At 60.3% G+C, this 56,603-nt stretch carries 52 protein-coding genes (2 of these 52 running past the window's edge); 27 read left to right on the top strand and 25 right to left on the bottom strand.

Annotation, left to right across the window (positions count from 1 at the left end; genetic code table 11):
* The 3 genes in view from rsmG to ACR0AO_RS08080 are tightly spaced (at most 21 nt apart) and all read left to right on the top strand, a layout consistent with a single transcriptional unit that may run on beyond the window.
* A protein-coding gene (gene rsmG, locus ACR0AO_RS08090; RefSeq protein WP_480602227.1) for a 16S rRNA (guanine(527)-N(7))-methyltransferase RsmG crosses the window boundary here: on the top strand, window positions 1–207 show its final stretch. Its footprint begins 417 nt before the window's first position; the window shows 207 of its 624 coding nt (coding positions 418–624); its start codon lies beyond the left edge, outside the window; it ends in the stop codon at window positions 205–207.
* On the top strand, window positions 200–1,003 hold the full coding sequence (locus ACR0AO_RS08085; protein WP_480602224.1) for a ParA family protein: 804 nt from the start codon (window positions 200–202) through the stop codon (window positions 1,001–1,003). Before rsmG ends, ACR0AO_RS08085 begins: the two co-directional genes overlap by 8 nt.
* 21 nt (window positions 1,004–1,024) lie before the next feature.
* Window positions 1,025–1,921: a ParB/RepB/Spo0J family partition protein gene (locus ACR0AO_RS08080; RefSeq protein ID WP_480602221.1), complete on the top strand. Its 897-nt coding sequence runs from the start codon at window positions 1,025–1,027 to the stop codon at window positions 1,919–1,921.
* Here the strand turns inward: ACR0AO_RS08080 and ACR0AO_RS08075 are convergent.
* The 4 genes from ACR0AO_RS08075 to rph are packed head-to-tail and all read right to left on the bottom strand — an operon-like array spanning window position 1,911 to window position 4,739.
* Entirely contained in the window at window positions 1,911–2,264 is a 354-nt protein-coding gene (locus ACR0AO_RS08075; RefSeq protein ID WP_480602219.1) for a YbaN family protein, read from the bottom strand. The genes ACR0AO_RS08080 and ACR0AO_RS08075 overlap by 11 nt on opposite strands.
* Window positions 2,265–2,267: 3 nt before the next feature.
* The gene (hemW, locus tag ACR0AO_RS08070; RefSeq protein WP_480602217.1) at window positions 2,268–3,425 is read right to left on the bottom strand and encodes a radical SAM family heme chaperone HemW; all 1,158 of its coding nucleotides are present in this window, start codon (window positions 3,423–3,425) and stop codon (window positions 2,268–2,270) included.
* Window positions 3,415–4,029, bottom strand: coding sequence for an RdgB/HAM1 family non-canonical purine NTP pyrophosphatase (gene rdgB, locus ACR0AO_RS08065; RefSeq protein WP_480602215.1), 615 nt, complete (start codon window positions 4,027–4,029; stop codon window positions 3,415–3,417). The genes hemW and rdgB overlap by 11 nt, the downstream gene beginning before the upstream one ends.
* The gene (rph, locus tag ACR0AO_RS08060) at window positions 4,026–4,739 is read right to left on the bottom strand and encodes a ribonuclease PH (RefSeq protein WP_480602212.1); all 714 of its coding nucleotides are present in this window, start codon (window positions 4,737–4,739) and stop codon (window positions 4,026–4,028) included. Before rph ends, rdgB begins: the two co-directional genes overlap by 4 nt.
* A 112-nt stretch (window positions 4,740–4,851) precedes the next feature.
* On the opposite strand from rph, the gene hrcA reads away from it, so the two are divergent.
* Window positions 4,852–5,916 (top strand): heat-inducible transcriptional repressor HrcA, encoded by a 1,065-nt coding sequence (hrcA, locus tag ACR0AO_RS08055; protein ID WP_480602210.1) that lies wholly within the window; start codon window positions 4,852–4,854, stop codon window positions 5,914–5,916.
* A gap of 10 nt (window positions 5,917–5,926) precedes the next feature.
* Window positions 5,927–6,490 carry a nucleotide exchange factor GrpE gene (locus tag ACR0AO_RS08050; RefSeq protein WP_480602208.1) on the top strand — a complete coding sequence of 188 codons (564 nt, stop codon included), beginning with the start codon at window positions 5,927–5,929 and terminating at the stop codon, window positions 6,488–6,490.
* 62 nt (window positions 6,491–6,552) lie between these two features.
* Here the strand turns inward: ACR0AO_RS08050 and mutS are convergent, their stop codons facing one another.
* Window positions 6,553–9,171 (bottom strand): DNA mismatch repair protein MutS, encoded by a 2,619-nt coding sequence (gene mutS, locus ACR0AO_RS08045; RefSeq protein ID WP_480602625.1) that lies wholly within the window; start codon window positions 9,169–9,171, stop codon window positions 6,553–6,555.
* Between the two features lie 113 nt (window positions 9,172–9,284).
* Between mutS and ACR0AO_RS08040 the strand changes: the two genes are divergently transcribed.
* From ACR0AO_RS08040 to ACR0AO_RS08030, 3 genes are read left to right on the top strand one after another with little or no spacing between them, the layout of a single operon-like run.
* Window positions 9,285–10,484 carry an AAA family ATPase gene (locus ACR0AO_RS08040; RefSeq protein ID WP_480602205.1) on the top strand — a complete coding sequence of 400 codons (1,200 nt, stop codon included), beginning with the start codon at window positions 9,285–9,287 and terminating at the stop codon, window positions 10,482–10,484.
* Window positions 10,485–10,489: 5 nt separating this feature from the next.
* The gene (locus ACR0AO_RS08035) at window positions 10,490–12,745 is read left to right on the top strand and encodes an NADP-dependent malic enzyme (protein ID WP_480602203.1); all 2,256 of its coding nucleotides are present in this window, start codon (window positions 10,490–10,492) and stop codon (window positions 12,743–12,745) included.
* A gap of 3 nt (window positions 12,746–12,748) precedes the next feature.
* Entirely contained in the window at window positions 12,749–13,624 is an 876-nt protein-coding gene (locus ACR0AO_RS08030; RefSeq protein WP_480602201.1) for a ribokinase, read from the top strand.
* Here ACR0AO_RS08030 and msrA read toward each other — a convergent pair.
* Window positions 13,621–14,283 carry a peptide-methionine (S)-S-oxide reductase MsrA gene (msrA, locus tag ACR0AO_RS08025; protein ID WP_480602198.1) on the bottom strand — a complete coding sequence of 221 codons (663 nt, stop codon included), beginning with the start codon at window positions 14,281–14,283 and terminating at the stop codon, window positions 13,621–13,623. The genes ACR0AO_RS08030 and msrA overlap by 4 nt on opposite strands.
* Window positions 14,284–14,507: 224 nt before the next feature.
* Here msrA and ACR0AO_RS08020 point away from each other — a divergent pair, with 224 nt between their 5' ends.
* Entirely contained in the window at window positions 14,508–15,221 is a 714-nt protein-coding gene (locus tag ACR0AO_RS08020; protein WP_480602194.1) for a sulfotransferase-like domain-containing protein, read from the top strand.
* Window positions 15,222–15,271: 50 nt separating this feature from the next.
* Here the strand turns inward: ACR0AO_RS08020 and ACR0AO_RS08015 are convergent, their stop codons facing one another.
* The 3 genes from ACR0AO_RS08015 to ACR0AO_RS08005 all read right to left on the bottom strand — a co-directional run bounded on the left by ACR0AO_RS08015 (window position 15,272) and on the right by ACR0AO_RS08005 (window position 17,293).
* A complete protein-coding gene (locus tag ACR0AO_RS08015; RefSeq protein ID WP_480602192.1) occupies window positions 15,272–15,556 on the bottom strand; it encodes an SCP2 sterol-binding domain-containing protein in 285 nt (94 codons plus the stop codon).
* 73 nt (window positions 15,557–15,629) lie between these two features.
* Entirely contained in the window at window positions 15,630–16,034 is a 405-nt protein-coding gene (locus tag ACR0AO_RS08010) for a DUF1810 domain-containing protein (protein WP_480602623.1), read from the bottom strand.
* A 32-nt stretch (window positions 16,035–16,066) separates the two neighbouring features.
* A complete protein-coding gene (locus tag ACR0AO_RS08005) occupies window positions 16,067–17,293 on the bottom strand; it encodes an argininosuccinate synthase (protein WP_480602190.1) in 1,227 nt (408 codons plus the stop codon).
* Window positions 17,294–17,433: 140 nt separating this feature from the next.
* Between ACR0AO_RS08005 and ACR0AO_RS08000 the strand changes: the two genes are divergently transcribed.
* Together ACR0AO_RS08000 and ilvA are read left to right on the top strand one after the other, a co-directional pair.
* Window positions 17,434–18,183, top strand: a complete 750-nt coding sequence (locus ACR0AO_RS08000) for a hypothetical protein (RefSeq protein WP_480602188.1) — start codon at window positions 17,434–17,436, stop codon at window positions 18,181–18,183.
* Window positions 18,184–18,243: 60 nt separating this feature from the next.
* Entirely contained in the window at window positions 18,244–19,470 is a 1,227-nt protein-coding gene (ilvA, locus tag ACR0AO_RS07995) for a threonine ammonia-lyase IlvA (protein ID WP_480602185.1), read from the top strand.
* A 3-nt stretch (window positions 19,471–19,473) separates the two neighbouring features.
* Here the strand turns inward: ilvA and ACR0AO_RS07990 are convergent, their stop codons facing one another.
* The gene (locus tag ACR0AO_RS07990) at window positions 19,474–19,800 is read right to left on the bottom strand and encodes an Hpt domain-containing protein (RefSeq protein ID WP_480602183.1); all 327 of its coding nucleotides are present in this window, start codon (window positions 19,798–19,800) and stop codon (window positions 19,474–19,476) included.
* A 165-nt stretch (window positions 19,801–19,965) separates the two neighbouring features.
* Between ACR0AO_RS07990 and ACR0AO_RS07985 the strand changes: the two genes are divergently transcribed.
* On the top strand, window positions 19,966–21,240 hold the full coding sequence (locus ACR0AO_RS07985) for a PP2C family protein-serine/threonine phosphatase (protein ID WP_480602180.1): 1,275 nt from the start codon (window positions 19,966–19,968) through the stop codon (window positions 21,238–21,240).
* 81 nt (window positions 21,241–21,321) lie between these two features.
* On the opposite strand, the gene ACR0AO_RS07980 is transcribed toward ACR0AO_RS07985, so the two are convergent.
* Window positions 21,322–21,765: an NUDIX hydrolase gene (locus ACR0AO_RS07980; RefSeq protein WP_480602178.1), complete on the bottom strand. Its 444-nt coding sequence runs from the start codon at window positions 21,763–21,765 to the stop codon at window positions 21,322–21,324.
* A 76-nt stretch (window positions 21,766–21,841) separates the two neighbouring features.
* On the opposite strand from ACR0AO_RS07980, the gene hslO reads away from it, so the two are divergent.
* The 8 genes from hslO (at window position 21,842) to ACR0AO_RS07940 (ending at window position 31,086) form a co-directional block, all read left to right on the top strand.
* Window positions 21,842–22,828, top strand: a complete 987-nt coding sequence (gene hslO / locus ACR0AO_RS07975) for an Hsp33 family molecular chaperone HslO (protein WP_480602174.1) — start codon at window positions 21,842–21,844, stop codon at window positions 22,826–22,828.
* Window positions 22,815–23,417 carry a CoA pyrophosphatase gene (locus ACR0AO_RS07970; RefSeq protein WP_480602171.1) on the top strand — a complete coding sequence of 201 codons (603 nt, stop codon included), beginning with the start codon at window positions 22,815–22,817 and terminating at the stop codon, window positions 23,415–23,417. The genes hslO and ACR0AO_RS07970 overlap by 14 nt, the downstream gene beginning before the upstream one ends.
* Window positions 23,414–24,574 carry a CCA tRNA nucleotidyltransferase gene (locus ACR0AO_RS07965; protein WP_480602169.1) on the top strand — a complete coding sequence of 387 codons (1,161 nt, stop codon included), beginning with the start codon at window positions 23,414–23,416 and terminating at the stop codon, window positions 24,572–24,574. Before ACR0AO_RS07970 ends, ACR0AO_RS07965 begins: the two co-directional genes overlap by 4 nt.
* A 187-nt stretch (window positions 24,575–24,761) precedes the next feature.
* Window positions 24,762–26,600: an ABC transporter ATP-binding protein gene (locus ACR0AO_RS07960; protein WP_480602166.1), complete on the top strand. Its 1,839-nt coding sequence runs from the start codon at window positions 24,762–24,764 to the stop codon at window positions 26,598–26,600.
* A complete protein-coding gene (locus ACR0AO_RS07955) occupies window positions 26,597–28,429 on the top strand; it encodes an ABC transporter ATP-binding protein (protein WP_480602163.1) in 1,833 nt (610 codons plus the stop codon). The genes ACR0AO_RS07960 and ACR0AO_RS07955 overlap by 4 nt, the downstream gene beginning before the upstream one ends.
* Before the next feature lie 39 nt (window positions 28,430–28,468).
* Entirely contained in the window at window positions 28,469–29,701 is a 1,233-nt protein-coding gene (locus ACR0AO_RS07950; RefSeq protein WP_480602159.1) for a class I SAM-dependent RNA methyltransferase, read from the top strand.
* The gene (locus ACR0AO_RS07945; RefSeq protein WP_480602157.1) at window positions 29,698–30,507 is read left to right on the top strand and encodes an ion transporter; all 810 of its coding nucleotides are present in this window, start codon (window positions 29,698–29,700) and stop codon (window positions 30,505–30,507) included. The genes ACR0AO_RS07950 and ACR0AO_RS07945 overlap by 4 nt, the downstream gene beginning before the upstream one ends.
* A gap of 60 nt (window positions 30,508–30,567) precedes the next feature.
* Window positions 30,568–31,086 carry a L,D-transpeptidase family protein gene (locus tag ACR0AO_RS07940; RefSeq protein WP_480602155.1) on the top strand — a complete coding sequence of 173 codons (519 nt, stop codon included), beginning with the start codon at window positions 30,568–30,570 and terminating at the stop codon, window positions 31,084–31,086.
* Between the two features lie 8 nt (window positions 31,087–31,094).
* Here the strand turns inward: ACR0AO_RS07940 and ACR0AO_RS07935 are convergent, their stop codons facing one another.
* The 7 genes from ACR0AO_RS07935 to cysQ form a co-directional block, all read right to left on the bottom strand.
* Window positions 31,095–32,528, bottom strand: coding sequence for a nodulation protein NodH (locus tag ACR0AO_RS07935; RefSeq protein WP_480602153.1), 1,434 nt, complete (start codon window positions 32,526–32,528; stop codon window positions 31,095–31,097).
* 6 nt (window positions 32,529–32,534) lie between these two features.
* Window positions 32,535–34,235 carry a DUF5927 domain-containing protein gene (locus ACR0AO_RS07930; RefSeq protein WP_480602150.1) on the bottom strand — a complete coding sequence of 567 codons (1,701 nt, stop codon included), beginning with the start codon at window positions 34,233–34,235 and terminating at the stop codon, window positions 32,535–32,537.
* Window positions 34,232–35,218, bottom strand: a complete 987-nt coding sequence (locus ACR0AO_RS07925; protein ID WP_480602621.1) for a glycosyltransferase family 2 protein — start codon at window positions 35,216–35,218, stop codon at window positions 34,232–34,234. The genes ACR0AO_RS07930 and ACR0AO_RS07925 overlap by 4 nt, the downstream gene beginning before the upstream one ends.
* A gap of 207 nt (window positions 35,219–35,425) precedes the next feature.
* Window positions 35,426–36,460 carry a glycosyltransferase family 2 protein gene (locus ACR0AO_RS07920; RefSeq protein ID WP_480602147.1) on the bottom strand — a complete coding sequence of 345 codons (1,035 nt, stop codon included), beginning with the start codon at window positions 36,458–36,460 and terminating at the stop codon, window positions 35,426–35,428.
* A gap of 7 nt (window positions 36,461–36,467) precedes the next feature.
* The gene (galE, locus tag ACR0AO_RS07915; RefSeq protein WP_480602144.1) at window positions 36,468–37,451 is read right to left on the bottom strand and encodes a UDP-glucose 4-epimerase GalE; all 984 of its coding nucleotides are present in this window, start codon (window positions 37,449–37,451) and stop codon (window positions 36,468–36,470) included.
* A gap of 43 nt (window positions 37,452–37,494) precedes the next feature.
* A complete protein-coding gene (locus ACR0AO_RS07910; protein WP_480602140.1) occupies window positions 37,495–38,295 on the bottom strand; it encodes a 3-deoxy-manno-octulosonate cytidylyltransferase in 801 nt (266 codons plus the stop codon).
* On the bottom strand, window positions 38,295–39,092 hold the full coding sequence (gene cysQ, locus ACR0AO_RS07905) for a 3'(2'),5'-bisphosphate nucleotidase CysQ (RefSeq protein WP_480602135.1): 798 nt from the start codon (window positions 39,090–39,092) through the stop codon (window positions 38,295–38,297). The genes ACR0AO_RS07910 and cysQ overlap by 1 nt, the downstream gene beginning before the upstream one ends.
* A gap of 121 nt (window positions 39,093–39,213) precedes the next feature.
* Between cysQ and ACR0AO_RS07900 the strand changes: the two genes are divergently transcribed.
* Window positions 39,214–40,035 carry an ABC transporter permease gene (locus tag ACR0AO_RS07900; protein ID WP_480602133.1) on the top strand — a complete coding sequence of 274 codons (822 nt, stop codon included), beginning with the start codon at window positions 39,214–39,216 and terminating at the stop codon, window positions 40,033–40,035.
* Here the strand turns inward: ACR0AO_RS07900 and ACR0AO_RS07895 are convergent, their stop codons facing one another.
* Window positions 40,036–40,641: an alpha-ketoglutarate-dependent dioxygenase AlkB family protein gene (locus tag ACR0AO_RS07895; RefSeq protein WP_480602129.1), complete on the bottom strand. Its 606-nt coding sequence runs from the start codon at window positions 40,639–40,641 to the stop codon at window positions 40,036–40,038. It lies immediately after the preceding gene.
* Between the two features lie 214 nt (window positions 40,642–40,855).
* Between ACR0AO_RS07895 and dnaK the strand changes: the two genes are divergently transcribed.
* The 3 genes from dnaK (at window position 40,856) to radC (ending at window position 44,957) form a co-directional block, all read left to right on the top strand.
* The gene (dnaK, locus tag ACR0AO_RS07890; protein WP_480602126.1) at window positions 40,856–42,763 is read left to right on the top strand and encodes a molecular chaperone DnaK; all 1,908 of its coding nucleotides are present in this window, start codon (window positions 40,856–40,858) and stop codon (window positions 42,761–42,763) included.
* A gap of 76 nt (window positions 42,764–42,839) precedes the next feature.
* Window positions 42,840–43,985, top strand: a complete 1,146-nt coding sequence (dnaJ, locus tag ACR0AO_RS07885; protein WP_480602123.1) for a molecular chaperone DnaJ — start codon at window positions 42,840–42,842, stop codon at window positions 43,983–43,985.
* 216 nt (window positions 43,986–44,201) lie between these two features.
* Window positions 44,202–44,957, top strand: coding sequence for a RadC family protein (gene radC, locus ACR0AO_RS07880; protein WP_480602120.1), 756 nt, complete (start codon window positions 44,202–44,204; stop codon window positions 44,955–44,957).
* Between the two features lie 8 nt (window positions 44,958–44,965).
* On the opposite strand, the gene ACR0AO_RS07875 is transcribed toward radC, so the two are convergent.
* From ACR0AO_RS07875 to secA, 3 genes are all read right to left on the bottom strand, one after another.
* Entirely contained in the window at window positions 44,966–46,525 is a 1,560-nt protein-coding gene (locus ACR0AO_RS07875; RefSeq protein WP_480602117.1) for a phosphate ABC transporter substrate-binding/OmpA family protein, read from the bottom strand.
* A 24-nt stretch (window positions 46,526–46,549) separates the two neighbouring features.
* Window positions 46,550–47,449: a hypothetical protein gene (locus ACR0AO_RS07870; RefSeq protein ID WP_480602115.1), complete on the bottom strand. Its 900-nt coding sequence runs from the start codon at window positions 47,447–47,449 to the stop codon at window positions 46,550–46,552.
* A 126-nt stretch (window positions 47,450–47,575) separates the two neighbouring features.
* The gene (secA, locus tag ACR0AO_RS07865) at window positions 47,576–50,281 is read right to left on the bottom strand and encodes a preprotein translocase subunit SecA (RefSeq protein WP_480602112.1); all 2,706 of its coding nucleotides are present in this window, start codon (window positions 50,279–50,281) and stop codon (window positions 47,576–47,578) included.
* Window positions 50,282–50,456: 175 nt separating this feature from the next.
* Between secA and ACR0AO_RS07860 the strand changes: the two genes are divergently transcribed.
* Genes ACR0AO_RS07860 through mutT form a run of 3 tightly spaced genes read left to right on the top strand, consistent with a single transcriptional unit; the run spans window position 50,457 to window position 52,935 of the window.
* Window positions 50,457–51,308, top strand: coding sequence for a foldase protein PrsA (locus ACR0AO_RS07860; protein WP_480602110.1), 852 nt, complete (start codon window positions 50,457–50,459; stop codon window positions 51,306–51,308).
* A 5-nt stretch (window positions 51,309–51,313) separates the two neighbouring features.
* The gene (argJ, locus tag ACR0AO_RS07855; RefSeq protein ID WP_480602108.1) at window positions 51,314–52,540 is read left to right on the top strand and encodes a bifunctional glutamate N-acetyltransferase/amino-acid acetyltransferase ArgJ; all 1,227 of its coding nucleotides are present in this window, start codon (window positions 51,314–51,316) and stop codon (window positions 52,538–52,540) included.
* A complete protein-coding gene (mutT, locus tag ACR0AO_RS07850; RefSeq protein WP_480602105.1) occupies window positions 52,537–52,935 on the top strand; it encodes an 8-oxo-dGTP diphosphatase MutT in 399 nt (132 codons plus the stop codon). Before argJ ends, mutT begins: the two co-directional genes overlap by 4 nt.
* Before the next feature lie 378 nt (window positions 52,936–53,313).
* On the opposite strand, the gene infB is transcribed toward mutT, so the two are convergent.
* The 3 genes in view from infB to nusA are tightly spaced (at most 22 nt apart) and all read right to left on the bottom strand, a layout consistent with a single transcriptional unit that may run on beyond the window.
* Window positions 53,314–55,818, bottom strand: coding sequence for a translation initiation factor IF-2 (gene infB / locus ACR0AO_RS07845; protein WP_480602102.1), 2,505 nt, complete (start codon window positions 55,816–55,818; stop codon window positions 53,314–53,316).
* A 4-nt stretch (window positions 55,819–55,822) separates the two neighbouring features.
* A complete protein-coding gene (locus ACR0AO_RS07840) occupies window positions 55,823–56,452 on the bottom strand; it encodes an RNA-binding protein (RefSeq protein WP_480602099.1) in 630 nt (209 codons plus the stop codon).
* Window positions 56,453–56,474: 22 nt separating this feature from the next.
* On the bottom strand, window positions 56,475–56,603 hold the 3' end of the coding sequence (nusA, locus tag ACR0AO_RS07835; RefSeq protein WP_480602096.1) for a transcription termination factor NusA. It continues 1,488 nt past the right edge of the window; 129 of the gene's 1,617 nt are visible here — the last part of the coding sequence; the start codon falls outside the window, past its right edge; it ends in the stop codon at window positions 56,475–56,477.

The following is a 56,603-nucleotide window of genomic DNA, read 5'->3' as shown; positions in this document are numbered from 1 at the left end:
CGCGCCCTGGCCGATCTTGGTACGCTTTTATCCTATTGTGACAGGCATTTGTGCAAAACCGGGGCAGCGCTGTTTCCGAAAGGCGAAAGTTGGAAAAAAGAGGTATCGGAGGCGAGCAAGGAATGGAAATTTCAAGCGGACCCGATTACTAGTATTACAGAGGCCCAAGCAGTTATCCTGAAAATCAAAGGAGTGTCACGTGGTTGATCTGTCTCGTCCAGCAGGCCCCCGGATCATTGCGGTCGCAAATCAGAAGGGCGGGGTTGGGAAAACCACAACAGCGATCAATCTGGCGGCGGGTCTGGCCGAGATCGGAAGCCGTGTTCTGGTGATCGATCTTGACCCGCAGGGGAACGCATCCACGGGTCTGGGAGTCGATAGCCGCGACTGGACCACCTATGATTTGCTGATAGATGAAGCGCCACTGGATACGGTCATACAGGAAACAGCAATTCAGGGGCTGAACATCGTTCCGGCGACGGTGGATCTGAGTTCTGCCGATATCGAATTGATCTCGAACGAAAAGCGCAGCTTTCTGCTGCATGACGCGTTGCGGCAGACGGCGATGGACAAATTCGGGTTCGACTACGTTCTGATCGATTGTCCGCCATCGCTAAATTTGTTGACCGTAAACGCAATGGTCGCAGCACATTCGGTACTGGTTCCGTTGCAGAGCGAGTTCTTTGCGCTAGAGGGCCTGTCGCAACTTATGTTGACGATCCGTGAGGTAAGGCAAACTGCGAATCCAGAGTTGAGAATCGAAGGTGTTGTGTTGACCATGTATGACAACCGCAACAACTTGTCCCGTCAGGTCGAAAAGGATGCCCGTGACAATCTGGGTGAGATGGTATTTAAGACCAAGATACCCAGAAACGTCCGGGTCAGCGAAGCGCCGTCTTATGCGCTTCCGGTTCTGCAGTATGATTCCGGCTCCCTCGGAGCCATGGCGTATCGGCATCTGGCGCGGGAAATGGTGGGCAAACATAAAAGAGTTGCCGCATAGACAGGCTGAGAGGAGGGTCAGGTGAACGTAAATAAAGGCAAGCCCCGGGGGTTGGGGCGCGGTTTGTCTGCGCTGATGGCGGATGTTTCGCAGGATGGTGCCGGCCTCTCGTCGGCGGCGCCGCGCCGACCGGACATGCAGGTACCGATCGAAAAGGTCCGGGCCAATCCGAACCAGCCTCGGCGGACATTTTCGCAGGAGCAGCTGGAGGAACTTGCGGCCTCGATCAAGGAAAAGGGCATCATCCAGCCAATGATCGTCCGCCCGGCGGCCGAGGACGGGTACGAGATCGTCGCCGGTGAACGGCGCTGGCGTGCGGCGCAGCTGGCGCAGTTGCACGAAGTTCCTGTAATCGTTAGGGAATTTGATGATACCGAGGTTCTGGAAGTTGCCATTATCGAAAATATTCAGCGCGCTGACCTGAATGCGGTGGAAGAGGCCGCCGGATACCGGCAGTTGATGGAGAAATTCGGCCACACGCAGGAAAAAATGGCCGAGGCCCTGGGCAAAAGCCGCAGCCATATCGCCAATCTGTTGCGGCTGTTGTCATTGCCGCTGGACGTACAGGCGCTGGTGATCGAGGGAAAGCTTTCCGCCGGTCATGCGCGCGCGTTGATCACGGCTGAAAACCCGTCAGAGCTGGCCCGGATCGTGGTCCGGGACGGATTGTCGGTGCGCGCGACCGAGACGCTGGTCAGGAAGCAGCAACAGGGAGACAGGCAGCCCGGTGCATCGCGTCCGAATGGGCCAGTGGTCGAGAAAGATGCCGATACGCGTTCACTGGAAAAGGATCTGTCCGCGATTCTGGCGATGAAGGTGGCGATCAACCACAAAGCGGGGACCGAGACGGGTCAGGTCGTTCTGACCTATGAAAATCTGGATCAGCTGGACGATCTTTGCGCCAAGCTCAGCCGTTAGGGCGGGTCCAGATAAAGGCCAGAACACCCCCCAGAACGATGGCCTGAATGATCAGGACATGAGCCGGGACGCCGAGCACAAGCGACAGCACAAAGACGGCGGTGATCGACAGGGTTGCCGCCTTTTTTGCGGTTGGATTGATGGCGCCCGAGGATTGCCAGTCGACGATCAGAGGGCCAAAGCTGCGATGGCTCAGCAGCCAGTTGTGCAGGCGCGAGGAGGAGCGGGCAAAGAAGAACGCGGCGAGCAGCAGGAATGGAACGGTCGGCAGCAGCGGCAACAACACGCCAATCACGGCGAGCGCGACGCAGATCAATCCCAGCAAGGCCCAGAGGTAGTGCATCGTTCAGTCCGTCAGCAGTTCGCGGATGACCGCGTTCAGAACAGCCCGCCCTTCAGAGGTGGCCCGCAGGCGGGTTCCGTCCGTTTCGATCATTTCAATCCCGGTCAGATGAGCCACTGAATCCGGGGGCATTGGATATCCGGCCAGTGACTCGAAGCGATCAATATCTAGTCCCTCTTCTAGTCTTATCCCCATCATAAGGTATTCGCTAGCCTGTTCTTGCGGCGTCAGTTCCATTCTTACGCTTTCACCGCCGCCTTGGGCTACGGCATTCAGCCAAGCCGCAGGGTTGAGGGTGGTTTCGGTTGCGAATTTGCGACCGCTCCGGGTGATCCGGCCATGCGCGCCGGGGCCGATGCCGACATAATCGCCATAGCGCCAATAGATCAGGTTGTGCCGCGATTGCGCGCCGCTGCGGGCGTGGTTGGATACTTCATAGGCGGGTATCCCGTGGGCGTCGCAGATTTCCTGCGTGGCCAGATACATGTCGGCGGCGCTGTCATCTTCGGGCAGTCCGCGCAGCTTGCCCACGGCATAACGATCGCCAAATGCAGTACCGTTCTCGATTGTGAGTTGATACAGCGACAGGTGGTCGATGGCCATCGACAGCGCCTCGGTCAGTTCCGCGCGCCAATCCTCCAGCGTCTGATGCTGGCGGGCATAGATCAGGTCAAAGCTGACCCGTTCGAAACAGTTGCGGGCAATATCGAAAGCGGCGCGGGCTTCGGCAACTGTATGGATACGACCAAGGCGGCGCAGATCCGCGTCGTTCAATGCCTGAATGCCCATCGACACGCGATTCACCCCGGCGTCACGATAAGCGACGAACCGACCTGCCTCGACCGAGCCGGGGTTGGCCTCGAGCGTGATTTCCATATCATTGGACGGGCGCCACAGGGACCGGGCCTTGTCGATCACGGCACCAACGGTGGCGGGGTCCATCAACGATGGTGTGCCGCCGCCAAAGAAGATGGTGTCCAGAACCCGGTCGGGGGTTTCGGCGGCAGAGCGGTCAAGTTCGCTCAGATATGCTTTAAGCCATTGTTTTTGATCAATTTCACGTGAAACATGGCTGTTGAAATCGCAATAGGGGCACTTGGCCTCGCAAAACGGCCAATGCACATAGAGCCCAAAGCCCCCATTGCGCCAATCATCCGCCAAAACAACCCTTCACGAATTTTTCGACCGCGCGGGCGCGGTGGCTGATCTTGTTTTTTTCCCAGCGGTCCATTTCGGCAAATGTAATGTCATACCCGTCGGGGACAAACATCGGGTCGTATCCGAACCCTTCTGTCCCGCGGATTGGCCAGACCAGATGACCGGGGGCGATGCCTTCGAACACCTCGTCATGGCCGTCCGGCCAGGCCAGAACCAGCGTACAACGAAATTGCGCGGTGCGGGGATGGGGGGCGTTGCGCTCCTCCAACTCGGTATGGGCGCGGGTCATGGCCATCACAAAATCGCGGCCAGTGTCGGTTTCGGCCCAATCCGCAGTGTAGACACCCGGCGCGCCGCCCAGCGCGTCGATGGTGATACCGGAATCGTCCGACAGCGCGGGCAGGCCGGTGGCTTGGGCGGCGGCGTGGGCCTTGATCCGGGCATTGCCGACAAAGGTGTCTTCGGTTTCTTCCGGTTCCGGCAAATCCTTTTCGGCCGCGCCGACGACCTTGACTCCGAAGGGAGCGAGGAGATGCGCCACCTCCTCGAGCTTACCCTTGTTGTGGGTCGCCACCAGCAGCGTATCGCCGTCGAACCGCCGTGTCATGCGGTGGCGGCCTGTTGCGCGGCGACCAGCTCGCCGACACCTTTTTCGGCCAGGTCCAGCAGCTGGTTCATCTGGTCGCGGGAATAGACAGAGCCTTCGGCGCTCATCTGCACCTCGATCAGCTTTTTCGAGCCGGTCATGATGAAGTTGCCGTCAACACCGGCCTCGCTGTCTTCGGGATAGTCGAGATCCAGCACCGGCTGACCGGCATAGATGCCGCAGGACACGGCGGCAACCGGGTCAAGCAGCGGGTCGGAAATCACGTCGCCGGCCTTCATCAATTTGTTCACGGCCAGCCGCAGCGCCACCCAGCCGCCGGTGATCGCGGCACAGCGGGTGCCGCCGTCGGCCTGCAGGACGTCGCAGTCGATGGTGATCTGGCGTTCGCCCAACGCCACCCGGTCGACGCCCGCGCGCAGGGCGCGGCCGATCAGGCGCTGGATTTCCACGGTGCGCCCGCCTTGTTTGCCGCTGGCCGCCTCACGTCGCATCCGGGTGTTGGTCGCGCGCGGCAGCATGCCGTATTCGGCGGTGACCCAGCCCAGGCCGGACCCCTTGATAAAGGGCGGAACGCGCTCTTCCAGCGTGGCGGTGCACAGGACATGGGTGTCGCCCATTTTAATCAGGCAGGAACCTTCGGCATGTTTGGTGAAACCGGTCTCGATTGAAACCGGGCGCATTTCGCTTAAATCTCGTCCTGAGGGTCGCATGAGAAATCCTTTGTTAGCTGGCTTGGGGATAACGCCCGATCATGTGGCGATGCAACCCCGATTGACCTTTCCCGGGCCTACGATTTAATGGCGACCCAGCAAGGGACTGCCGATGAGCGAAGCAAGCAATATTCTGGACGAGATGAACGAACGGTCGCGCGAGGTGTTTCGGCTGATCGTGGAAAGCTATCTCGACAGCGGCGAACCGGTGGGCAGCCGTACGCTGACGCGCACGCTCAGCGAAAAGGTCAGCGCCGCCACGGTGCGTAACGTGATGCAGGATCTGGAATACCTGGGTCTTTTGAACAGCCCGCATGTCAGCGCGGGGCGCGTGCCGACCCAGATGGGGTTGCGGATGTTCGTCGACGGCTTGCTTGAGGTTGGCGATCTGGGTGCCGACGACCGGCAAAAGCTGGATGCCACGCTGGGCGACAATGCGGGCGATGTGGGCGGCATGCTGGACCGTGTCGGCGCGGCCCTGTCGAACGTGACTCATGGCGCCTCGCTGGTGCTGACGCCCAAGCACGAGGCCGAGATCAAGCATATCGAGTTCGTGTCGCTGGCGCATGACCGGGCGCTGGTGGTGCTGGTGTTTTCGGACGGCCATGTGGAAAACCGGCTGTTCACGCCACCGCCGGGACAGACGCCCAGTTCGATGCGGGAGGCGGCGAATTTCCTCAACGCGCTGATCGAGGGGCGCACGCTGTCCGAGGTCCGCCGGATGATGCAAAGCGAAATAGCCGCGCGGCGTCAGGAAATCGACACGTTGGCGCGTGAGATGGTGGATAGCGGACTGGCGCTGTGGGATGGCGGCGGCGAGGATTCGGCCCGGCTGATCGTCCGGGGGCGGGCGAATCTTTTGGAAGGAACAGGCCAGGAGGCCGAGCTGGACCGCATCCGGAGCCTGTTTGACGATCTCGAACGCAAGCGTGACATCGCCGAATTCCTGGAATTGACCGAAACCGGCGAGGGTGTGCGCATTTTTATTGGTTCCGAGAACAAACTTTTCTCACTTTCGGGTTCCTCTCTGGTGGTGTCTCCATATATGAACGCTGATCGAAAGATCATCGGCGCGGTGGGGGTGATTGGCCCGACGCGCCTGAACTACGGACGGATCGTGCCGATCGTGGATTATACGGCACAACTGGTCGGCAAGCTGATTTCCGACCGGAGCTAGAGGTGGAAAGATGGCAGAGCCGAAGAACGAAGATTTTCTGGACGATATTGCAACCGCGGAGGCCGAGGAATTGGCGGAAGAGCTGGCCGAGATCAGTGAAGAGGCGCTGGAGCTTGACGCGATGCGCGCCGAACGCGATGAGCTGAAGGACAAGTTCATGCGCGCACTGGCGGATGCGGAAAACGCGCGCAAGCGGGGCGAACGGGCGCGTCGGGACGCCGAGAATTATGGCGGTTCGAAACTGGCGCGCGATATGCTGCCGGTCTACGACAACATGAAGCGGGCGCTGGAGGCGGCAACCGAGGAACAGCGGGAAGTGTCAGCGGCGCTGATCGAAGGCGTGGAGCTGACCATGCGCGCGCTGCGCGACGTGTTCCAGAAACACGGGATCGAGGTGATCTCGCCCGAGGTCGGTGACCGGTTCGACCCCAAGATGCACGAGGCGATGTTCGAGGCACCGGTCCCGGGCACCAAGGCCGGCGACATCATTCAGGTTTCGGCCGAGGGGTTCATGTTGCACGACCGTCTGCTGCGCCCGGCGCAGGTGGGCGTGTCGTCGATGCCGGCAGGCTGATCGGTTTTGCCGGGCAAAGCCAGACCTCCGGTGGAAGTATCTGGAAAAAGATGAAGGGGCGGTCAGGTACTGGCCGCCTCTTTCAGTTTATAGACCAGTTCCAGCGCCTCGCGCGGGGTGAGTTCGTCGGGCAGGACGTCCGCGAGCATGCCCGTGACCGGTGAGGGTTTCGACGCCGGTGGCGGCGGGGGCGGTGGCGCGGCGGAAAACAGCGGCAGATCGTCGATCAGCGCCTTTTGCTTGCCGCCTTCACGTTCGCTTTTCTCAAGCTGGTCGAGAACCACGCGGGCACGTTCGACGACCGAAGACGGCAGGCCCGCAAGCTGTGCGACCTGGACGCCATAGGAACGGTCGGCGGCGCCCTTGCGGACTTCGTGGAGGAAGATCACTTCGCCCTCCCACTCCCGCACTGCGACGGTGGCATTGTCGACGCCGTCGAGACTGCCGGCCAGCGCCGTGAGCTCGTGATAGTGCGTGGCGAACAGGGCGCGGCATTTGTTCGAGGCGTGCAGGTGTTCCAGCGTGGCCCAGGCGATGGAGAGCCCGTCATAGGTGGCGGTGCCACGCCCGATCTCGTCGAGAATGACCAGCGCGCGCTCGTCGGCCTGATTGAGGATGGCGGCGGTTTCGACCATTTCGACCATGAAGGTCGAACGCCCCCGCGCCAGATCATCCGACGCGCCGACCCGGCTGAACAGCTGGCTGACGAGACCGATATGGGCGATGTCGGCGGGCACGTAGCTGCCCATTTGCGCCAACAGAGCGATCAGGGCGTTCTGGCGCAGGAAGGTCGATTTACCGGCCATGTTGGGACCGGTCAGCAGCCAGATTGCGGCACCGCCTTCGGCCGAGAGGTCGCAATCGTTGGCGATGAAGGCATCACCGCTTTGCTGGCGCAGGGCGTGTTCGACGACCGGGTGGCGGCCGCCTTCGATATGGAAGGCGCGAGAGGTATCGATCGTCGGGCGGCACCAGTTTTCGCCGCGCGCGAGGTCGGCCAGCGCGGTGGTCAGGTCAATCTCCGCCAATCCACGAGCGGTCTGGTTCAGGCGCGCGGCCTGATCGAGAATGGCGTTGGAAAGCCTTGCATAGAGCCGCTTTTCAATCTCAAGCGCCAGGTTGCCGGCGTTCAGGATGCGGGTTTCGATTTCGCTCAGCTCGACGGTGGTGAAACGCACCTGATTGGCGGTGGTCTGGCGGTGAATATAGGTTTCGCTGAGCGGGGCGCCGAGCATTTTGGATGCATGGGTGGCGGTGGTTTCGATGAAATAGCCCAGCACGTTGTTGTGCTTGATCTTCAGCGAAGAAATCCCGGTATGGTCGATGTACTTCTGCTGGAACCCGGCGATGACCGAGCGGCCTTCGTCCCGCAGGGTGCGGGCCTCGTCCAGTTCCGCGTCATAGCCGGAAGCGATGAAGCCGCCGTCGCGGGCCAGCAGCGGCGGTTCGGCGACAAGGGCCGCATCCAGAAGCCCGAGCAGGTCGTCAAAGCCGGTGAGGCCGCGCACCGCCTCCGCCAGAACCGGGGGCAGGTCATTGCTGACGCAGAGGCTGGCAATCTGTTCGGCCTGCGCCAGCCCGTTCCGGATTGCGGCAAGATCGCGCGGGCCGCCCCGGTCGAGCGACAGCCGCGACAGGGCGCGGTCCAGATCGGGGGTTTTGCGCAATGCCTCGCGCAGGTCCGAGGCGATCAGCGTTTCCTCGGCGCAAAAGCCCACGGCGTCGTGGCGGGCATGGATGACATCTGCCGTGCGGGAGGGGCTGGAGAGGCGCTGTTCCAGCAACCGCGCGCCGCCTGCCGTCACCGTGCGGTCAATGACCGAAAGAAGCGATCCGGCGCGGCCGCCCGAAAGCGAGCGGGTGATTTCCAGATTGCGGCGGGTTGCGGCATCGATCTGGACTGTGCGGTCCTGAGCTTCTTTCTGCGGCATCTGCAAGAGGGGCAGTTTGCCCTTTTGCGTTATGTCCAGATAGTCGACCAGGGCGCCCATGGCGGCGACCTCGGCCCGGTCAAAGCTGCCGAAGGCATCCAGTGCGCCGACCCCGAACAGGGCGCAGATGCGTTTTTCGCCCGCTGTGCTGTCAAAGCTCGCGCGCCCGATCGGGGTCACGGGAACACCCAGGTCGCGGGCGGTATCGGCCAGTTTCCCTTCCATCCCGTCGGCAACGATCAGTTCGGACGGGGCCAGCCGCGCCAGTTCGGGGCTGAGCCGTGCGGGCGACAGGGGCATCACGTGAAACGCGCCGGTCGAGATGTCGGTCCAGGCCAGCGCGGTCTGGTCACGCACTTCGGCATAGGCGGTCAGAAAGTTGTGCCGCCGCGCCTCAAGCAGCGCGTCTTCGGTTAGTGTGCCGGGGGTGACAAGGCGCACGACATCTCGCTTTACCACCGATTTGGAGCCCCTTTTTTTGGCCTCTGCCGGGCTTTCCATCTGTTCGCAGACCGCGACGCGAAAGCCCTTGCGAATCAGGGTCAGCAGATATCCTTCGGCGGAATGTACCGGCACGCCGCACATCGGGATGTCAGCGCCATTGTGCTTGCCGCGCTTGGTGAGCGCGATGTCCAGTGCCTCGGCGGCATTCACCGCATCCTCGAAAAACATCTCATAGAAATCGCCCATGCGGTAAAACAGCAGGGCATCGGGATGGGCCGCCTTGATTTCCAGATATTGTGCCATCATCGGTGTGACACCACTGGATGCTGTTTTAGACATGCGTTGCCTTACTCAAAGTTCTAGAAATTATCGAAATTACTTGGGTTGCAAGTAATATTAATAACTTCTAACAGTTTCACATGGATCAGGTTTTCAACCCCTATACCCCGGGTGCCGGAACGCCCCCACTTGTACTTGCCGGACGGGACGACATCTTGCAAGCGGCAGAGACGGCCCTGAAACGTATCAAGATCGGACGCCCGGGGCGGTCGCAGATGTTTCTGGGGCTACGCGGCGTTGGTAAGACGGTGCTTCTTAACCATGTCTTCAATGTTGCCGAGGACGAAGGCTTTTTCACGATCAAGATCGAAGCACCGGAAAACGGCGATTTTGCGCAACGCTGCTTTCCCGAACTCAAGCGCATCCTGTTACGATTGAGTACGCAGAAAAACCTGCGCCACAAGATCGAGAAAGCCGGAACGGCGATGCGCAATTTCGCCTCGATTTTCCAGGTGTCCTATGAAGGGTTCGAGTTTGGCGCAAGCCCGAGTGCCGGCATTTCGGATACCGGCGATTTCGAAAGCGATTTCTCGGAAATGATGCGCATGGTGCTTGAGGCCGCGCAAGCCGCCGACAGACATGTTGCGCTTTTTATTGATGAGGTCCAATATCTTTCGCCCAAGGAATTGGCGGCCATCACCGTTACTTGCCACGATGCGGCGCAGCGCAAGCTGCCGTTCGTATACTTTGGCGCTGGCCTGCCGCAGATTGCCAAACTGGTCGGAGATGCGAAATCCTATGCCGAGCGGTTGTATGAATTCCCCGAGGTTGGACCGTTGAGCGACAAGGCGGCGACAGAGGCGCTGCAGCAGCCGGCACGGGACGAAGGTGCGGAATTTGAACCGGATGCCGTACAGGAAATACTTCGACGATCCCGCAACTATCCATATTTCCTTCAGGAATGGGGGTCACATGTCTGGGCGATTTCCGAGGCGTCGCCATTCACGCTGAAAGATGTACGTGCAGCCGAACAATCCCTTGTCCGGCATCTGGATGCCAGCTTTTTTCGGGTCCGCTTTGATCGCTGCAAGCCGGTGCAGCAGAAATATCTGCGCGCAATGGCCGAACTGGGCCCGGGTCCGTATGCGACCGGCGATATCGCCGCGGCGCTGGGCTGCGAGCCGTCGCAGGTTTCAACGACACGTGCGAATCTCATTCAGTTGGGCATGATCTGGAGCCAACGCCACGGCGAAACGGCCTTTACCGTTCCGCTATTCGATGAATTCATGCGACGGCAGATGCCCAAGCTGATCAAACACAAACCAAAGAAACGAAAGTAACCCCGATGCCCAAAGCGAAGATCACCAAAGAAGAGGCACTGGCCTTTCACCTGGAACCAACCCCCGGCAAGTGGGAGGTACAGGCCACCGTTCCAATGACAACGCAGCGCGATCTGTCGCTGGCCTACAGCCCCGGTGTGGCCGTTCCATGCGAAGCCATCGCCGAAGCGCCCGAGACCGCCTATGACTATACCAACAAGGGCAATCTGGTCGCGGTGATCTCGAACGGGACCGCCGTGCTGGGCCTTGGCAATCTGGGCGCGCTGGGCTCGAAACCGGTGATGGAGGGGAAATCGGTCCTGTTCAAACGGTTCGCCGATGTGAACTCGATCGATATCGAACTGGATACCGAGGACCCGGACGAATTCTGTCGCGCGGTGCGCCTGATGGGGCCGACCTTTGGCGGCATCAATCTGGAAGACATCAAAGCGCCGGAATGTTTCATCATCGAACAGCGCCTGAAGGAAGAAATGGACATTCCCGTCTTCCATGACGACCAGCACGGCACGGCGGTGATCTGTGCGGCGGGCCTGATCAACGCGCTGCATATCTCGGGCAAGAAGATCGAGGATGTGAAGATCGTCCTGAATGGTGCCGGCGCGGCTGGGATTGCCTGTATCGAACTGCTCAAGGCGATGGGCGCGCGGCATGAGAACTGCATCGTCTGCGACACCAAGGGCGTGATCTATCAGGGCCGGACCGAGGGCATGAACCAGTGGAAATCCGCCCACGCGATCACGACCGAACTGCGCACGCTGGAAGAGGCGATGAAGGGTGCCGACGTGTTCCTGGGCGTGTCGGTCAAAGGGGCGGTGACGCAGGACATGGTGGCCTCCATGGCCGATAACCCGGTGATCTTCGCCATGGCGAACCCGGACCCGGAAATCACGCCGGAAGAGGCGCATGAGGTACGCGTCGACGCCATCGTTGCCACCGGGCGCAGCGATTATCCCAATCAGGTCAACAACGTTCTGGGTTTCCCCTATCTGTTCCGTGGGGCGCTGGACATTCATGCGCGGGCCATCAATGACGAGATGAAGATTGCCTGCGCCCACGCGCTGGCCCGTCTGGCGCGCGAGGATGTGCCGGACGAAGTGGCATTGGCCTATGGGCGGAACCTGACCTTTGGGCGGGATTATATCATCCCGACGCCGTTCGACCCGCGTCTGATCCACCGGATTCCGCCCGCCGTGGCCAGGGCCGGCATGGATACGGGTGCCGCACGGCGGCCGATCATCGATATGGATGCCTATGAGCTGGGGCTGAAATCCCGTATGGACCCGACCGCCAGCATTCTGCGCGGCATCAACGCTCGTGCGCGCCAGGCGCAAAGCCGGATGATCTTTGCCGAGGGCGACGATCCCCGCGTGCTGCGCGCGGCGGTCACCTATCAGCGTTCGGGCTTTGGCAAGGCGCTGGTGATCGGGCGCCCCGACGATGTGAAGCAAAAGCTCGAGGCTGCAGGCCTTGGCGACGCGGTGCGTGAGATAGACGTGGTCAACGCGGCCAACACCGCGCATCTGGAGACATACAAGGATTTCCTGTACAAACGCCTGCGGCGCAAGGGGTTCGACGGCAAGGATGTGCACCGGCTGGCGGCGCGTGACCGGCATGTGTTCTCGGCGCTGATGCTGGCGCATGGGCACGGCGATGGTCTGGTGACCGGAGCGACACGGAAATCGGCTCATGTGCTGGATCAGATCAACCACGTGTTCGATGCCGACGCGGCCCATGGTGCGGCGGGCATCACCGCGCTGATGCACAAGGGGCGTATCGTTCTGATTGGGGATACGCTGGTGCATGAATGGCCTTCGGAGGAGGATCTGGCGACCATTGCCGAACGGGCCGCGGATGTCGCCCGCCACATGGGGATGGAACCGCGCGTGGCCTTTGTCAGTTTTTCGACCTTCGGCTACCCGGTCTCGGAGCGGACCGAGAAGCTTTACAAAGCGCCCAAGGTGCTGGAGGCGCGTGGCGTCGATTTCGAGTTCGAAGGCGAAATGACCGTCGACGTGGCGCTAAACGCGCGCGCGCAGGAGGCCTATCCCTTTTCGCGTCTGACCGGCCCGGCGAATATCCTGATCGTTCCGGCGCGGCACTCGGCCTCGATCTCGACCAAGCTGATGCAGGAAATGGCGGGGGCGACGGTGGTGGGCCCGATCCTGACCGGGATCGACAAGCCGATCCAGATTTGCTCGACCGTATCGACCGCGAACGACATCCTGAACATGGCCGCGCTGGCCTCGGCCAAGATCGGATAGGCCGTGGCGATCTGGAACCTCGGCTCGATCAATGCGGATATGGTCTATGCCGTGCCGCATCTGCCGAAACGTGGCGAAACGCTGGCCGCGACCGGCTTGTCGCGGTTTATGGGCGGCAAGGGCGCGAACATGTCGGTGGCGGCGGCGCGGGCCGGGGCAGAGGTTCGTCATATCGGTGCGGTCGGACCGGAAGGGGACTGGGCAATCGACCGGTTGGGGGAATATGGCGTCGATACCCGCCATATCGCGCAGGTCGGAATTCCAACCGGCCATGCAATCATCGCGGTGGAGCAATCCGGCGAAAACCTGATTGTCCTGTTTCCCGGGGCGAACCGGGAAATCTCGTCTGAGCAGCTGAACCGGGCGCTGGCCGGTGCGCAAAAAGGTGATCTGCTGGTTTTGCAGAACGAAACCAATGCGCAGGCCGAGGCCGCGAAGATGGGTCGCGAACTGGGGCTGAAGGTCTGTTACGCGGCGGCGCCATTCGATGCAGATGCGGTCCGGGCGGTGCTGGAGCACCTTGATTTCCTGATCCTGAATGAGGTCGAGGCAGAGCAGTTGCAGGCCGCCACCGGGCTTGCGCCTCAGAACCTGCCAGTTGCGCAGGTGATTGTTACCCTTGGGTCAAGGGGCGCGCGGTGTTTCGACACAAACACCGGGAAAAAGCAGGATTTTCCGGCCTACAAAGTGAACGCGGTGGACACCACCGGGGCAGGCGACACCTTTACCGGCTATGTGCTTGCCGGAATGGATGCAGGCCTGCAGATGCCAAAGGCGATTTCTCAGGCGATGCGTGCCGCGGCCATCATGGTCACGCGGCACGGGACGGCGGATGTCATTCCCGACCTGAAAGAGGTTCGCGAGGCGCGGCTGGATTAGCTGCCGGCAAAGGGTGCTGCATCGCCCCAAAGCTGTCTGACTCGCTGGTCACGCCCGCAGGCCTTGCGATAGGCCTTATAGGCGCTGGCCTGCCGCTTGGGCCCGAACCGGGTCAGAACCAGCTTGGTGCCTTTGTAGTAATCCTGATGATAGGCCTCGGCCGGATAAAAGGTCGATGCGTTCAGGATCGGGGTGACGATATTCTGCCCCAGCGCGGCCTGAGCGTCGGCCCTGGCCTGCTCGGCCAGCGCCTTTTCCCCTTTGTCAGAGACAAATATGGCAGTCCGGTAGCTTTCGCCACGGTCGCAGAACTGCCCCCCGGCATCGGTCGGGTCCACCGAGCGGAAAAACAGGCTCAGCAGGGTTTCGCGTGATACTTTTGCAGGGTCAAAGGTGATTTGCACCGCCTCGTAGTGACCGGTTCCTCCGGCGGTGACCTGCTTGTAGGTCGGGTTTTCGACCTTGCCGCCGGTATACCCGGAAACCGCCCCGATCACGCCGGGGACGTGCTCGAAATCGGATTCGACACACCAGAAACAACCACCGGCCACCGTCAGTGTCCGGGTCTCGGCGGCGATGGCCGGCAGGCAGCGCATCAGAGCTGTGATCAGGATCAGGAAAAACAGAGCAAAGGCTTTGAGATCGCGGGTCTGGGTCATGGCGGTTCTCCTTTGCCAATAAGCTGCATCCGGATCGCGGGCAAAACAATCCACAGTTCTGTGTTCTCACACACAGGTGAGTGTTGTTTACCCCTTGGCCTTGCCGTATCGCGAGACTAGCTTGCCGCCAACGGGGAGAGAGTGATGGCCGAAACGATGAACGTCCAACAGGTGCGGGAAGGCACGCCAACACCCACGGGAGAGACCAGCAGAGGAGCGTCGTCGTGAAAATCGCAATGTGGTCTGGGCCGCGCAATCTGTCGACGGCCATGATGTACAGCTTCGGCGCGCGCACAGACTGCGCGGTGACCGACGAGCCGTTTTATGCGGCCTATCTGGCGATGACCGGCCTGCATCATCCGATGCGCGAAGAGATCCTGGTCGCGCAGTCGCAGGACCCGGCGGAGGTGGCGGCAAACCTTGCAGGGCCAAACCCCGGCGCGCGCCCGTTCTGGTATCAAAAGCACATGACCCAGCACATGATCCCCGGCGTTCCACGCGACTGGATGCGGCAGGTTCGCAATGTGTTTCTGATCCGCCACCCGGCGCGGGTGATCGCCAGTTACGCAGCAAAGCGGGAAAATCCAACGCTGGACGATATCGGTTTCTGGCAGCAGGCCGAGCTGTTCGACGAAGTAAGCGAATGGGGCGGTGATCCGGTGGTGATCGACAGCCACGATATCCGCGACGATCCCGCCGGGATGCTGGAAAAGCTGTGTGACGCCATCGGCGTGCCCTGGTCGCCGCATATGCTGAACTGGCCAAAGGGCGGCCACCCGGATGACGGCGTCTGGGCGGCGCATTGGTATGGCTCGGTCTGGAATTCGTCCGGGTTCGCGGGGCCCGAAGGGGCTTTGCCCGACGTGCCCGCGCATTTGCAGCCGGTGCTGGAGGGTGCGTTGCCGTTCTATGAGAAAATGAAGGCGGTTAAGCTCTGAGCCGAGTCGACGGCGCCGCTGCCGCAGCACTTTCCAGCGAAAGGAAGGGATTATTTGAGTAGTTGCCCCAACTTCAAGGCAACACTCATATCGCCCGAAACTTTGAGCTTGCCCATCATCACCCCGGTCATCGGGTTGAGTTTCCCGGTCAGCAGTTTCACCAGATTTCCGGTCGAAATGCGGATCGTGCAATCGGTGTTGCGGTTCTGGGTCGTGGCCATGTCGTTGGCCAGAACGATCACTCCGTCGGCGCCGCAGTCGAATTTCAGCGACCCGTCGAAACTTTTTCCGGCCAGCCCCGACTGAATACCGTTTGCTATGTCCTCAAGCGCCATGTTGCCCTCTTGCCGTTTGTGCAAGCGTTAGGAACGGGTCGGCACCAGGGCAAGCATGACCACGCGGCAGCGCTCAGCCGTCTTGGATCGCGGTCAAAGTCAGGGGGCAGGTTTCGCCGCCATAGAAGCAATCGAGGATATCCTGAAACTCACCCGGTGCGCCGGGCACAGCGGCAAAAAGCGTCATGCACGAGCGCAGTTTTTTCGCATCGATGCCGCCCAGAATCTCGGTGGCGTCCTTGTCTTTGTGGGTCAGCAACAGGCGGCTGACCTCAACCAGGCGGTGGCGCAGTTCGGGGTGATCCAGATAAGCGGTCGCCTCATCCAGATCCTCGATCCCGTAAAGCTGCGCCATGTGCGACCGGCCCAGTTCGGCCAGTTGCGGAAAGACGAACCACATCCAATGGCTGGTTTTCTTGCCGTCGGACAGTTCGCGCAGGACATCGGCCCATACCGTGTCCTGCGCCTCGATGAACATGTCGAGTTCTTCGTTTATGGCGTCGTCGTCACTCACTTCGACAGGCGCTTGTCACGTGCGGCCAGCAGCTTCAGACGCAGCGCGTTCAGCTGGATGAAGCCTGCGGCGTCTTTCTGATCGTAGGCACCGGCATCTTCTTCAAAGGTCACATGCGCCTCGGAATAGAGCGAATGATCCGACCAGCGGCCCACGGTCGAGGCCAGACCCTTGTACAGCTTCACGCGGACAGTGCCGGTGACGTGCTCTTGCGACCTGTCAATCGCGGCCTGCAGCATCTCACGCTCGGGGCTGTACCAGAAACCGTTGTAAATCAGCTCGGCATATTGCGGCATCAGCTGATCTTTCAGGTGCATCGCGCCGCGGTCCATGGTGATGGATTCGATCCCGCGATGCGCTTCCAGCAGGATGGTGCCGCCCGGAGTTTCGTAGATGCCGCGCGATTTCATGCCCACAAAACGGCCTTCGACCAGATCGAGACGGCCAATGCCGTGCTTGCCGCCATATTCATTCAGCTTGGTCAGGATGGTCGCGGGGCTCATCGCTTCGCCATTGATGCTGACCGCGTCGCCTTTTTCAAAGCCGATCTCGATGAATTCCGGCTCGTTCGGTGCGTCCTCGGGATGGACAGTGCGCTGATAGACATAGTCCGGTGCCATATCGGCGGGGTCTTCCAGAACCTTACCCTCGGACGAGGTGTGCAGCAGGTTGGCATCGACCGAGAAGGGCGCCTCGCCGCGTTTGTCCTTGGCAATCGGGATCTGGTTCGCCTCGGCGAATTCCAGCAGCTTGGTGCGGCTGGTCAGGTCCCACTCGCGCCACGGGGCGATCACCTTGATCTCGGGGTTCAGCGCGTAGGCCGCCAGCTCAAAGCGCACCTGGTCGTTGCCCTTGCCGGTCGCGCCGTGGGCGACGGCATCGGCACCGGTGGCTTCGGCAATCTCGACCAGGCGTTTCGAGATCAGCGGGCGCGCGATCGAGGTGCCCAGCAGATACAGCCCCTCATACTGCGCATTGGCGCGGAACATCGGGAAGACGAAGTCGCGAACGAATTCTTCGCGGATGTCCTCGATATAGATGTTCTCGGGCTTGATCCCCAGCAGCTCGGCCTTCTTGCGGGCGGGCTCCAGCTCTTCGCCCTGACCCAGATCGGCGGTGAAGGTCACGACCTCACAGCCATACTCGGTCTGCAGCCATTTCAGGATGATCGAGGTATCAAGGCCACCGGAATAGGCCAGAACAACTTTCTTGGGCGCGGACATCTGACTTCCCTTTATGCGTAGAACGATTGGCCCCTAGCGGGTTTTGGACGTGGGGGCAAGTTATGTGCGTTGACCAAAGCCGGGAATTGAGGTGAAACGGTTGGAAAGAGAACAAGGATTGGTTGAGAGAGGGATTTCATTTGTTTGGCTATCGTTTATTCAGACACGCTGTTTTGCTGCTGATTGACAATCTGCCTGCTGCGGCGAGACTAAGTTTGCTTCCCTTCCTAGGCATTGGTGCTGCCAGCTATTTTGTGTTGTTTTTTCTGTCCCCATCAGGGCAGATCAACAACGAGGGTGCCGTTCCATGGTTCGTTTTCGGATTAATATTTGCCTACGCAACTGTCTTTGTATGGGTAGCGGTAGGTTGGCATCGATACGTACTTCTTGGCATTGAACCCGGTCCTGCCTGGCCTGTGTGGAACGGCGAGAGAAATTGGGCATATGTTGGAGCGGCGTTACGAATAGTTCCTCTAAGTTTCGCTTTTGGGCTAATCGCCGGAGTTCTGTTCTTGATCCCAGCCGCCGTTTTCTATGGCGGCACGGTTGCGTCAAATGATGGAACGATCCTGGGGTTCCTTTTGGGGATAGTACTTTCATATATGGCTTTGCGACTATCATTGGTTCTGCCCGCAGCAGCTGTCGGAGAGTTTATGCGAGTTATTGAATCATGGAAAAAAACCAATAAACATGCGAAGTCTGTATTTGTTACCGCACTTTGCTTTGGCGTTTTGACGGCGATTCCAAACCTGCTGTTGCTGACGCCGTTGGCTCCTATACTCGATAGCTTTGTCTATACTCTGGTCGCTCAATGGTTTCTCCTTATGCTTGGCATAAGCGTTTTGACAGCCTTGTATGGCCATATCGTCGAAGGGCGCGAGCTGCGATAGGTTTCGGGTACACATATGTATTCCTTGCCCTTTCAGCGGTGATGCGGCAGTGAAACAGCCATGACTGACTTCATGACCCGCGCCCGTGCTGCCGAGCAGGCGATGCGATCCGTCTTCCCTGCAACGCCGTTGCAGCTGAACGCCCATCTCTCCGAGCGGTATGGGGCCGATATCTGGCTCAAGCGCGAGGACCTCAGCCCGGTGCGGTCTTACAAGATCCGCGGCGCGTTCAATGCCATGCGCAAGCAGCAGGGTCAGGACCTGTTCGTCTGCGCCAGCGCCGGCAATCACGCGCAGGGCGTGGCGTTCATGTGCAAGCATCTGGGTGTGCGGGGTGTCATCTTCATGCCGGTGACCACGCCGCAGCAGAAGATTCAGAAAACCCGCATTTTCGGCGGCGACAACATCGAGATCCACCTGATTGGCGACTATTTCGACGACACGCTGGCCGCCGCGCAAAAATGGTGCACCGAGCAGGGCGGGCATTTTCTGTCGCCTTTCGACGATGAGGATGTGATCGAAGGTCAGGCCTCGCTGGCCGTCGAGATCGAGGCACAGCTGGGCGGGCTGCCCGATCACGTGATCTTGCCGGTTGGTGGGGGCGGGATGTCCTCGGGCGTGGCAACATGGTTCGGGGATCGGACCCATTGCCTGTTTGTCGAACCCAAGGGTGGGGCCTGCCTGCGGGCTGCACTGGCGGCAGGGCATCCGGTGGCGCTGGATCATGTGGATACGTTTGTCGATGGTGCGGCGGTGGGGCGGATTGGGGCGAAACCGTTTGAGTTGCTCGGGGATCGCAATCTCTCGGATGTGCTGGTCCTGTCCGAAGACCGCATCTGCACCACCATGATCGAGATGCTGAACGTCGAGGGCATCGTGCTTGAACCCGCCGGGGCGCTGGCCATCGAGGCGGTGTCGGATGTTCAGAGCTTTATCCGCGGCAAAACCGTGGTCTGTGTCACCTCTGGCGGAAACTTCGATTTCGAGCGTCTGCCAGAGGTCAAGGAACGGGCACAGCGTTATTCCGGGGTCAAGAAATACTTCATCCTGCGGCTGCCGCAGCGGCCCGGTGCGCTCAAGGAGTTTCTGGGCATTCTCGGCCCCGATGACGATATCGCACGGTTCGAATACATGAAGAAATCGGCGCGCAATTTCGGCTCGGTCCTGATCGGGATCGAAACCAGCAAGCCGGAAAATTTCATGCGGTTGTTTGCGCATCTGGATGATGCCGGATTCACCTATACCGACATTACCGAGGACGAAACGCTGGCGCAGTTCGTGATCTGACGGTCAGACGTTGTGATCCAGCCCGGTCAGAAACTCGGCCCGCGACACGGTAAACGACCGGACGATTTCATCGAGATCGACCAAAGCCGCATCACCTGCCGCGGCCTGGCGTTCACCGTCCTGACACAGGGTTGAAAAGGACTGAAATCCCAGGCTCAGGGCGCTGCCTTTGAGAAAGTGCAGGTTCCTTTCCAGATCCGTCCGGCCCGTATCATCGCGGGTTCGCTTGATCACCTCGTGCACCTCTTCCATGAAGATCTGAACCACCTCCGGAAACTCCTCGGCGCCGACCTCGTCCCGCAGCTGTTTGACTCTTGGCCAGTGGATCATGGCGCACCTGTTTCCCGATCTCGTTCACTCTTTGGTAGGACATCGCGGGTAAACACGCGGTTAAGAATTTTGAGAACACCCCGGCACTTTCGGGTTTCATCTTATGTTAAACGCCAATGCCTAGTTTCGACAAAGCCGGTCAGAGGCAGGCAACGGGATTTTAGGGTGCTGAAAATCAAGGATGCAGAGGCCCGGGCCGGGGACGGTTTTGGGGCGATCCGAAAGGTTCTGGTCGTCGATGACAGCCGCCTGCAGCGCCGCATCCTTGTCGGATCGCTAAGGAAATGGGGGTTCGAGGTGGTCGAGGCCGACTGCGGCGAGGCCGCGATCGAGCTTTGCCGCCACAACCCGCCCGATCTGGTGCTCAGCGACTGGGTGATGCCGGGGATGAGCGGGCTGGAATTCTGTCAGGCGTTTCGCGCCTTGGAATGCGATGAATATGCCTATTTCATCCTGCTGACCTCGAAAAGCGAAAAGAACGAGGTGGCGCAGGGACTGGATGCGGGGGCGGATGATTTTCTGATCAAACCGCTGGGCGCGGATGAGTTGCGCGCCCGCATCGCCGCCGGTGCGCGCATTCTGAGGATGCAGCGGGAGCTGTCCGAAAAAAACCGCATCATCGAAAAGGCGCTGGGCGAATTGCGGCTTGCCCACGACGCCATCGACAAGGATCTGATACAGGCCCGGAAAATCCAGGACTCGCTGGTGCCCGAACTGACCCGCCAGTTTGGCAACTCGCGGGTCAGCCTGCTGCTCAAGCCCTGTGGCCATATCGGTGGCGATCTGGTGGGCATGTTCTCTCCGGGTGTGAACCGGCTGGGGTTCTACAGCATTGACGTGTCCGGCCACGGGATCACCTCGGCGATGATGACGGCGCGGCTGGGCGGCTATCTGTCCAGCACCTATTTCGACCAGAACGTCGCCATGCAGAAAAGGTTCGACCGGTTCTATGCCCTGCTACCGCCCGAGGAAGTGGCGGCCATGCTCAATTCACGGCTGATCGCCGACACCGGGGTCGAGGAATATTTCACCATGGTCTATGCCATTGTCGACCTGCGCAACGGTCACCTGAAGATGGTCCAGGCGGGCCATCCGCACCCTCTGGTGCTGCGTCGGGACGGGCGGGCGGAGTTTCTGGGCGAGGGCGGCGTGCCCATCGGGCTGCTGCCGGACATAACCTATCAGCGGGTGGATACCTATCTGGAACCGGGCGACCGGCTGCTGCTGTATTCTGACGGGTTCACCGAATGCAGGCTGGCCGCCGGCGGCATGCTGGAGCCGGAAGGGTTGCTGGAATTGGTGCGGCAATGCGGGCCGGATCTGAACGGGCAGGAGTTTCTGGACGATCTGTTCTGGCGGCTCACTCAGATCATGTCGCCCGATCATGGCCTGGATGACGACGTTTCGGCGGCATTTTTCGAGTATGACGGCATCATATGAGCGCGGGTGAGGGTCATTGCCCCCTTGCCTTGCCGGCAATGCCGCGCGGCGCGGATCACGAACAAGCGGAATACCGACCGTTCAGAAACCCTGAACGTGCCGGTTGGCGAAGTGGCGATCGCCGGCATTACCCAGACGTTGCGCGGCCTCGCCCGCTTCCATCCACAGCGCCTCGTGAAAGGCTTCGGTCGGCGGGCCCGTGCGGCGCACCGGGCGGGCGCGGTAGATCAGGCAGATCTTTTCGGCCCACAGATCATATTCCGGCATATAGGCAAAGCGGCGGAACGCGCCGACGCGTCTGGGCGTGGCGATAAGCCAGCCGGTTTCCTCGAACACTTCGCGATGCAGGGCGGTGATTGGCGATTCTCCGGGGTCGATGCCGCCGCCCGGAAGTTGCAGATCGGGGCCGGGCTCTGTCTGGCATGTCAGCAACAGTGCGTTGCCGCGCGGCAGCAGGGCATAGACGCCGACGCGGCGGATGTATTTCCGGCCCGGTTCGGGGGTTTCACCGAAACGCCTGATCATGTATGGCCCCTTTCAACCAATTCAGTTCGACCTATATGGTGGCGGTATGCCAATCCGCGGCGTTTAAGGAAACCCCATGTCTCTTGGAACGAAAATCGCGTGGGACGACACCGTCCTGCCCTTTCAGCTTGATCTGCCCGACATGCGCGGCCGTGTGGCCCGTCTGGACGGGGTGCTGGACGGTATTCTGAAACAGCACGACTATCCGGTTCAGGTCGAGGCGCTGGTGGCCGAGATGGCCCTGCTGACCGCTTTGATCGGGCAGACGATCTCGCTGCGCTGGAAGCTGTCGTTGCAGGTTCAGTCCAAGGGACCGGTGCGGATGATTGCAACCGACTATTACGCGCCGAAGACCGAGGGCGAACCGGCGCAAATACGGGCCTATGCCAGTTTCGACCGGGAACGCCTGAACGAAGGTGCGCCGTTCGATCAGGTGGGCGACGGATATTTCGCGATTCTGATCGACCAGGGCAAGGGAACGCAGCCCTATCAGGGCATCACCCCTTTGGCGGGCGGTTCGCTCAGCGCCTGCGCCGAAGCCTATTTTGCCCAGTCCGAACAGTTGCCGACCCGGTTCTCGCTGAGTTTCGGCAAATCGACCGAGCCCGGCGTAGACGAGCACTGGCGCGCGGGCGGGATCATGTTGCAGCATTTGCCCAAGGCCTCGCCATTCGTGGCAACCGGCGAAGGGTCCGGTGAGATCCTGCGTGCCGACGATCTGCTTGACGGAGAAGAGGGTGAGAATTGGGGCCGGGTCAACATCTTGCTGGATACGGTCGACGATCTGGAGCTGATCGGCCCGTCGGTGCAGCCGACCGAACTGCTGGTGCGCCTGTTTCATGAGGAACAGCCGCGCGTCTATGACACTCAGCCGGTGCAGTTTGGCTGTACCTGTTCCGAGGACCGGGTACGGCAGAGCCTGTCGATCTATTCGGCCAAGGACATCGAAAAGATGACCACGCCGGAAGGCACCGTTACCGCCGATTGCCAGTTCTGCGGAGCACATTATGTGCTGGACCCCGGAACCGTAGGGTTCGAAGCGGACCCGGATGCCGGTGCGTGACGCGGTTGATCAACTGCGGACGGCGCTGAGCCGTCCCGGCCCCGGGTCGAGCGATTTCGACCTGAACCCGGATACAGTTCTGCCCGAAGGCCGCAAGCTGCGCCCCGCCGGTGTGCTGGTGCCGGTTTCCCTTATCGGCGACACCCCGCGCGTGATCCTGACCAAGCGGTCCTCGGTCCTGAAACATCATCCCGGTCAGATCGCCTTTCCCGGCGGCAAGCAGGAAGAGGGCGACGCCGACGTGACCGCCGCCGCTCTGCGCGAGGCGCGGGAAGAGATCGGCCTGCCGCCCGATCTGCCGCGCATTCTGGGCCATCTGCCCGTGCATGAAACGGTTACCTCTTTCACCGTGACGCCGGTTGTTGCGGTACTGGACAAGGGCTTTGACCCGGTTCCAGAGCCAGGTGAAGTCGACGAGGTGTTCTCGGTGCCGCTGGACCATGTGTTGAATCCCGACAACTACATTGTAGAGTCGCGGCATTGGCGGGGACAGCGGCGGCACTATTTCACCGTTCCGTTCGGACCCTACTATATCTGGGGTGCAACCGCGCGAATTTTGCGGGGTCTGGCGGCACGGGTGAATGAATGACGCAGATTACCGACGCCTGGGTCAGGGATCCGGCCACGCAGAAGGTGTGCGCGGCACTGACCTCGGGTGGGGCGCGGGCACTGTTTGTCGGTGGCTGTGTACGCAACGCCCTGTTGGGCGCTCCGGTCGCCGATATCGATATTGCCACCGATGCGCGGCCCGAGCGCGTGGTCAGACTGGCCGGGGCCGCAGGCATCAAAGCGGTGCCGACGGGGATCGATCACGGCACCGTGACGCTGGTGAGCGGCGGTATCCCGCACGAGATCACCACCTTTCGCCGTGATGTGGAAACCGATGGCCGCCGCGCCGTGGTGGCCTATTCCGATACCGTCGAAGAAGATGCAGCGCGCCGCGATTTCACCATGAACGCGCTTTACGCGCAGCCGGATGGCACCGTCATCGATCCGCTGGGCGGACTGTCCGATCTGCGGGCGCGCCGGGTGCGGTTCATCGGCAAGGCCGAGGACCGCATTCGCGAGGACTACCTGCGGTCTTTGCGCTATTTCCGGTTTCACGCCTGGTATGGAAATGCGGAAAACGGTTTCGACCCAGAAGCGCTGTCGGCCATCGGTACAAATCTGGACGGGCTGGAAAAGCTGTCGCGCGAACGCGTCGGGGCAGAGCTGCTGAAACTGCTTGGCGCACCCGATCCGGCGCCATCGCTTGCGGCGATGCGGATCACCGGTGTGCTGGGCCGGGTGCTGCCCGGCGCCGATGACCGGTCGCTCGCGCCTTTGGTTGTCATCGAGGCACAGGCCGGCGCTGCGCCCGACCCGGTGCGGCGGCTTGCCGCCCTGGGGCAACATGCGATGGTATCGACGTTGAGACTCAGCAAGGCGCAGATGCAGCGCCTCACCCGTATGCATGATGTTGCGACGGGTACGGCGGGACCGGCGGAACTGGGCTATAGATACGGGGCTCAGGGTGGGCTGAACGCCCTGATGCTCAGATACGCGTTTCTGGAACAGCCATGGATGCCCGATCTTGCCGAAGCATTGGATAAAGGCGCAAACGCCCAGTTCCCGGTCAAGGCGCGCGACTTGATACCGGAGTATCAGGGTCCGGCATTGGGTGCAAAACTGGCCGAGTTAGAGACGCTTTGGATCGGTTCGGGTTTTGCACTGGAACGGGATGAATTGCTGTCGGGCACCCGCTGAAGCATAGGGGGGGGTGACAGGATGCCATTTTTCCGGCTAGGGTGCGCCCGTCACATGGATGGAGGGATGCGAGTGTTTTACGGGATCTGGTTTATCTGAAACCGGAATAACCGACCCCGTGCGGGTGGTGTTCCGGCGCTGCCTTGTTTCGCATTTCTGATCTGTCTGCTCAATTGGAGCACTGCCCATGTTTCGCTATTTCGAAAATCTCATTGACCCTTTCGTTGCCTATCCCGACGTTGACACGCCGCCGACACGGCTGTGGCCGTTTCTGCGCGACTATGCGCAGCCGTTCCGGCGCGTGTTCCTGTGGACCGCGCTGTTGTCGGTGGTCGTCGCGGCGGTCGAAATTGTCCTGATCTACTATATGGGCCGTGTCGTCGACCTGATGGGGGGCACACCCGCCGAGGTTTGGGACAACCACGGGACCGAGCTTTTGCTGGTCGCCGTGTTCATTCTGGTGTTCCGCCCGCTGCTGCATGTGCTGGATGTGCTGCTGCTCAACAACGCGATTCTGCCCAATTTCGGCACGCTGATCCGATGGCGGGCGCACAAGCACGTGCTGCGGCAGTCGGTCGGCTGGTTCGAAAACGATTTTGCAGGGCGCATTGCCAACCGGATCATGCAGACCCCGCCCGCCGCGGGCGAGGTGATCTTTCAGGTGTTCGACGCGATCTCTTTTTCGCTGGCCTATCTGATCGGGGCTGCGATTCTGCTGATGGCGGCGGATGTGCGGCTGATGCTGCCGTTGCTGGTCTGGCTGGTTTTGTACGCAATTCTGGTGCACTGGACGGTGCAGCGCGTCGGCCCCGCGTCCAAAGCGGCGTCGGATGCGCGTTCGACCGTGACCGGGCGTGTCGTGGACAGCTATACCAATATCCATTCGGTCAAGATGTTCGCGCATGACGATCACGAGCTCGGCTATGCCCGTGAAGCGATCGAAGAGACGCGGCGCACGTTTCAGGTCGAGATGCGGATTTTCACCGTCATGGACGCGGTTCTGGTGACGCTGAACGGCCTGTTGATCGTGGGTGTGGTCGGCTGGGCCATCGCGTTGTGGATGCAGGGGCAGGCTTCGGTCGGGGTGGTGGCGGCCGCTGCGGCACTGACCCTGCGCCTGAACGCCATGACCGGATGGATCATGTGGGCGCTGACCAGCTTTTTCCGCCAGCTTGGCGTGGTGGCCGAAGGGATGGAGACCATTGCCCAGCCCATCGCGCTGGTCGATGCCGCGGATGCCCGGCCCCTGCGCCTGACTGAAGGCCGGATCGAGCTTTGCAACCTGTCGCACCATTACGGGCGCGAGGCAGGGGGGCTGGATCATCTGAACCTGACCATAAGACCCGGCGAAAAGATCGGTCTGATCGGGCGTTCGGGGGCGGGAAAATCGACCCTGGTCAAGCTGCTTTTGCGGTTCTATGACGCCGAGCGCGGGGCGATCCTGATCGACGGTCAGGACATCTCGAAGGTCACGCAGGACAGTTTGCGCCGCAATATCGGCATGGTGCAACAGGACAGTGCCCTGCTGCACCGCTCGGTGCGCGACAACATCCTTTACGGCAAACCGGACGCCACCGAGGACCAGATCGTCGCGGCGGCCAAACAGGCCGAGGCGCATGAATTCATCCTTGATCTTGAAGACCCGCAGGGTCGGCGGGGCTATGACGCGCATGTGGGTGAGCGGGGCGTCAAACTCAGCGGTGGGCAGCGGCAGCGGGTGACGCTGGCGCGGGTGATCCTGAAGGATGCGCCGATATTGCTCTTGGATGAGGCGACATCGGCGCTAGATTCTGAGGTCGAGGCAGCCATTCAGGACACGCTTTACGGCATGATGCAGGGCAAGACAGTCATCGCGATCGCGCACAGGCTCAGCACCATCGCGCAGATGGACCGCATTCTGGTACTGGACCGGGGCCGTATCGCCGAACAGGGCGCACATTCCGAACTTCTGGCGCTGGACGGGCTTTACGCACAGTTCTGGGCACGGCAATCGGGCGGATTCGTGAATCCCGAGGCTGCCGAATGAGGGTTGCCGATCTGATCTTTCCGTTCCGTCCCACGGGCACGCCGCCGCCGCAAACGCTGGGCGCGTTCATGCGCTGGTGCCTTTCGGGGGCCTGGCCCGCATTGTTCTTTGCCGCGTTCTTTTCGGCGGCAGGTGGCGCGATGGAGGCCGCCACCGCCTGGATTCTGGGGCGTGTCGTCGACATGGCGGTCAATAGCGGACCCCAAGTGGTGTTCAGCGCGGGCAACATGGGCGCCATTCTGGGAGCTGTTGCATTTTTCATGCTGTTGCGTCCGGCAGTGGCGGGTCTGTCCGCTGTAATGAACAACTATGTCGTCATGCCAAATATCCCGCCCTTGGTCCTGTCAAAGTTGAACCACTGGACGCTTGGTCAGTCGGTCACCTATTTCGACGACGATTTCGCGGGGCGGATCGCGCAGAAACAGATGCAGACATCCAGCGCGCTGACCTCGATCGTGTCCGACACGATCAGCGCCGTGGTGTTTGCGCTGGCCTCGCTGGTTGGATCTTTGGCCTTGTTAGGCTCGATTCATCCACTGGTGATGCTGCCTTTTGTTCTTTGGCTGGCCCTCTATTTCAGTCTGGTACGCTGGTATCTGCCGCGCATCCGCAAGCGGTCGGGCGCACGGGCCGGGGCGCGGGCGATGGTGACAGGGCAGGTGGTGGACACGATCACCAACATCAAGACGGTGAAACTGTTCGCCCATGCCGAAAACGAGGATCAGGCCGCGCGTGTCGCGATGGAAGCGCTACGCGACAGGTCGCTGGATTTCGGCCGGCTTTCGGCCAGCTTCCGGTTCATCCTGATGAGCCTGGCAGGGGTTCTGCCGGTGCTTCTGCTGGGGTCCACGCTGCTGTTGTGGCAGGCGGGGTCGGCGACGGCCGGTGACATCGCGGCGGCGGGTGCAGTGTCGATCCGGATCGCGCAGATGACCGGTTGGGTCAGCTTTACGCTGATGGGTATGTATGCGCATGTGGGCGAGGTTGAAAACGGCATGAAAACGCTGGCGGTTCACCGGCGGGTCGAGGACGCGCCGACTGCGACCGGACTGAGCGTGACCGGCGGTCAGATCGAATTTGACAACGTCACCTTTGCCTATGGCCGGGACGAGGGGGGCGTGCAGGATCTGTCGCTGACCGTCCGGCCGGGTGAAAAGCTTGGCATCGTCGGCGCGTCGGGGGCCGGGAAATCGACGCTGGTGTCGCTGCTGTTGCGGCTCTATGAAGGCGAAAACGGCGAAATCCGCATCGACGGGCAGGATCTGTCGCAGGTGACACAGGACAGCTTGCGGCGTCAGATCGGCATGGTCACGCAGGAGACCGCGATGTTCAACCGCTCGGCGCGGGACAACATCCTGTATGGCCGCCCCGGCGCCGGCGAAGGCGAACTTGTTGCTGCCGCGCGCAAGGCCGAGGCGCATGACTTCATTCTGGGCCTGCAGGACGCGCAGGGGCGCAAAGGCTATGACGCCCATCTGGGCGAGCGTGGCGTCAAGCTCAGCGGCGGGCAGCGGCAGCGGATCGCGCTGGCCCGCGCCATTCTCAAGGATGCGCCGATTCTGGTGCTGGACGAAGCCACCAGCGCCCTCGATTCCGAAGTCGAAGCCTCGATCCAGACCGCCCTGCACCGGGTGATGGAGGGAAAGACCGTTCTGGCCATCGCGCACCGGCTGTCCACACTAAGCGAAATGGACCGGGTCATTGTACTGGATCATGGACGGATCGTCGAAACCGGAACCCATGATGTACTGCTGGCCAAGGGCGGGCTGTATGCCCGGTTCTGGCACCGCCAGTCGGGCGGGTTCATTCGCACCGAAGCGGCAGAATAAGGCTTTTGCCGGCGCCCCGGTCCCGCTATCAGGCCAGCCATGAGACAGGAATACAGCATTCAGCGGCTTGGCCATCAGGGTGACGGCATCGCCGAAGGCCCGATCTATGCCGCCCGCACCCTGCCCGGTGAGGTGGTCAGCGGCGTTCCGGATGGGGCACATCTGACTGATGTGCGGATCGAGACGCCCTCGGATCACCGGGTCAGTCCGCTGTGCCGCCACTATAAGTCCTGTGGCGGGTGCCAGTTGCAACACGCCTCGGACGGGTTTGTGGCCGAATGGAAGCTTGGCGTCGTCCGCAATGCGCTGTCGGCGCAGGGGCTTGAGGCGGCGATGCGGCCCATCCACACCTCTCCGCCCCGGTCGCGTCGGCGCGCGGTGATCGCGGTGCGGCGCACCAAAAAGGGAACTCTGGCCGGGTTTCACGGCAGGGCGTCCGATGTGATCACCGAGATCCCCGATTGCCACCTGCTGGACCCAGCCCTGATCGCCGCCATCCCGGTGGCCGAGGCGCTGGCGGTTCTGGGCGGCAGCCGCAAGGGGGTGCTTGCGGTGACGCTGACCCTGTCGGAGGCGGGGCTGGACGTGGCCGTCCAGGGCGGCAAACCGCTGGACGGGCCACTGGAACTGGCGCTGGCTCGGGCCACCGAACAGCACGGGCTGGCGCGGCTGACCTGGGAGGACGAGGTCATCGCAATGCGCGACCCGCCGCTTCAGCGGTTCGGGCCCGCCGTGGTCCTGCCGCCGCCGGGCGCATTCCTTCAGGCGACGCGGGATGGCGAAGTGGCCCTGTTGCAAGCGGTACAGGAAGCGGTGGCGGATGCCGCGCAGGTGGCCGATCTGTTCGCCGGGTGCGGCACGTTCTCGCTGCCATTGGCGCAGTTGGCCGAGGTGCACGCGGTCGAGGGGGATGCCGCGATGACCCGGGCGCTGGATCAGGGATGGCGCAGGACGCCGGGTCTGAAAAGGGTTTCAACCGAGGCGCGGGATCTGTTCCGCCGCCCGCTGATGCCCGATGAACTGGCGAAATTCGATGCCGTGGTCCTGGATCCGCCCCGCGCCGGGGCCGAGGCGCAGGTGGCGGAAGTGGCCCGGGCCAAACCGCAAGTCGTGGCCTATGTCTCGTGTAACCCGGTGAGTTTCGCGCGCGATGCCAGAATGCTGATAGGTGCCGGGTATGTATTGGAATGGGTGCAGGTGGTAGATCAATTCAGGTGGTCGGCGCATGTGGAGCTTGCGGCGTCCTTCAAGCTAAAAAAGGCAGGAAAATGAGCAGTCTGGATAGTGGCACCCCCGGTTTTCAAGAGCGGCTGAACGCCGTCATCGAGGCCCCCGGTTTTGGCAGGTTCATCACTGCGGTGATCATATTCAACGCCATCCTTCTGGGGATGGAGACCGCGCCCAGTCTGATGGGGCGGTTCGGCCCGGCCATCGAATTGCTGGATGCGCTGTGCCTGACGATTTTCATCATCGAAATCGCCATGAAACTTGTCGCCCGCCGCCGACGCTTTTTTCTGAGCGGCTGGAATATCTTTGATTTCATCATCGTCGGTATCGCGATTTTACCGGGTGCGCAGGGCCTGTCGGTGCTGCGGGCGTTACGAATTTTGCGGGTGTTGCGGGTGATTTCCGTCGCGCCGAGCCTGCGCCGCGTGGTCGAGGGGTTCATCAAGGCTTTGCCGGGCATGGCCAGCGTGTTTTTGTTGATGGCGATCATCTTTTATATCGGGGCGGTCATCGCGACCAAGCTGTTTTCAGGGTCCTTCCCGGACTGGTTCGGCGATCTGGGTCTGTCCGCCTATACGCTGTTTCAGATCATGACACTGGAAAGCTGGTCGATGGGCATCGTGCGCCCGGTGATGGAGGTCTATCCCTATGCCTGGCTGTTCTTTGTGCCGTTCATCATGGTGACGACATTTGCGGTGGTGAACCTGCTGGTCGGTCTGATCGTGAATTCGATGCAGGATGCGCACCATGCCGAAGACGGCGAACGCACCGACGCCTATCGCGACGAAGTGCTGGAACGGCTTGAAGCGATCGAGCAACTGATTGTTGACCGGACCCAGACAAAAAAGTGATTTTCGAATTTTGCTTTTCTGGCATAATGAAAGGCAAAACAAAGAGCAGGCAATGAAATAATGGACCGTCGAGCATTCGGAATGGGAGCATTGGCAACGCTGAGCGTTTCAGCGTGCGGCGCATCCCCGTCAAAATTCCGCCCCTATCATGGACCCGAGGTGACCTCTCTGGTCGTCAACAAAGGTGCACGGAAACTGTATCTGCTGCACAACGAGCAGATTCTGAAGGAATACAAGGTCGGCCTCGGTTTCGCCCCGGATGGGCACAAGACCATCAAGGGCGACGGCAAGACGCCCGAGGGGACCTATCGGATCGACCGGCGCAACCCGCGCAGCCGATATCATTTGTCCATCGGTATTTCCTATCCGAACACGCTGGATGTGGAGCAAGCCAAGGCTGCAGGTGTCGATCCGGGGGGCGACATTTTCATTCATGGCGAGCCAAGGACGAAAAGCGACCGCAAGCGCGCCCGCAAGACGGATGACTGGACTGCCGGTTGCATCGCCGTCACGGATGAAGAGATCGAAGAGATCTATTCGATGGTCAACGAAGGCACCGTCATCACTCTGCGGCCCTGACGCCGCGTTCAGATCGGTTTGAACGGCTCGAACCCGAACAGCAGGAAATCGCGCTGATACAGGTCCCGCGACAGCGCCTCAAGTTCGGAGTCATAGATGTCCGAAAGCCCGAAAGGCGTGTCCGCCGGGATGGCCTGCACCGGTGGCGGGGCCGGGTGGCCAAGGCTGCGGGCCAGTGCGGGCAGGGCTTTGGACATATCCGTTTCCCGGATCACCAGATCAGGCGGAGCAAAGGTTGCAAATCCCGACAGCACATTTGATTGCTGGCTCCAGCTCCCGTCGATCCGGATCGGGGTTTGCCCAGCCAGATTCAGTTGCAGAAAGCGCAAAAACGCTTCAAAGGCTTCGCGGTGACGGGTGGCGGTATATCCCTTGCCCGGTCCATCCGCCGGGAGTGGCACGTGAAACCGGCGGCGCAATGTGTTGCGGATTTGTTTATAGCTGCCCGGCCCGACAGGCAGGATATGGCGGCAGAACACGGTATGCGCGCGTACCAGCGGGTGGCGCAGAATAGTAAAGCGTCTGTGGCCTGGGCGCTCTCGCATCCATTGCCGTGCCCGCCTCTGGTTCATGCCGGTGAGCAGGTCATCGGTCGCGATTCCGTCCAGATCCGCCAGCCATTGTGCGACCTCTTCTTCCAGTCCGCCTCGGATGGGCAGAAACATCAACGGGTGTTCCATCCCTGCGACATAGCTCGGCACCGCCGGTCCCCGGCGCGGTTCGAAATTCGGGGTTCGGGTGAGGTTGAACAGGTCAAGATCGGCCACCGCTTTGGTCATGGTCTCGGCGTTGGTGACCTTTGTCAGGGTCTGGCCGGGATTTTGCCGTTTCAGAGCGTCATCCAGACCGTTCAGCCGCGCCTCGACGCCAAGCCACCGGATCAGACCGTTGATGACATCGACATCCTGCAAGTCTTCATAGGCCACGTAAAACGCGGTCTGGCCGCTGCGCTGCATCTTGTTCAGAAGAAGGACCTGGAACGCCTGAAGTTTCTGAACGTGCTGCGTGAATTCCCGGGCGTCAAATTCCACCTTGGCGCCTTTACGACGGTTGATGTTGGTCAGTTTCCACTGGCCCGTCTCGCGCGCAATCTTCAATGAAACATAGCTGTCCAGCGGGTTACGGGTCAGAATGATCTTGGCGCAGCGCGCATCCGCCAGAACATGGTCCAACACCCTCGGATCATGGTCGTGAAAGAACCGAAAACCGTTCAGATTTTTGGACGATGTTTTTACCGCCTCGAGCAGTGTGAGGGGGTTGTTGTCGCGCATCTTCTGCGAGACGCCAAGGAATTCGTCATTCCCGAGGCCGCCGATAAAATGCGGGTTGAACAATTCGCCGTAACATTCGAGACCGCCCACCGCATTCAGATTGGACTGAAGGAAATTGGAGCCGGTTCGCATTTCAGCAAAAATAACAAAATAATCGAACTTTGCGGTCATGCCGGTTTATTGCACCAGATAAGGTTTCTTTGTGGGTGAGGATGCGGGCGTGGGATAATCCTCGACCGGGAAATCACCCATCAGATAAGGATGCATCCCCTGGTTTTTCAGGTTTTGCAGGAATTGTCCGAACCCGGTGAGGTCGGTCATGGTCGGGGCTTCGGACAGATACCGGGGATTGGCGTGACCGATTTCGTCGACAAGAATCTGAAGCGGCTCCATCGGGGATTCGATGAATTCCGCCATGGTCCAGATACGCACACGGGCCTTGACGGTGCTTTCACGCAGCAGGTTCAGTTGTTTGCTTTCGATCTGTTGCAACCTTGCCGCTTCCTTTCGCAGATCCGCGAAATTCCGGTTCGACTTGAACAATGAAACCGCCCAGGCCCCGGAAATGACCGAGAACTGAGCGTTCTGGTCGCGCGCGATGAAAGGGTTGATTTTCTGGTTGTCGGCCGGGCTGAACTGGAAACATTGGTATTCACCGCGGGTGTTCCAGATCAGATTGGACAAGAACGCCGTGGGGTTGTAGTCGCGCAGCGTTGCATCGTCCGTCAATGCGCCGTTGATCATGGAACGGCGGTCGGCGAATTCCGCGCTTTCCGGTCCAAAGAGGTGCCCATGCACCCGTGTGCCGGTAACCTTGGCCAGCCAGGTTTCGAAATCTTCGAATACATCCGCAAAGCCCTGAAATACCGAATAGGGGCCAGCGGTCACCCCGTTTTCTTGGCCGGTGCGGGGAAAGCGGCTTTGCATATACAGTCCGCAGCGCCCCCGTGTCCGGCGCTCGACCGCCTTGACGAACACCCGGTCGATCTTGCCCGGATTGGGCTCGGCCGGTTTCATGGCATTTTTCTGATCGGTCAAAAAGGCCTGAAACAAACGGTTCGCGCGCGGCCATATCTTGCGGGCGACAAAACAGTCCGACCGGCGCAAAAGTTGCAGGTGGTCATCGTAAAACACGTGCGGTTTGCCCTGAAAGTCGAACTTGGACAAAGTCAGCGACCTGCTTTCGATATTCGACGAATACACCCGGGCCAAAGTCTGGAAATAGCTTTCATCCGGAATCCAGACCATGCGGAAATACCGGTCATGGATGCGGCGGCGGGGGTCTTGCAGGATTGCAGACAGGGTTCGCCGTGTCAGGCACCACCATTGGCTGCCCATATGCGGGGTCAGGCCATCGGGAATCTGCCGCTTGATCTTCAGGCGCCGTTGCAGATTGACATACCCGTCGAACAGGCGGCGTTGCTTTTTCCACGAAAACGGGAAACGAAGGGTAAAGCGTTCGGAATCCAGCCCGCCGACGGTCCAGGGGACATCCGCGGTGGTCGCGCTTTCGATGAAGTCGGTTCTGGGGCGGGCCGCCAGATAGTCGATCAGATCATTGACCGGGCGCAGGGGCAGGCAGGCACCGGACGCCAGATAAACGTGGGTCACTTCGGGATGTCGCGCCAGCATCAGTTCGGCGGCGGATTGCGAAGCGGCGACGATACCCCATCCGCCCCATTCGCACCGGTGGCGTTCAGAAAAAGAGATCAGCGGATCGCTGGCGCAGGATTTCTCGAACCGGCTGCAAATTTCGGCGGGAACCTTCTTGTCGACATGGATGACGACCGGGCAACCTGACGCCGTCCAATGCCGCGCAATCTGTTTGGCGCGATCCAGGTCGGTGTGGACCAGCATGATGATGCCCAGCGAACTCATGCCCAGTTTCCCTTGGACATGAGGCCGAGAATCTCGAGTTGGCGCCAGTTGATGTATTTTTCCGACCACTGGCACCAGAAATCGGTCTGGTTCTGCGCGTCTTCGGCATAACGCCTGTATTCGGCGGACTGGGCATAGTGCTGTCCCCGCTGCAATTCTTCCTGCGCCTTGGTGCCGAAAGTATCGATCAGCTTGGCATGCAGCAGCGCGCCGCTCGGCTTCTCCCCGCCCCACTCGTCATAGACATGGTTCAGGCCGCGCGGCATCAGTGCATGGGTCGAGCTGACATAGGTGTACCGCCTGGACCATTTGACCAGCGGAATCTTGTTCAGTGCCGGCGCTTTCTTCGGGTTGTCGGAAAAAAATACCCTCGCCCGAGGCCCGCCCTGAATCCACAGATTGCCATAACGGGGGTTTTTGGTGATCGTGTAGTTTCCGGGATCGAACCAGCCAGCGATTTCCAACGGGTTCTGACCTTCGGAGTAAGGCGTCTGATTTATCGGCCCCTTGGGATAAACGTCGATCAGCATCGCGCTGAAACTGCGGATAGCACTGTTCTCCAGCCAGTCGGTCAATGCGCGAATGGGCCTTGAATCGCAGAACGGATAGACAAAGAACTCGTCTGGGTCGACGGTCAGAACCCAATGCTCACGGGCATAGCTGCGAAGCAGATAGTTCACCCAGTCCACGCCAAATGTAGCGCTCTTGTAACTGCAGGTCGTGTGCCAAAGCGACACATCCGCCTGATCGGACAGATACTCGGCGCTGCCGTCGTCGCTGCCATTGTCGACGAAAAGAAAGTGATTGATGCCAAGTCCGCGATAGTATTTCAGGAAGTACGGCAGCCGGATTCTTTCGTTCCGGACCACGCTGATCAACAGCACATCGTCGGGGCGGATACTGGACGCGTTGTTCTTTATGGACACCAGTTCGCGGGATTTGCGAAGACAGCGCAGCACGCGGCGCTTGCGCCGCAACCTCATGCGATATGAGTCCAATAAACTCACGCGCCCATCCAATTTCTCATATACGCGAGCATGCCCTTTTAGCCGTCCGTTATTCGAGTGGTTCGGACATTGCCGTGTTATGTCATCTTTTCCTTCATGCGATCAATGAATTTAGAAAAGGTTGTGACCGGGCTGACATTTCGGCCACGCGTTCCATGTTTCTAGGTTGCCGCGCAAAAATCGTCACCAATCACCCGAATACATCAGCCCCAGGCTTTCAAGCTGGCGCCAGTCGCGCAGCCGGACCGATGAACGTGTCCATAAATCAGGGTCCCGAGTGATGCCGTCATAGTAGGGACCAAACTGGTCGGGGCTGTGAAAATGCTGACCGCGCTGTTTTTCGATAGCCGATTTCTCAATGATTTCCGGCAGGAATTTCGTATGCAGCAACACACCCGAAGGGGCCTTTCCACCGGGGCCGTCATAGTCAAAGTTCAACCGGCGGGGCAGCGCCGAATGGCATGAATTGACAAAGGCATAGCGCCGCGACCACTTCACCAGCGGTATCTTGTTCAGGGTCGGGGACCGCCAGGGTTTGTCCGCAAAAAAGACCCGTTCCCGCATCCCGCCCTGAACCCAGAGATTGCCCAGGGGCTGCTGACGCTGACTGCGATAGGGGCCGGAATCGAACCAGCAAAGTTCCTTCATAGGGTCTGATCCGGTCGTGTATCTCTGTCCACTCAGCTGCCCCTTGGGATAGAGGTCAAGCAGATGCGCGCCAAAGGCGGTTTGACCTCTTGCCTCCAGCCAGCCGGTCAGTTCATGCAGCGACCGGCTGTCATGATGGGCATAGATCAACAGCTCATCCGCATCAGCCATAAGAGCCCAGTGCCCATGCCCAAAGCGCATCAGCAACCACGTCATCCAATCCAACCCGAACCGCGCGGTACGGTAGCTGGCAGCGGTCTGCCAAAGCGATACATCCGGCTGGTCCAGCAGCCAATCGACCGAACCGTCATCGCTGTCATTGTCGACAATCAGGAAATGGTCGATGCCCAGTCTGCGGTAGTGCTCAAAGAACCAGGGCAGGCGTGTGGCCTCGTTGCGAAGGGTCGTCACGGCCAGAATGTCGCCTGACCCGATCTGCGCGGTGCGGTTTGACAAGGTTGTCAGTTGATGGCGGCTACGAAACGAGCGCCACAACAGTCGCCGGCGCTTCCAGCGCAACCGATAGGCGGCAAGCCATCCCGGATGTGCTGGAATGTCGACGGCGGGCATATCACTGTCACCGCTCGTAGTGGCCGGTCTGATGCCAGCGCCAGGCATCTGCGATCATTGTCTCCAACACTGATTTTTTCGGTACCCAGCCCAGCTCGGCCTCGGCCCGGGTCGAGCCCGAAACCAGCTTGGTGCAATCACCTGCGCGACGCGGCCCAATGGAAAAAGGTACCTCACGATTGGTGACTGATTTCGAATGCTCGATCACTTCCATCACCGAAAAACCGGATCCGGTGCCAAGGTTGAAGATCTGACTGCCCTTGCCATCCTCAAGCCATTTCAGACCCAAAACATGGGCATCGACCAGGTCGCAGACATGCACATAGTCGCGGATACAGGTACCGTCGGGTGTGTCGTAATCTGTGCCGAACACTGTCAGCGCGTCCCGTTTGCCGTCTATGGCGTCCAGCATCAGGGGCACAAGATGGGTTTCGGGCCGGTGGAATTCGCCCACCTCGCCCTCGGGGTCAGCGCCCGCCACGTTGAAATAGCGGAAAATCACGTGGTTCAGCCCGAATGCGGCCTCGAAGTCGTGCAGGATGTCCTCGATTGCGCGTTTCGAGGCACCATAGGCGTTCAGGGGCAATTGCGGCGTGGTCTCGTCCAGCACCACGTTGTCATGCTCGCCATAGGTGGCGCAGGTTGAGGAAAAGACGAAGTTCTTGCACCCTGCTGCCACCGCCGCTTCGATCAGCGATAGCGACCCGGTGACGTTGTTGGTCCAGTATCTGCCCGGTTCCGACATCGCCTCGCCCACCTGGCTGAGGGCGGCGAAATGCATCACGGCCGCAGGTTGGTATTTGGCAAAGACCTCGTTCAGGCGCGCCCGGTCCAACAGGTCGCCCCGTTCGAATGGTCCGAACTTGACCGCATCCTGCCAGCCCGTCACAAGATTGTCGAAAGTGACCGGCGTATATCCGGCCTGTTTAAGCGCCTTGCACGCGTGAGAGCCGATATAGCCAGCGCCGCCGGTCACAAGGATATTGGTCATGGAATACTTCTCTTGCTGCTCTTGTTCCGGGCGGGATATGTGATCATTCCAGCCCCATCGCCGCCATCATCTCTTCGATCCGGGGCACGTCCTGCGGATTGTTGAGCTCCCAGAACTGGCGACCCCTGGCCGCGACCTCGACGCACAGAACCTTACGACCGTTTTCCATGAAACGAAGCTGTTCCAGCCCCTCGCGCGTTTCCAGCGGGCCGGTGGGCCAGGTGGGATAGGCCGCCAGCGCGTCGGGGCGATAGGCGTAGACGCCGACATGATGAAAGACCGGTGTGTCCTGGGACCCGTGATAGGTCTCCGAAGTATAAGGAATCACCTCTTTCGAGAAATACAGCGCGCTGTGATCTGCGGCGAACACAGCGGTGGTTCCGCCGACGCGACCGTTCTTGCGGTCGTTCAGAAGGCTGTTCAGGGCGTCCGCATCACAGCGCAGAACCGGCGTGGCCACACCGGCATTGGGGGCAGCGCGCAAGCCCGAGACCAGGTCTTCGACAAACCAGTGCGGCGTCAGCGGTGCGTCGCCCTGCAGGTTCACCACGATCTCATGCCCGCCGCCGATTTTTTCCAGCGTTTCGGCACAGCGTTCGGTTCCGTTAGCGCAGGTTTCCGAGGTCATCACGACCTCAGCCCCGAACCCTTCCGCGACCTCGCGGATGCGATCGTCGTCGGTCGCCACAACCACCCGGTCCACGCCCGACACGGCGGTTGCCGCACGCCAGGATCGCTCGATCAGCGTCATGGATTTTCCGGTTGCCCCGCTCAGCGGCACCAGTGGCTTGCCGGGATAGCGGGTTGAGGCGTATCGGGCGGGAATGGCGATCAGAACGGACATCAGGCCTCCTTGAGTTCTACGCCCGGGGCGTAGGCGATAAAGAACGGGTTGGCATAGCCGTCCTTGCCATAGGTCAGCGGCGTGTGATCGTCAAACCGCACAACATTGCCGCCCGCACCCGCCAGCACCGCATGGCCTGCAGCGGTGTCCCACTCCATGGTGCGGCCAACGCGGGGATAAAGATCGGCCTCGCCCGTTGCGACAAGGCAGAATTTCAATGACGATCCGGCACTTTTGCTGTCCTGCACCCGGTATTTGCCGATATAGTCGTCGGTTGCCTGATCGCGGTGTGATTTGGATGCAACCACCAAAAGCGCGGAATTGTCAGGATTAGAGACGGAAATCGCGCTCAGATCGCCCGGTGCGGCCTTGTCCAATGCGCCGGTTTCCTCGACCGAGCGGCCGTCGGCCTGTGTATAGAACATGCGGCCCTTGGCCGGGGCATAGACCACGCCCCGGGTGGGCGTGCCGTTCTCGACCAGAGCGATGTTGACGGTGAAGTCGCCGCGGCGGTTAATGAATTCCTTGGTCCCGTCCAGCGGATCGACGATCAGGAACGTATCACCGGATTGCGAATGCGAGGCCGACTGCTCTTCGGTCACCAGCAGGATTTCGGGAAACGCGGCGCGCAGGCCGGCGGAAATCAGGGCATCGGCCGCCTCGTCCGCCTCGGTCACGGGGCTGGCATCGGATTTGACCGTCACGCCGAAATCATCGGCATTGTAGATCTCCATTATCTTGTCACCTGCTTCCAGGGCCAGCCGCCGGATAACCGGAATGAGGTCTTCATAGGTCACAAAAATGCTCCGATCCTGTGATTTGTTGAACTAAACCATTGCCGACCTTATGCTGCGATGAAAACGGAACGGCAAGAATTCCGTGTCAGTTTTCGGGCAATGATTCAGAAAAGGCGGCCAGGTGTTTCGCTACAGACAGAATAAAACCCTGTTGGGCGGGGCCGTCTCGATGGCCGAGATCATCTTTCACGAGGTGGTGCGCCAGGTCCGGTCCAAACATAACAACGCGCTGGTGGCGCTGGGCCTCAATATGTTGCAGACGATCGTGTTCGTTGGCGTGTTCTATGCCATGTTCACGCTGCTGGGTATCCGGCGGATGTCGGTACGTGGCGATTTCCTGTTGTACATCATGTCCGGGATTTTCCTGTTCATGTGTCACATCAAGGCGGTCGGAGCTGTATCGGGTGCGGCGGGCGCCAACAGCCCCATGATGAAACACGCGCCAATGAACACGCTGATCGCAATCGCCTCGGCAGCGTTCGGAGCGCTGTATACGCAGTTGCTGACCCTGTTCCTGATCCTGTTCGTCTATCAGGTTGCCTACAAACCGCTGGAGATCGCCGATCCGGTGGGCGCTTTCGCGATGCTGCTGCTGGCCTGGTTCACAGGTTGCGGTGTCGGGCTGGTTTTTCTGGCGCTGAAGCCGTGGGCCCCGTCGGCGGTTTCTATTCTTGCGACGATTTATCAGCGGGCCAACATGATCGCGTCGGGCAAGATGTTCGTGGCAAACTCGCTGCCGCCCACGATGCTGGCCATGTTCGACTGGAACCCGTTGTTTCATGCCATCGACCAGTGCCGAGGTTACGTGTTTCAGAACTATTTCCCGCGCAATAGCAGTTGGGAATACGCGCTTTGGGTCGGAATCGTGCTGATCATGATCGGTCTGATGGGCGAATTCTATACGCGCCGTCATGTCTCGGCCAGCTGGTTCGCGCGCCGCTGATCATTCGCCCGCCACACGCAAGGTCAGGTTCAGCCTTCCGCCCTTGGGTAAAAGTTTGGATGATCCGAATCGAATCCGGTCGATACCGTGATAGGTCAGCCGCGCGGGGCCGCCCATGATTACGACATCGCCCGAGCCCAGCCAGATCGACTCGGTCTTGCCGCCCCGGCTGGTGTTGCCGATCCGGAACAGCGCGTCATCGCCAAGTGAGACCGAAACGACAGGCCAGGAAAAATCGGCCTCGTCCTTGTCCTGATGCAGCCCCATGCGGCTGCTTTCGCCATAATAGTTGATCAGGCAGCAATCGGGCAGACGGTTCGCATCCGCAACGTCGCGCCAGATATCCAGAACCTCATCCGGGATCGCGGGCCAGGTCATGCCCTTGGGATGGCTGTCCTGATACCGGTATCCCTGCCTGTCCGTCACCCATCCCAGCGTGCCTGCAGATGTCATGCGCACCGACATCTTTTTGCCCGCAGGTGTCGTCGGGCGAAACAGCGGCGCAGCCCTGAGAACCGGGCGCAGCGCTTCGATCAACCGGTTTTGAGCGGGGGAATCGAGGTGCCCTTTGCGAATGTCGAAACCGCGCAGCAACAACCGTGTCATGGGCGAAGTTCCATTCCTTGCCAAATCGTTGCCAAAAAAGGCCGAAGATTCCCGAAAACCTGCGATTCACGAAGCTTGCAGGCCACCATTTCGGTCCTTATATACGCCGGGACGCGCGATGGTGTAGTGCCGTCGCGCACCACTGATCGGGGCCGGGATGCCGTAACGGGTTCGGGCCTCGGGACATCGCCTTGAAGAGAAAGGGATCGAACACATGGGAAAAGTCATTGGTATTGACCTCGGCACCACCAATTCGTGCGTGGCCATCATGGACGGCTCGCAGCCGAAGGTCATTGAAAACTCCGAAGGGGCGCGGACCACGCCCTCGATCGTCGCCTTCACCGAAGATGAGCGCCTGGTCGGTCAGCCTGCCAAGCGTCAGGCGGTCACCAACCCCGACAACACGATCTTTGGCGTCAAGCGCCTGATCGGTCGTCGTGTGGATGATGCAGAAGTCGAAAAAGACAAGAAAATGGTGCCTTATGCCATCGTGAATGGCGGCAACGGCGACGCGTGGGTCGAAGCCCGCGGTGAAAAGTACTCCCCAAGCCAAATCTCGGCCTTCACTCTGGGCAAGATGAAGGAAACTGCCGAGAGCTATCTGGGTGAGGAAGTCACGCAGGCGGTCATCACCGTTCCGGCCTATTTCAACGACGCGCAGCGTCAGGCCACCAAGGACGCAGGCAAAATCGCCGGTCTGGAAGTGCTGCGGATCATCAACGAACCGACCGCTGCCGCTCTGGCCTATGGTCTGGACAAGCAAGAAACCCAGACCATCGCGGTCTATGACCTTGGTGGTGGTACCTTCGACGTGACCATTCTGGAAATCGACGACGGCCTGTTCGAGGTGAAATCCACCAACGGTGACACCTTCCTGGGTGGTGAAGACTTTGACATGCGCATCGTCAACTACCTGGCGGACGAGTTCAAAAAGGAACACGGTGTCGATCTGTCCGCTGACAAGATGGCCCTGCAGCGCCTGAAAGAAGCCGCGGAAAAAGCCAAGATCGAGCTGTCCTCGACCTCGCAGACCGAAATCAACCAGCCGTTCATCTCGATGGGTTCGAACGGCCAACCGCTGCACATGGTCATGAAACTGACCCGTGCCAAGCTGGAATCGCTGGTGGGTGACCTGATCAAGAAGTCGATCAAGCCCTGTCAGGCCGCGCTGAAAGACGCGGGCCTGTCGGCCAGCGACGTGGACGAGGTTGTTCTGGTCGGTGGTATGACCCGGATGCCGAAAGTGATCGAAGAGGTCACCAAGTTCTTCGGTAAAGAGCCGCACAAGGGTGTGAACCCGGACGAAGTGGTTGCCATGGGTGCCGCCATTCAGGCCGGTGTTCTGCAGGGTGACGTCAAGGACGTGGTTCTGCTGGACGTGACCCCGCTGAGCTTGGGTATCGAAACGCTGGGTGGCGTGTTCACCCGCCTGATCGATCGCAACACCACGATCCCGACCAAGAAGTCTCAGGTCTTCTCGACCGCCGAAGACAATCAGAACGCTGTGACCATCCGCGTGTTCCAGGGTGAGCGTGAAATGGCCGCTGACAACAAGATCCTCGGTCAGTTCAACCTCGAAGACATCCCGCCCGCACCGCGCGGCATGCCTCAGATCGAGGTGACTTTTGACATCGACGCCAACGGCATCGTCTCGGTTTCGGCCAAGGACAAAGGCACCGGCAAAGAGCAGAAGATCACCATCCAGGCATCTGGCGGTCTGTCCGATGAGGATATCGAAAAGATGGTCAAGGAGGCCGAGGAAAACGCCGAGGCCGACAAGCAGCGCAAAGAGCTGGTCGAGGCCAAGAACCAGGCCGAAAGCCTCATCCACTCGACCGAAAAGTCGATGGAAGAACATGGCGACAAGGTCGACCCGACCACGATCGAGGCGATCGAGCTGGCCATCGCGGCGCTCAAGGACGAGATCGAGACCGACAATGCCGACAAGATCAAGTCGGGCATCCAGAACGTGACCGAAGCGGCCATGAAACTGGGCGAGGCCATCTACAAGTCGCAGATGGAAGAAGCCGAGGATGAACCGGCCGCGGCGGATGCGGCGCCTGGCGATGACGACATCGTCGATGCCGAATTCGAAGATCTGGATGACGACAAGCGTAACTAACGGGTAAACCGGGCCAGGTCGGGCCGGTCCGGATACCGGGCCGGCCCGACTACGTTGAGGCAGAAGGAAAGTACTGATGTCAAAACGCGACTACTATGATGTGCTCGGCGTGCCCAAGGGCGCTTCGGCGGATGAGATCAAGAAAGGTTTTCGCAAAAAGGCCAAGGAACTCCACCCGGACCGTAACAAAGACAACCCCGAAGCCGAGGCGCAGTTCAAAGAGGCCAACGAGGCCTATGAAGTGCTCAAGGACGCCGACAAAAAGGCGGCCTATGACCGGTTCGGCCATGCCGCGTTCGAAAACGGCATGGGCGGTGGCGGCCGTCCCGGCGGCGGCTTTGGCTCGGGCGATTTTTCCAGCGCGTTTTCGGATGTGTTCGACGATCTCTTCGGCGATTTCATGGGGGGTCGCCAGGGTGGCGGCGGGCGCCGCGCCGCGCGCGGATCGGACCTGCGCTATAACCTGCGTGTGTCTTTGGAAGAGGCATATGCAGGCCTGCAAAAAACGATCAATGTCCCCACAGCGGTGGCCTGTTCCTCCTGCGAGGGCACCGGTGCCGAAAGCGGGGTCGAGCCCACCACCTGCCCGACCTGCTCGGGCATGGGCAAGGTGCGCGCGCAACAGGGGTTCTTTACCGTGGAACGCGCCTGTCCGACCTGTGCGGGAATGGGGCAAATCATCAAGAATCCTTGCCAGTCCTGTCACGGCCAGGGCCGCATCGAAAAAGAACGTGCACTTAGCGTCAATATCCCTGCTGGCGTCGAAACCGGCACGCGCATCCGTCTGGCGGGCGAAGGTGAGGCCGGAATGCGTGGCGGCCCTCCGGGCGATCTCTATATCTTTGTCGAGGTCACGCAGCACAAGCTGTTCGAACGCGATGGTGTAAACCTTTATTGCCGGGTGCCCGTCAGCATGTCCAAGGCGGCTCTGGGCGGAGGGATCGAGGTTCCCACCATCGACGGTGGCCGTGGTCGCGTGCAGATTCCGGCGGGCAGTCAGTCGGGCCGTCAGATGCGGTTGCGCGGCAAGGGCATGCCTGCCCTGCGCGGCGGCGGCATCGGTGACATGTTCATTGAACTGGCGGTGGAAACTCCGGTCAATCTGACCAGCCGCCAAAAGGAACTGCTGCGTGAGTTCGAGGAACTGGGCGAGAACAACAGTCCCGAAACCAAAAGCTTCTTTTCTTCGGTGAAGTCTTTCTGGGACGGGATGAAAGGTTAGAAAACCCAAGTCTTGTTAACTGAGGCCGGCCATGGGAGGCCGGCCTTTTGTTTTCCGGCTCGGATTTGTCACAGGCCTTTCCTGTTTGGCCGCCGAATCCCACGCCACGTTCCGCCGGTACCGCCATCTTGGCAAACACGGCAGCAAACACTGGCCACAAGGCCTCGGCAAGAGATGTTAACCATCCGGAAACCGATTCGGTCGCAGGCTGGCACCATGACACAGGATGCCTTCGCTGAATTTCCCATGCTTTTCGACATCGACGAAGCGCAAGCGGTCCCGCTGCCGACCGGGCGGCTGCCGTCCTATATCAAGGATCATCGCAAGCGGCTGCGCGAGCGATTCATGACCGGCGGTGCGGCTGCCATGCCGGATTACGAGTTGCTGGAACTGGTTCTGTTCCGTTCTATTCCCCGGCAGGATGTGAAACCTCTGGCGCGGCTGTTGCTGGATACATTTGGTGATTTCAACCGGGTGCTGACCGCCCCGGTTGAGCGGTTGCAGGACGTCAAGGGCGTGGGTGACGGCGTTGTCACAGATCTCAAGATACTTGAGGCCTGCGCCCACCGCATGGCGCGTGCGCGGGTAATGCAAAGACAGGTGATTTCCAGTTGGGATGCTTTGCTGGACTATTGTCACACGACAATGGCGCATCGCGAGACCGAGCAGTTCCGGGTGTTCTATCTGGATCGCAAGAACGTTCTGATTGCCGATGAAGAGCAGGCGCGTGGAACGGTGGATCATGTTCCGGTGTATCCACGCGAGGTGGCGAAACGTGCACTGGAACTGAATGCCTCGGCACTGATTCTCGTGCACAATCACCCCTCGGGCGATCCGACGCCGTCACAGCTGGATATCGACATGACGCGGCAGATTCAGAACGCGTGTTCGGCGCTGGGGCTGACCCTGCACGATCATCTGATCATCGGGAAATCGGTCGAGTTGAGTTTCCGTTCCGAAGGATATCTTTAACCGGGGTCCTATTTGACCCAAACCTCGACCCGGCGATTCACCTTGCGTCCCCAGTCGCTGTCGTCGCAGGCCATCGGCAGCGTTTCGCCGAACGCGTCGACCTGGATTTCGACATTTTCCGGAACGGTCGTTTCAATCGCGGCCAGAACCGCGTTGCGCACCGTTTCGGCACGTTTGTATGCGATACGGGCATTTGCGATGGCCGGCCCCTCGCCATCACTGAAACCTATGAAGAGCAGCTTTTGTGCGTCAAACACACCGGTTTCCAGCGCCTTTGCCAGTTGCAGTATGTTCGAACGGGACTGCGCATCGGGGCGGGCCGAGCCGGTCTCGAACCGGAAAGACGTGGTCAGTCGTCGCATCGGGGTCAGGGTGGATATCAGCCGTTGCAACTCTTCCAGTGTGGTTTCATTTCCGGCTGCCGCAATGGCGTTGGCAAGCCGGTCGCCTTGTGCGCCAAGGCCGATGTTTTCGGGCGATTGATCAACGAATCCCGCGCGCCTGACGACCGCCTGGGCGCCTGGGCTTTGGGTATAGGCCAGAAAGTCGCGGGCGATCTTTGGCAACCGACGCGCGGGCAGATAAAGAAACACGGGCGAGGTCAGAGGATAATCCTCGGTCTTGATGGTCCAGTGCGACGCAGACAGGGAAAATCCGCATGCTCCGGTCAGCGTCAGGGAACGGGCCGGTCCGGTTTCGGCAAAGCTGGCCATGCCGATGCCAAACGGATCGGCGGTCACCGCATGTGCCAGCCGGCTGCCGCGGCGGTGGCGTTCAATCGTTTCAGCGACGTGCAATCCCTCGGGTTTCAGCAACCTGTCGTCAACCGCCTGGGCCAGACCCGAACCGGCGTCGGGCAAATACAGTGAGATCGGCGCGTCCGGGCCGCCGAGGTCGGCCCAGTTGACGATCTGCCCGCCAAAGACCCTGGCGAGATCCAGTGTCGAGATGTGCCGAACCGGATTGTCGGGAGACACAATCGGAACCATCGCATCCAGGGCCAGAACCCGGCTGCGGTTGGGTTTGGTCAGATCACCGAACCCGGCGTCGATTATCAACCGGCGCTCCTCGGGCCGGATTTCCCGCAATGCCATTACAATGTCGGCCTCATAGGCGAGCAGGTCGGCAAAGCCTTCATCCGTGTTGTTGACGTGAAAAACGAAACGCGCCAGCGGGGTCGGACGACGCTGCTGGGACAGAGTGTAGACGAAATGTCCGTCATCCCGCGTTTCGCGTTTTGTTTGCAGCCCGTTTCGCATGGCGAAGCCTTCGACCAGCGCAGGCAGCAGAACCTCGGCCATCGTCGAAGAGCCGGACAACACGACTTCGGCCACGAATTCGGTCAGGTTTGGGCAAGCGGGGCCGTCGCAAGTGACGCCGGACCCATCCACAGTCAGTTCCCCAAACTGTGTATCGATACGGTAGAACTCTCCGTCGAAGCCCAGAAACGTGCCGGAAACCTCTACCTTGCCGTCATGAGAGGTGAGTGTGATATCCTGCGCCCGGGCGCCGTCGGTGAGAATGCAATACGAAAGTGCGGCGAACGCCGCCGCACGAAGCCATTTCATGTGAGACCTGATCTTGCCTGCCGACTACCTTGCCGCGATCTTCAGATTTTGAAACAGATTATTCAACACCAGAAAATCGCCGACCGAGGAACAATCGGGCATGGATATGACCAGATCGCGCGAACGCAGTGCGTCGCCGCCATGCAGCACAAATGACTGTGCGTTGACCGGGCGGCCGCAGTTGATGTCGGTAACCTCGGCCTCGACGGACATTTCCACGTTGCCGGTTCGGTTGGCGCTGTCTGACGGCACAGAATAGATCTCGACAATTTGGGGCACCGGCAAACCCGCGTCGCCAAGGCGCGTGATGTTACCCAGCCCTTGCGAGTTTTCGCTGGCCCAGACATGCCCGTCTTCGCCATAGGTTGCACCGAATTCCAGCGCATGCAGCTGAAACCCGGCATCTCCACGCCATTGCAGGGCCAAGCGGTCATAAGCCTTGAGATCGGGAATCGTGGCAGAGGCAACCGAACCCTTGTTGTTTGCGAACTCGGCTATGAAGATCGCCTTTTCCGAAAGCACGGGGATGGTCACGGTCAATCGACCCTCGGCATCCGTCGATGCAGAGAACATCAGCCCGTTGTGATGCACGGTCAGCCCCTCGTTCTTGTGACAGGGCGCGACGATGGACAGTGTCGCACTTGCCATTGGGGCAGGTTCAGCCGTGGCGGTCACCCTGCAATTTACCGGTGCTGCGTTCGTGGCAGGTTTGGCAATGCTGGTATCCGGTGCCTCGGTATTGGCGTCAACGGAGGTCAACGTAATTCTTTTCAGGCTTCTGACCTGAATTTTCTGACTTAAAGTGCTTTCGAGCGGCAGCAGCGACGCAGTGCGCGTCGAAGGTTCGGAACTGTAATCCCGTTCGGCGCCTTTTTGCATGAAATAGCCGGTCGCCAGCGCGCAGCCGACGGTTCCGCCAATCATCAATATTCTTCTCCAAAGCTCCATTGGACATCCCCTTTGTTTCCGGAGCGGAAATCAAAGTCGTAAGAAAAGGCGGCCAATCTATGACCGCCTTTGGGAGTAATTTTGTCCGTTTCGGGGCGACGGTCAGACCAGCCGCCCGTGGCAATGCTTGAATTTTTTGCCTGAACCGCAGGGGCATTGGTCATTGCGCGACGGATTGCCCCAGGTTTCGGGGTCGTCCTCGACAAAGCCCGGGCGCGCGTCGCCCGAAGCCTGCGCTTCGGCGATTGCTTCGGCCTGTTCACCGGCCTTTTGCATCTGCGCCTGCTGCGCCGCGTATTGCGCCAGCATTTGCTTTTGTTCTTCTTCGGTCAGCGGGCGAATGCGGGACAGTTGTTGCGTGACCGTTTCGCGCAGCCCATCCAGCATGTTTTCAAACAACTGGAAGCTTTCGTTCTTGTATTCATTCAGGGGATCACGCTGGGCATAGCCGCGGAAACCGACGACCGACCGCAGATGTTCCAGCGTCAGCAGGTGTTCGCGCCATTTGCTGTCGATCGTTTGCAACAACACCTGTTTTTCGATGTTGCGCATGTTTTCGGGGCCGAAATCGACGGCTTTCTTGGCCATCATCTCATCAGTTGCCTTGATCAGGCGGTCACGAATCTCCTCGTCATCGACACCTTCTTCTTCGGCCCAGTCCTGGACCGGGACGTCGACACCTAGCTTTTCCAGAACAGCGGCATAAAGACCATTGGTATTCCATTGATCGGCATAGGTCTTGGGCGGCATGAATTCGTCGATCAGATCGTCGATGACCTGTTCGCGCATGTCCGACACGATCTCGGACAGATCCTCGGCCGACATGATCTCACGCCGCTGGTTGAAGATCACCTTGCGCTGATCGTTCATCACGTCGTCGAATTTCAGAACGTTCTTGCGCATGTCGAAGTTGCGGCCTTCGACTTTGGCCTGCGCACGCTCCAGCGATTTGTTCACCCAGGGATGGATGATCGCCTCGCCTTCTTTCATGCCGAGCGTGGTCAGCACCTTGTCCAGGCGTTCAGAACCGAAAATGCGCATCAGATCGTCTTCGAGACTCAGGTAGAACACGGTGCGGCCCGGATCGCCCTGACGGCCCGAACGTCCGCGCAGCTGGTTGTCGATACGGCGGCTTTCGTGCCGTTCCGACGCCATGACGAAAAGGCCGCCCGCATCCAGAACCTTTTGCTTTTCCTCGGCATGGCGCGCCTCTTCAGCCGCGCGCAATTCGGCAGGGTCGGCATCGGGATTGGCGGCGATGGCCTCGAGCACCTTCATTTCGACATTGCCGCCAAGCTGGATGTCGGTGCCGCGGCCCGCCATGTTCGTGGCAATGGTCACCGCGCCCAAACGGCCGGCATCGGCGACAATCTGGGCCTCCTGTTCATGTTGTCGCGCGTTCAGGACGTTGTGCTTGATCCCTTCCTTTGTCAGCAACTGGCTCAGCACCTCGGATTTTTCAATCGACGTGGTACCGGCGAGAACCGGCTGGCCCTTTTCATTGGCTTTTTTGATCTGCTCGATGATCGCCGCGTATTTCTCGGGCACGGTCCGGTAGACCTGATCGTCCTGATCCTGGCGCGCAATCGGCTTGTTGGTCGGAACCTCGACCACGCCCAACCCATAGATCTCGCCGAATTCCTCGGCCTCGGTCAGGGCGGTGCCGGTCATCCCGCTCAACTTTTCATAAAGGCGGAAATAGTTCTGGAAGGTTACGCTGGCCAAGGTCACGTTTTCGGGCTGGATGGCTACGCCTTCCTTGGCTTCGATGGCCTGATGAAGCCCCTCCGACAGACGGCGACCCGGCATCATGCGGCCGGTAAACTCGTCGATCAGAACGACATTTCCGTCCCGGACAATGTAGTCCTTGTCGCGCTGGAACAGTTTGTGCGCGCGCAGGCCCTGATTGACGTGGTGCACGACGGTGGTGCTTTCCGGGTCATAAAGCGAGTGCCCCTCGGGCAGCAGTTCGCGCGCAATAAGCTGTTCTTCCAGGAATTCGTTGCCTTCGTCGGTGAAGGTCACGTTGCGGCTTTTTTCGTCCAGCGTATAGTGATCGTCCTTCAGTGACGGAATCACGGTATCGATGGCGGTATAAAGATCGGAACGGTCCTGCGACGGGCCGGAAATGATCAGCGGTGTCCGCGCCTCATCGATAAGGATCGAGTCGACCTCGTCCACGATCGCAAAGTTGTGATGCTTTTGATAGACCTCGTTGAGGTCTGCCTTCATGTTGTCGCGCAGATAGTCAAAGCCAAGCTCGTTATTGGTCGCATAGGTGACGTCGCAGGAATAGGCGGAAAGCTTTTCCGCGTCAGGCTGACCCGACCAGATCACGCCGGTGGTCATGCCAAGGGCGCCGAACACCTTGCCCATCCATTCCGCGTCGCGCTTGGCCAGGTATTCGTTCACCGTGACGATATGCACGCCCTTGCCGGTCAAGGCGTTCAGATAGGCGGGGAAGGTGGCGACCAATGTCTTGCCCTCACCGGTCTTCATTTCCGAGATGTTGCCCTGATGCAAAAAGATGCCACCCATGAGCTGCACATCAAAGGCCCGGAGGCCCAGCGCCCGCTTGGCGCCTTCGCGCACATTGGCAAAGGCTTCGGGCAGCAGGTCGTTCAGCTTTTCGCCGTCCAGCGCCCGCTTGCGCAGTTCTTCGGTCTTGGCCTTCAGGTCGTCATCCGAGAGTTTTTCGAACTCGGCCTCCAGCGCGTTGATCTTTTCGACCTGCGGGCGTGTCGCCTTGATTTTTCGGTCATTCGGCGTTCCGAACACCTTTTTGGCGAGCGTTCCGAGTCCCAGCATGTTCACTCCAGCGGATCTGTTCTTGTCGAGGTTCCGACAGGCTTGCCCGCCCTGCGCGCAACCCATAGATACGGGGGGTGAAAGGCGGTCCTGTCCAAGGCTTCAAGCGATGTAAGCGGCGGACCCAACAGTGTCAACGCCGCGCTCCGTCGCGGCAAGGAAATAGGATGATTCAATGCCCAAAGGCCTCACATTTCTGCCATCTCTGGTCCTTGCCGCCAGCTTGGCTCTGCCGCTTTCCGCCGAGACGAAAGCCGATGCCGACACGGTGGTGGCGGTTGTCAACGGGGATGAGATCACTTTGGGCCACATGATCGTCGCGCGCGCAGCTTTGCCGCTGCAGTATCAGGAACTTGAGGATCAGGTTCTCTACGATGCCATCCTCGACCAACTGGTGCAGCAGACCCTGCTGAAGCAACAGCACAACGCAGAGGTTCCCAAGCATGTGGCGCTTGCGCTTGAGAATGAGCGCCGCTCGCTGCTGGCGGCGGAAACCATCGAGGATATCTTGCAGGCGGCCCTGAGCGAAGAAGCGGTTCAGGCCGCATATGACGCCACATATGGCGACGGGTTCGGCGGGGATGAATACAACGCTTCGCATATCCTTGTGGAAACCGAGGAAGAGGCCGAGGCGATCAAGGCCGAACTGGACGGCGGTGCTGACTTCGCCGAAACCGCCAGGGCGAAATCCACCGGTCCTTCCGGCCCGAACGGCGGCGAGTTGGGCTGGTTCGGCCCGGGCGCGATGGTGCCCGAATTCGAACAGGCAGTGGTTGCACTGGAAAAGGGGCAGGTTTCCGATCCGGTGCAAACTCAGTTCGGCTGGCATATCGTCACCCTCAACGACAAGCGCAAGTCGCAGGCCCCAGAGCTGGAATCGGTGCGTGGCGAGCTTGCTTCGAAAATTCAGCAGGATGCCATACAGGCCCGTCTGGACGAACTGAAAGGTGCGGCAACCATCGAACGCCCCGATCTCGAGGGGGTCACACCGGATGTCCTGAGGCAGCTGGATCTGGTGCAGGAGTAAGCCTGATGGCAAATATCACCAAAGTCTCGCCGCTGGCCCCGGCCGGTTTTCCTGACCTGCCGGTCATTGCGGGCGTTCGATACGCGACCATCGCCGCAGGTGTCCGGTATCAGGGGCGCACGGATGTTATGCTGGCTGTGATGGACCCCGGCACGTCTGTTGCGGGGGTATTCACCCGGTCTGCGACGCGCGCGGCGCCGGTACTGGACTGTCAGAACAAGATCGGCGGCGCCAGTGACAGTGCTGCCGCGATTCTGGTCAATTCCGGCAACGCCAACGCCTTTACCGGGCATTTCGGGCAGACCTCGGTGGCCGAGGTGACCAGGGCGGTGTCGGACGTGACCGGAGTGCCGGTTTCGCGGGTTTTCACCTCGTCGACAGGTGTGATCGGCGAGCCGCTGCCGCATGACCGGATCGTGGCAAAGCTTGAGGATCTGAATGCGGCGCTCGACCCGGATGCGGTCGAGGATGCGGCCAGGGCCATCATGACCACCGACACGTTCCCGAAAGGCGCAGGCCGGACGGTCGGGATCGACGGCAAGATCGTCAAGATTGCGGGATTTGCCAAGGGATCGGGCATGATCGCACCGGATATGGCGACGATGCTGGTCTATATCTTCACCGACGCAAAAGTGGAGCAGGCGGCGCTGCAGAAGATGCTGAGCGAGATCACGGATCGAACCTTCAACTGCATCACGGTGGATAGCGACACCTCGACCTCGGACAGCCTGTTGCTGTGCGCCACCGGCGCAGCCGGTGTTGACGCGACCGGGAGTGCCGAGTTTGCTAGGGCGTTGGAGGCGGTGATGCTGGATCTGGCGCAGCAAGTGGTCAAGGATGGTGAAGGAGTGACCAAATTCGTCGAAATCCGCGTGACCGGCGCTGAGTCGGACGCGGATGCCAAGGTGCACGGGCTGGCGATTGCCAATTCCCCGCTGATCAAGACTGCCATCGCGGGCGAGGACCCGAACTGGGGCCGTGTCGTCATGGCCATCGGCAAGTCCGGTGCGGCGGCGGACCGGGATCGGCTGAGCATTTCCTTTGGCGACATTCTGGTCGCCGAGAACGGCTGGGTCAGTCCCGATTACCGCGAGGAAGATGCGGCGGCTTATATGAAGGGCAAGAAATTGGTGATCGGCGTTGATCTGGGATTGGGGGATGGCAGGGCCACGGTCTGGACCTGCGATCTGACCCACGGCTATATCGAAATCAACGCGGATTACCGCTCGTGAAGACCATACTGGTATCCGCAGTTGCGTTGATCGATGTGGATGGCCGCGTGCTGCTGGCGCAGCGCCCGGAAGGCAAATCGATGGCCGGGCTGTGGGAGTTTCCCGGCGGCAAGATCGAACCGGGCGAAACCCCCGAGGCCGCCCTGGTTCGTGAACTGGAGGAGGAACTGGGTATAAACACCTGGGCCTCGTGCCTGGCACCCTTGACGTTTGCCAGCCACAGCTATGACAATTTTCACCTTTTGATGCCACTTTTTGCCTGCCGGAAATGGGACGGCATCCCCCAATCGCAAGAAGGGCAGAAATTGAAATGGGTCCGTGCCAACGAATTGCGAAGCTATCCCATGCCGCCGGCCGATATCCCGCTGATCCCAATTCTGCGTGACTGGTTGTAAACCCGAATGCTGTAGAGCCCGACAGAGACATGCGGATTCACCCGCACTCAAAAAATTAACCTTCAAAGAACACAACTTAATACAAATTTTCAAATTTTAGTGTATGATATACTTGTCTTAATCCTTTTGGGGAGGATTTGACATGTTGCGGACGATTGCCCTTGGAAGTTGTGTTCTCGTACAAGGCACATTTGTTCGGAAATTGGCGGATGGTCGTATCGCGGTTCGCGTGGGCAAAAAGCTCTATTTCGGGCGACCTGTCAGACCACCGGTCCGGTAGCGGCGAAACACACCACTCACACGAGAGAGACGAGATACGTCCTCTCAAAAAAACGGCGGCCCCGCGGGGCCGCCGTTTCAATTGTGTTTCCGGCAATCTCAGTCCAGCGTTCTGGTCACTTCTTCGCGCTCGAAGATCTCGATGACGTCGCCGGCGCGAATGTCGTCGTAGTTCTCGAACGCCATACCGCATTCCTGACCCGACTGAACCTCAGCCACTTCGTCCTTGAAGCGTTTCAGCGTCTTCAGCGTGCCTTCGTGGATTACCACGTTGTCGCGCAGCAGGCGCACACCGGCCGAACGGCGAGCAACACCTTCGGTCACCAGACAGCCCGCCACCTTGCCGACGCCCGAGACCTTGAAGACCTCCTTGATCTCGGCGTAGCCGATGAACTTTTCGCGAATCTCGGCGCTGAGCAGGCCGGAAGCGGCTGCTTTCACGTCATCCACGAGATCGTAGATCACGGAATAGTACCTGATCTCGACACCCTTCTGATTCGCAGTGTTACGAGCCGAGGCATTGGCACGGACATTGAAACCAAAGACCGGGGCGCCCGACGCTTCGGCCAGGCCGATATCGGTTTCGGTGATAGCGCCCACACCCGAGTGCAGGACGCGCACACGCACTTCGTCGTTGCCGATCTTTTCCATCGCCTGAACGATGGCTTCGGCCGAACCCTGCACATCCGCCTTGACCAGGATCGGAAGCTCGGAGACGTTCTCGTCTTCTTTGGCCTTGGCCATGAGCTGTTCCAGCGTGGTCGCGGCACCGGCGGCGGCGCGTTTGTCTTTGGCGGCCTGTTCGCGGTATTCCGCGATTTCGCGCGCCTGCGCCTCGGTCTCGGTCACGTTCAGGACGTCGCCTGCTTCGGGTGTGCCGTTGAGGCCCAGAACCTCGACCGGAACCGATGGCCCGGCTTCCTGCACGCGGTCGCCCTTGTCGTTGATCAGCGCGCGGACCTTGCCGTATTGCTCACCCACAACAAAGATGTCGCCCTGGCGCAGAGTACCTTTCTGGACCAGAACCGTAGCGACGGGGCCGCGGCCCACATCCAGCTGCGCTTCGATCACCGCACCCTGGGCGGCACGGTCGGGATTGGCCTTGAGTTCAAGAATCTCGGCCTGCAGTGCGATGGCTTCAAGCAGGTCATCCAGGCCCTGGCCGGTCACGGCCGACACTTCGACATCCTGAACTTCACCCGACATCGCCTCGACCACCACTTCGTGCTGCAGCAGATCGGTGCGAACCTTCATTGGATTCGCTTCCGGTTTGTCGATCTTGTTGATCGCCACGATCATCGGAACACCGGCGGCCTTGGCGTGGTTGATCGCCTCAACCGTCTGCGGCATCACCGCGTCGTCCGCCGCCACAACCAGAACCACGATATCCGTTACCTGAGCCCCGCGTGACCGCATCGAGGTAAAGGCCGCGTGGCCCGGCGTATCGAGGAAGGTCAGCGTCACACCGTCATCGGTTTTCACCTGATAGGCGCCGATATGCTGGGTGATGCCCCCGGCCTCTCCGGCAACGACCTTGGCATCGCGGATCGCGTCCAGCAGCGAGGTTTTGCCGTGGTCCACGTGACCCATGATGGTGATCACCGGCGGACGCGGCAGCAGATCGTCGTCATTGTCCTCGACATCGGCGATGACGTCTTCGACATCCGCGTCCGAAACGCGCACGACATTGTGGCCGAATTCCTGAATGATCAGTTCGGCGGTATCGGCGTCGATGGTCTGATTTTGCGTGACCATCATGCCCATTTTCATGAGTTCCTTGACCACATCTGCCACTCGTTCGGCCATGCGGTTCGCCAGCTCCGAGACCACGATAGCCTCGGGCAGCTGCACGTCGCGGATCACCTTTTCGCGTTCGACCGAACCGCCCATCGCCTTTTGGCGTGCGCGTTCCTGCTTGCGCTTCATCGCGGCCATCGAGCGCTGACGTCCGCCCTCGCCACCCGAAAGTGCCTGATTCAGGGTCAGTTTGCCGGAACGGCGGCCATCGTCTCGGCCCTTACCGCCCCGATTGTTGCGCTGATCCCGGTCGCGATCTGACGGCCCACCCCGGCGCGCCTCGTCCGCAGGTGCGGCCTGTCTGGGTGCCGGTGCCTTGGGTTGCTTTGGCGCTTCCTTGGCTGCGGCCGCCTCGGCAGCCGCGCGTTTGGCGGCCTCTTCGGCCTCTTTCCGCTGACGCTCTTCGTCCTCAGCCTTCTGACGGGCTTTTTCCTCGGCTTCGCGCTGTTCGCGTTCCTTGGCTTCCTGCTCGGCGCGGCGGCGCTCGCGCTCTTCAGCGCGGGCTTTTTCCTCCGCCTCACGCTGCGCGGCCTCTTCGGCCTCGCGGGCCTTCGCGGCCTGCAGCGCCTTCAGGCGGCGCTCCATCTCGGCATCCGAAATCCCGGCAGGACGGCGCGAAGGATCGCCTGCGGGCGCAGCGCTGCCGGCACCCGGTTTGGTGGCACCCGGCTTGGGGACCACCACGCGTTTGCGTTTGGTTTCCACCACGACATTCTTGGTCCGTCCGTGGCTGAAACTTTGTTTCACATTCCCGGGGCGCGCCCCGCCACGCAGACCCAATGTCTTTTTGCCGTCATTATCGCTCATAAAGCTACTTACCCTTCCGCGCGGCCCCGTTGCCGCCGTCATCCGTTTCGCGCAAGCCACGCAGGCGCTGCGCTTCCTCTACAACACGTTTGGCGAGTCCACCAGAGGCCAGCGCCGCATGTATCACTGTTTGGCGGCCAAATGCCATGCCCAATTCGTCCGCAGTGAGCCAACCGATGTATTTTCCGAAATGCGGCGTGCTCAGTTTCGACTTGCCGCGACCGGAACCATCGACTGCCTGGATCAGAACCTGCGCCTCTTCCCTGTCGAGCCAGGTCTTGACCTTTTCATATCCCGCAACCGCGTCGCCCGACTTTCGGGCAAGGCTGATCAGCTCGACCACGCGGCGCGACAGCTGACGTTCTACATCGTCGATCAGATCGTCCGACGCCTTGACCTGCGCCCTGAAGCCGCGGCTGAACAGTTTTTTGGTCATGGCATGTTTCAGCGCCGACCTGTCCGCAGCCACATAGACACCCCGCCCCGGCAGTTTTCCCGCGACATCGGGAAAAACCTGACCATCGGGCGACGCCACGAACCGGATCAACCCATATTTAGGTTGAACCTCGCCCGTGGCGATACATTTCCGTTCGGGTCCTTCCGAACGATCCTTATGGACGCCACCGCGACCCATGAGCGCCACCCAAGGCCTGAGATCAGGCCTCGGCCTCCTCTTCCGAGAACTCGTCGCCTTCTTCGGTCTCGGTTTCGAGATCGGCAGGATCAACCCAGCCCAGCATGACGCGGGCGGTCATCACCAGATCCTGAGCCTCTTCCAGCGCCAC

This window comes from Ruegeria sp. AF8 (assembly GCF_056541825.1).
This window is presented reverse-complemented; position numbering and strand designations above follow the sequence as displayed.

What these genes read in the sequence shown, in the direction of transcription:
- ACR0AO_RS08075 (WP_480602219.1), bottom strand. Translation starts at nt 2,264, where the DNA reads ATGCACTACCTCTGGGCCTTGCTGGGATTGATCTGCGTCGCGCTCGCC.
- rdgB (WP_480602215.1), bottom strand. Translation starts at nt 4,029, where the DNA reads ATGACACGGCGGTTCGACGGCGATACGCTGCTGGTGGCGACCCACAAC.
- rph (WP_480602212.1), bottom strand. Translation starts at nt 4,739, where the DNA reads ATGCGACCCTCAGGACGAGATTTAAGCGAAATGCGCCCGGTTTCAATC.
- hrcA (WP_480602210.1), top strand. Translation starts at nt 4,852, where the DNA reads ATGAGCGAAGCAAGCAATATTCTGGACGAGATGAACGAACGGTCGCGC.
- ACR0AO_RS08050 (WP_480602208.1), top strand. Translation starts at nt 5,927, where the DNA reads ATGGCAGAGCCGAAGAACGAAGATTTTCTGGACGATATTGCAACCGCG.
- mutS (WP_480602625.1), bottom strand. Translation starts at nt 9,171, where the DNA reads ATGATGGCACAATATCTGGAAATCAAGGCGGCCCATCCCGATGCCCTG.
- ACR0AO_RS08040 (WP_480602205.1), top strand. Translation starts at nt 9,285, where the DNA reads ATGGATCAGGTTTTCAACCCCTATACCCCGGGTGCCGGAACGCCCCCA.
- ACR0AO_RS08035 (WP_480602203.1), top strand. Translation starts at nt 10,490, where the DNA reads ATGCCCAAAGCGAAGATCACCAAAGAAGAGGCACTGGCCTTTCACCTG.
- msrA (WP_480602198.1), bottom strand. Translation starts at nt 14,283, where the DNA reads ATGACCCAGACCCGCGATCTCAAAGCCTTTGCTCTGTTTTTCCTGATC.
- ACR0AO_RS08015 (WP_480602192.1), bottom strand. Translation starts at nt 15,556, where the DNA reads ATGGCGCTTGAGGACATAGCAAACGGTATTCAGTCGGGGCTGGCCGGA.
- ACR0AO_RS08010 (WP_480602623.1), bottom strand. Translation starts at nt 16,034, where the DNA reads ATGTTCATCGAGGCGCAGGACACGGTATGGGCCGATGTCCTGCGCGAA.
- ACR0AO_RS08005 (WP_480602190.1), bottom strand. Translation starts at nt 17,293, where the DNA reads ATGTCCGCGCCCAAGAAAGTTGTTCTGGCCTATTCCGGTGGCCTTGAT.
- ilvA (WP_480602185.1), top strand. Translation starts at nt 18,244, where the DNA reads ATGACTGACTTCATGACCCGCGCCCGTGCTGCCGAGCAGGCGATGCGA.
- ACR0AO_RS07990 (WP_480602183.1), bottom strand. Translation starts at nt 19,800, where the DNA reads ATGATCCACTGGCCAAGAGTCAAACAGCTGCGGGACGAGGTCGGCGCC.
- ACR0AO_RS07980 (WP_480602178.1), bottom strand. Translation starts at nt 21,765, where the DNA reads ATGATCAGGCGTTTCGGTGAAACCCCCGAACCGGGCCGGAAATACATC.
- hslO (WP_480602174.1), top strand. Translation starts at nt 21,842, where the DNA reads ATGTCTCTTGGAACGAAAATCGCGTGGGACGACACCGTCCTGCCCTTT.
- ACR0AO_RS07970 (WP_480602171.1), top strand. Translation starts at nt 22,815, where the DNA reads ATGCCGGTGCGTGACGCGGTTGATCAACTGCGGACGGCGCTGAGCCGT.
- ACR0AO_RS07965 (WP_480602169.1), top strand. Translation starts at nt 23,414, where the DNA reads ATGACGCAGATTACCGACGCCTGGGTCAGGGATCCGGCCACGCAGAAG.
- ACR0AO_RS07960 (WP_480602166.1), top strand. Translation starts at nt 24,762, where the DNA reads ATGTTTCGCTATTTCGAAAATCTCATTGACCCTTTCGTTGCCTATCCC.
- ACR0AO_RS07955 (WP_480602163.1), top strand. Translation starts at nt 26,597, where the DNA reads ATGAGGGTTGCCGATCTGATCTTTCCGTTCCGTCCCACGGGCACGCCG.
- ACR0AO_RS07950 (WP_480602159.1), top strand. Translation starts at nt 28,469, where the DNA reads ATGAGACAGGAATACAGCATTCAGCGGCTTGGCCATCAGGGTGACGGC.
- ACR0AO_RS07945 (WP_480602157.1), top strand. Translation starts at nt 29,698, where the DNA reads ATGAGCAGTCTGGATAGTGGCACCCCCGGTTTTCAAGAGCGGCTGAAC.
- ACR0AO_RS07940 (WP_480602155.1), top strand. Translation starts at nt 30,568, where the DNA reads ATGGACCGTCGAGCATTCGGAATGGGAGCATTGGCAACGCTGAGCGTT.
- ACR0AO_RS07935 (WP_480602153.1), bottom strand. Translation starts at nt 32,528, where the DNA reads ATGACCGCAAAGTTCGATTATTTTGTTATTTTTGCTGAAATGCGAACC.
- ACR0AO_RS07930 (WP_480602150.1), bottom strand. Translation starts at nt 34,235, where the DNA reads ATGAGTTCGCTGGGCATCATCATGCTGGTCCACACCGACCTGGATCGC.
- ACR0AO_RS07925 (WP_480602621.1), bottom strand. Translation starts at nt 35,218, where the DNA reads ATGAGGTTGCGGCGCAAGCGCCGCGTGCTGCGCTGTCTTCGCAAATCC.
- ACR0AO_RS07920 (WP_480602147.1), bottom strand. Translation starts at nt 36,460, where the DNA reads ATGCCCGCCGTCGACATTCCAGCACATCCGGGATGGCTTGCCGCCTAT.
- galE (WP_480602144.1), bottom strand. Translation starts at nt 37,451, where the DNA reads ATGACCAATATCCTTGTGACCGGCGGCGCTGGCTATATCGGCTCTCAC.
- ACR0AO_RS07910 (WP_480602140.1), bottom strand. Translation starts at nt 38,295, where the DNA reads ATGTCCGTTCTGATCGCCATTCCCGCCCGATACGCCTCAACCCGCTAT.
- ACR0AO_RS07895 (WP_480602129.1), bottom strand. Translation starts at nt 40,641, where the DNA reads ATGACACGGTTGTTGCTGCGCGGTTTCGACATTCGCAAAGGGCACCTC.
- dnaK (WP_480602126.1), top strand. Translation starts at nt 40,856, where the DNA reads ATGGGAAAAGTCATTGGTATTGACCTCGGCACCACCAATTCGTGCGTG.
- dnaJ (WP_480602123.1), top strand. Translation starts at nt 42,840, where the DNA reads ATGTCAAAACGCGACTACTATGATGTGCTCGGCGTGCCCAAGGGCGCT.
- radC (WP_480602120.1), top strand. Translation starts at nt 44,202, where the DNA reads ATGACACAGGATGCCTTCGCTGAATTTCCCATGCTTTTCGACATCGAC.
- ACR0AO_RS07875 (WP_480602117.1), bottom strand. Translation starts at nt 46,525, where the DNA reads ATGAAATGGCTTCGTGCGGCGGCGTTCGCCGCACTTTCGTATTGCATT.
- ACR0AO_RS07870 (WP_480602115.1), bottom strand. Translation starts at nt 47,449, where the DNA reads ATGATTGGCGGAACCGTCGGCTGCGCGCTGGCGACCGGCTATTTCATG.
- secA (WP_480602112.1), bottom strand. Translation starts at nt 50,281, where the DNA reads ATGCTGGGACTCGGAACGCTCGCCAAAAAGGTGTTCGGAACGCCGAAT.
- ACR0AO_RS07860 (WP_480602110.1), top strand. Translation starts at nt 50,457, where the DNA reads ATGCCCAAAGGCCTCACATTTCTGCCATCTCTGGTCCTTGCCGCCAGC.
- argJ (WP_480602108.1), top strand. Translation starts at nt 51,314, where the DNA reads ATGGCAAATATCACCAAAGTCTCGCCGCTGGCCCCGGCCGGTTTTCCT.
- infB (WP_480602102.1), bottom strand. Translation starts at nt 55,818, where the DNA reads ATGAGCGATAATGACGGCAAAAAGACATTGGGTCTGCGTGGCGGGGCG.
- ACR0AO_RS07840 (WP_480602099.1), bottom strand. Translation starts at nt 56,452, where the DNA reads ATGGGTCGCGGTGGCGTCCATAAGGATCGTTCGGAAGGACCCGAACGG.